Raw genomic sequence first — 57,671 nt, 5'->3', positions numbered from 1 at the left:
CGTATCTATATAACTTTCTTCTTCATGAGAAGATGTAACCAGCCATTCTTCTCCATTTTTGAAGAAGGACAAGTCTTCTGGTAAATTTGGTTGCTCCCAATCATATAAAGAATTTGCGAATTCTTTTAGAATACTCTTCGCATTTTCATCTGTATAATAGTAATAAACTTTTGCTGTATTGTTAAATAGCATTGTGCTAGCCCATTCTGATTGTTCTTTCATCTCTTTCAATGAACTTTCAAGTTTTTTTAGGAAGGGATCAAAAGATTTTAAAGATCCCATATCTTTTCTTAAAACTAAATGAAACTCATCACAAATTTCGAAAGCCAAATCAATTAATTTGGAGTACTGCTCACCTTTTGGATTTTGATCAATAACTAACATATTTACACCTTCTCATATACCCATTTTTTAGATTTTTTGAATGTATGTTCTTTTATGCTTCTTAAACTCAGATTATGCAACATAAGTAACTCCTGTAATAGTCACCGCTAGACCTATTGAAATTAAATGTGCTAAAAGTGCCTCTCCACCAAACGAAGAGATTACTAGAATGAATAGTATATATTTATTTCCAACACCACTTTTAACACATATTTTCATAAAAACACAAAGCTATTATAACAGCTTGTTATTAATGATTAAATACACACAAGATAAATATAGTAATAAATTCCATTCAAAAGGCATTAATATAGGTTTTCATAATTAATGAAGTGAATAAAAGAATTGAAAACAAATCTATCGAGAGTTAAAATTTCCACAGCAGTCCCTATAAATCTTTGACCTAATTATAGTTTTTTGATATTTGCTCAGTTTCAAAATTTTAGAAAATAAAGAACTATCGGTTATTATCCTACGTAACTTTGTTGAAGTAGTACTATCTAAATTCAAATGAAATTCCTTAAGCCCATCACCCTTTACACTCAAAAAGATTTGATAAATTATTTTATTTACTCAAAGGAGGAGATTCCATGTCTACTAACAATAAACCCAACAGATTAATCACTGAAAAATCTCCATACCTTCTCCAACACTCCCATGGATACCAGTTAACTGGTATCCATGGGAAAAAGAAGCATTTGATAAAGCAAAAAAAGAAAACAAGCCTTTGCTGGTAAGCATCGGCTATGCCACTTGCCACTGGTGCCATCATATGACTAATTAAACTAACAATAGTAATCCAAAATACAAATTTCCTATTTTGTAAATAAACCCTTTTTTGTTAAAAACAAAGCTCTAATTACCGATATTCATTAAGAGTTAGTTATAAACAAAGGGGGAATTATTCTTGTCAAGAAGAGCAATTTTAACAGGAAACGGTTTATCAGTAGCTTTAAATTCTGATTTTGGATTAGGATCAATAACCAAAAGGTTTTTTGATAGATTGGATGACAATCATCGAGAATTTATAAAACATCATATGAGAGACAACTATTCACAACTAGATTTTGAAGAAGCAATCGCTACAATTGAACAAGTCTACGATTCATTATCGCATTATAATGAATTTTTAACTGGAGAAAATGGAAAGAATTTTTTAAATTCTTATAGACTGAATAACAATGAATTAGCTGACCATATTGAAGCAGTACAAATAGTAATTCATCAATATACATCTTCAATCCTTGATTTAATAATTAACAATGTTCGTCAAAAAGATATCTCTGATAAATTACAGCCTTTTGTGGATTGGTTAACAAAGATCATTGATTCTTCCGAACATGTTGATTTGTTTACATTAAACTTTGATTTACTACTAGAAACAATACTATTAACTTACTATAGAAAAGAGCAATTTGCAGACTTTCATTATAGAGGAAAAAAATGGCCTGTTATAAATAATGATTATCAATATTACTTTGATCCAGATAGAAGTAAACAGATACATCCTGAAAATTATGAAAAGAATATAAGACTGCATCATTTACATGGTTCTTTATCGTCCTTTAAAGATATCAAAACTGGACGTATTTTTAAAATAACTACAGAATCTTTAAGAAACAGTGATCTTTATGAAAACATATTTGAAAAAGGTGTAGTTCCTTCTATAGTTACCGGAGGTGGGAAGAGTTTCAAAGTCCAACAAAACCCATTCCATTTTTATTACAATGAGTTCAAAAAATGCATGGTAATTGAAGATAACCTTTGTGATGAATTATATATAATAGGTTATAGCTTTAGGGATAATCATATAAATAAAGCTATTTCAGAAAGGTTAAAATTTTCAAGAAGGAAAGAAAACCCAATTCCGTTTAAAATTATAATTGTAGATTACGCTAAAGATGAGGCATCCAAGCACAGTTTTATCAATAGGGTAAATACTAATTTGCAAATACCTAAAAAACATGCTTTCAAAATTGAAGACGATAATATATTATTCGGAGGAGCTAACAGTATAAAAGATGTTTAATTTTTTTGATTCTATTTGTAACTAACTCTAATAGAATGGGAGTGTATTATTCTGCAAGATTTTGCTACATACTCGCCTTTATTTGTCGCTATACTAACTATATTTGGTGGTTTTTTTACATGGTATTTAAATGAGAGAAGCAAAAGGAATCAGGAAGTATTCATCAGAAAAGAGGAGCGTTATGCTGTGCTGGTAAAAAGTCTAAAAGGCTTTTATGTTGAGTCTGAAAATTCAGAGCTAAAGTCCATTTTTATAGATCAAGTTAACTTATGTTGGTTGTATTGTCCAGATCAAGTCATAATTAAACTATACAACTTTTTAGAAAGTGTTAAAAATGGCTCAACTCATGAACACAAACATAAAGCTCTTGGAGAATTACTTGTTGAAATAAGGAAAGACTTAATTAAAGATTCAAAACTCAAATCTGATTTAAAGCCAAATGATTTTAAAATATATTCCTCAACTAATTCTGAAAATTCCTCTCGGACTTCAGAATTTACACAAAATCAGTCCAATTAAATTATCGAATAAGCATAGACTAAGTCTCTTTAAAGGTAAAGTACAGTGCAATAAACTAACAACGGAAGTAGGTGATCCCATGCCAAACAAAAAAATACCCAACCGATTAATCGCTGAAAAATCTCCCTACCTACTCCAACATGCATATAATCAAGTCAACTGGTACACATGGTCAGACGAAGCATTCAAAAAAGCGAAACGCGAAAACAAACCAGTTTTTGTATCGATTGGGTATGGGTAGCTAAAGGAACTTGCCACTGGTGCCACGTCATGGCACACGAAAGCTTTGAAGATCAACAAGTCGCTGACATCCTAAACGAGCATTTCATTTCAATCAAAGTCGATCGTGAGGAGCGTCCAGATATTGACTCGATGTATATGTCCGTTTGTCAGATGATGACTGGGCAAGGAGGCTGGCCGCTCAACGTGTTTGTCACGCCTGATCAAAAGCCGTTTTATGCGGGGACTTATTTTCCAAAAAGAAGTGCTTACGGCCGTCCTGGCTTCATTGAAGCACTGACGCAATTGCTGGATGCGTATCACAACGACCGAGATCATATTGAATCATTGGCAGAAAAGGCTACAAATAATCTGCGAATCAAGGCAGCAGGGCAGACAGAGAATACGCTCACTCAGGAGTCGATTCACAAAGCCTATTATCAGCTCATGAGCAGCTTTGATACGCTGTATGGCGGCTTCGGTTCTGCGCCTAAATTTCCTGCGCCTCATATGCTCACGTTTCTCATGCGCTATTTTGAATGGACAGGGCAAGAAAATGCGTTATATGCTGTCACAAAAACGTTAAACGGTATGGCAAACGGCGGTATTTATGATCATATTGGTTCTGGATTTACTCGGTATTCAACCGATGAAAAATGGCTTGTGCCGCATTTTGAAAAGATGCTGTATGATAACGCCTTGCTAATAAATGCCTACACCGAAGCCTATCAAATCACTCAACACCCTGAGTACGAAAAGCTTGTCCAAGACCTCATTCAATTTATCAAACGAGACATGATGAATCGTGATGGCTCTTTTTATTCGGCAATCGATGCCGATTCAGAAGGAAAGGAAGGGCAATATTACGTTTGGACAAAAAAGGAGATCATGACCCATTTAGGCGATGACCTCGGCACTTTATTTTGTGCGGTCTACCACATCACAGAGGAAGGGAACTTTGAAGGACAGAACATCCCTCATACTATTTCCACCTCATTTGATGACATCAAAGCAGCTTTTTCAATCGACGACAAAACCCTTCATTCCAAACTGCAATCCGCTCGACACATCTTACTCACTGTAAGACAGCAGCGACCTGCACCGCTAATCGATGACAAGGTACTCACCTCGTGGAATGCGCTGATGATTTCCGCACTTGCCAAAGCAGGGAGTGTCTTTCATGAAGAAGAAGCCATACGCATGGCAAAACAGGCAATGTCTTTTCTCGAAACACACCTCGTCCAGCAGGAACGGCTCATGGTCCGCTACAGGGAAGGGGACGTGAAGCATCTAGGCTTTATCGAGGATTATGCGCACATGCTAACAGCGTATATGTCTTTATACGAAGCGACCTTTGACCTAGATTGGCTGACAAAAGCAAGAGCCGTTGCTGAAAATATGTTTGAACTGTTTTGGGATGAGCAAATCGGGGGCTTTTTCTTCTCAGGCTCAGATGCAGAAGCGCTTATCGTTCGTGAAAAAGAAGTATACGACGGGGCCATGCCGTCTGGTAACAGTACTGCACTCCAACAGCTTCTGAAACTAAGCAGAATGATCGGACGTCAAGACTGGATCGAAACACTAGAGAAGATGTTCAGCGCCTTTTACGTCGATGTCTCTTCCTATCCAAGCGGACATACCGCCTTTTTACAAGGACTACTAAGCCAATATGCCGTAAAACGAGAAATCATTATTCTCGGGAAAAAGGGCGATCCGCAAAAAGAACAGCTTCTACAAGCATTGCAAAAACGATTCATGCCATTTGATCTCATTTTAACTGCCGAAACAGGGCAAGAATTAGCAAGGCTCGCACCTTTTACAAAAGATTACAAAACGATCAACGACAGCACGACGGTCTATATTTGTGAAAACTACAGCTGCCGCCAGCCGATCACCAATCTCGACGAAGCGATGGAACAATTATTCCAAACTTGAGCTGTCATATGATGACTATGAGAAGACAAAATGAGGACAAACAGATAAAAAAAATGTCAATCCGCTAACAATTCGTCTATACGGTTTTATTTTTCCTCTAAAACGGTTAGAATGCGCACTAGATGTTCTCATACCGAAGGGAGAGAAAATAATTGAAAAAAGTATCATATACACTCATTGCTTGTCTGTTATCAGTGGGGCTTGCAGCCTGCTCATCAAACGATGCGAAACAGGATAAGCAAAACGATTCAGCCAAAAGCAAGGAAACAACACAGGCTGACCAAAAAGAGCAGCAAAAGCAAATGGAAGAGATGCAAAAGAAATTAGACGCACAAAAAATTGATGATCAAAAGGTCGTTGCGACCGTCAACAAAGATAAAATCACAGGAAGTGAATACAATAGCGCCTTATCGACCATTCAAGGTCAACTTCAGCAGTCAGGACAAGACCCAACATCTAAAGAAGGCGCAAAAGCTGTCAAGAAGCAAACCATTGATGCGCTAGTAGGTCAAGAGCTCATCCTGCAAGATGCTGAGAAGAAGGGCTATAAAGCCTCTGACAAGCAAGTCGATAAGCAGCTAAAAGAAGAAAAGAAACAATTTAAAGACAATGCTCAATTTGAAGAAGCACTCAAAAAGAGCGGACTGACAATGGATCAGCTGAAAAGTGATATTGCCGACAGCATCAAATACAGCCAATATGTCGACAAAGAAATTAAATCAGCCTCTGTGTCTGAAAAAGACGTCAAAGCGTACTATGACCAATACGCCGAACAAATGAAAAAGCAAAAACAAAAAGCACCTGATTTCAAAGACGTCAAATCACAAATCAAGAAGCAGTTAGAATCTCAAGAAAAGCAAAAAGAAGTACAAAAAGAAATTGATCAACTAAAGAAATCTGCAAAAATTGATGTATCAATTTAACCACTATTAAAAATCCGCCATTGTGCGGATTTTTTTCATCACTTCATGAACTGTTTTTCCAAAATAATGACAAAAGCCTCATCATAAACATCTTCTCCATCCGATATGATGGGAGTACAAAAGAAAGCGTTATCAATTCTTTTGTCTCTGAAAAAGTACAAGATCAAAGACAGACCTCGTACTTTTGTTTCAGTCATATCTACAAGAGGAGGATGTTTATGTTCAAATGGTTTAAACCAGCTCCGCATATCGACAGGCTCGATGATGCCAAAACAGACGAAACCTATAAACGGCTGCGGCTGCAAGTCTTTTTGGGAATCTTTATCGGATATGCGGGCTACTATTTGCTGCGCAAAAATTTCGCATTTGCCATCCCTTATTTACAGGAAGAGGGGTTCACAAAAAGTGAATTAGGCTTTGTACTGGCGGCTGTTTCAATCGCTTATGGCTTTAGTAAATTCATTATGGGGATGATCTCAGACCGGTGTAACCCAAGATACTTTTTAGCCGCTGGACTCTTTCTATCAGCTCTTATCAATATTCTATTTGTCTCATTTCCATGGGTGACATCCAGTGTATGGATCATGTTTTTATTCATGTTCTTAAACGGCTGGTTTCAAGGAATGGGGTGGCCGCCATGCGGACGAACGATGGCGCATTGGTTTTCGGTGAGTGAACGTGGTACGAAAATGTCCATTTGGAACGTCGCTCACAATATCGGCGGGGGGATTCTTGCACCGCTTATTACATTAGGAATTGTTTTGTTTGCGACGTGGAAAAGTATCTTTTTCTTCCCTGCCATCATCGCCATTATCGTCTCCTTCGTCATCATTCTTCTCGTTCGGGACACCCCGCAATCCGCTGGTCTTCCGCCAATTGAAGAATACCGAAATGACTATCCGGCACAACAATATGAAGATCAAGAAAAAGAATTAACCGTAAAAGAGATTTTGTTTAAATATGTACTCAACAATAAATTCCTTTGGTATATCGCCATTGCCAACGTCTTTGTGTACTTTGTCCGTTACGGGGTCGTAGACTGGGCACCTACCTATTTAACAGAAGCAAAAGGATTCTCACCAGAGCATTCACGCTGGTCTTATTTCCTTTATGAATATGCAGGCATCCCTGGTACATTATTGTGCGGGTGGATTAGTGACCGCTTCTTTAGAAGCCGCCGCGCACCTGCTGGCGTACTCTTTATGATTGGCGTATTAATTGCGGTTCTTGTGTACTGGTTAAACCCTGCTGGCAATCCAATGGTTGATAACATTGCCCTCATCAGCATCGGGTTTTTAATTTACGGACCCGTCATGCTCATTGGACTGCAAGCCATTGATCTCGCTCCGAAAAAAGCCGCTGGCACTGCTGCCGGGTTGACAGGATTCTTTGGATATATTGGTGGCTCTGCTTTCGCTAATGCCATGATGGGTGTCGTCGTCGATCACTATGACTGGACAGGAGGTTTCATTTTACTAGTTGGTTCTTGTATCCTTGCGATTGTGTTCCTCGCCATGACATGGAATACAGGAAAGCGCGTAGAGCAAGCTTAATGAAAATCACATAAAAGATTCATATCCGCCCAACATGCCCTTTACATCTATTTCTTATGATGGAGGCAGTTACCGTAAAAGGAGGATAAAATATGAAGAAAAGTAGATTACTTGCTTTCGTGTTACTCTCTTTTGCTTTACTGTCTTTTGGTTGGGTGCCGACCACCATATCGGCACATGAACATCTTTTATCTCCAGATCGCATTTTAACCGTTGCACACCGCGGAGCATCAGGGTATGCCCCAGAGCATACCCTAGCTTCCTACAAACTCGCCACAAAGATGAATGCAGATTACCTCGAACTCGACCTTCAAATGACAAAGGATGGACACCTCATCGTCATGCACGATGAAACGGTTGACCGGACGACAAACGGAACAGGCTGGGTCAAAGACCTCACACTTGCCGAAATCAAACAGCTTGATGCCGGTGCATGGTTTAACGAAACCAACCCCGACAAACAAAATGCCCACTTTATTGGACAGCAAGTCCTCACATTAGATGAGGTGTTACGCTACTTCGGTAAACGAGAAAATTATTATATTGAAACCAAAAAACCAGACATCTATCCGCAAATGGAAGAAAAACTATTGGCCGTCTTAAAGAAACATCATCTTCTTGGAAAACATACGAGAAAAGGGCAGGTCATTATCCAATCTTTCAGCCAAGAAAGTCTATTAAAATTGCAGAAACTCGCCCCTCGGCTTCCAAAAGTACAGCTATTAGATAGAGCGCAAATGACGTCTATTACAGATGATCAGCTCGACTTCATCAAATCGTATGCAGTGGGGGTCGGACCGAATTTTAGAGCGTTGACACTTGAAAATGTACAGCAGGTCAGAAGCCACGGACTCCTCCTTCACCCATATACGGTAAACAGCGAAGCAGACATGACACGTCTTCTACAATACGGCGTCACCGGTCTTTTCACAAACTTTCCAGATGTCTTTCAGCGTGTCAAAGCTTCTCTGTAAACGACAAAAGCCTTGCGGGTCCACTCCGCAAGGCTTTTGATTATTTCACCGTTTGATCAGAAGAAGCTGTTTCAATCGGTTTTCGTTTACCAATTCCAAATACAAAAAAGCTAAGCGCCACTAAAATCAAGAACCCAATTGCCACAATGAGAGAAATTCGTGTATCCTGATTAATCAGCATAAACACAAGCACCATCAGCAAGAATCCGATTGTCAAATAGTTAGAAAATGGCGCAAGCGGCAGCTTAAACGGATGATTATCAAGCGCTGCCCCCTTCGCTTTTCTGAAGCCAATATGACTAATCAAAATGACAAACCAAGGCACCATACCAGGAAGGACACTCGCACTATACACATAAACGAAAATGTTTGGCGGAGAAACGTAATTTAAGACCACCCCAACCGCTAAACCAATCAGCACAGCAAATGTCCCAAAATACGGTACACCATTCTTCGAAATTTTTGTAAAGAAAGCAGGTGCCTGTCCATTCACACCTAATGTATAAAGCATACGCCCCGCACTGAAGATTCCACTATTACAGCCGGACATCGCTGCTGTAATGACAACAAAGTTAATAATACCTGCTGCTGCCGTAATTCCAATTTTCGCAAACGTCGCCACAAATGGACTGCCGAGCGTATTCAGCTGATCCCACGGATACACCGTTACGATGACAAAGATCGCACCGATATAGAAAATCAAAATACGCCAGATGATGCTTTTGATGGCATTTGTCAGCGTCTTTTGCGGATTTTGCGCCTCACCTGCAGTAATCCCAATGAGCTCTACCCCTTGATAGGCAGCAATCACTAGGGACAATGCAAACAAGAAACCGCTAAATCCACCTGTAAAGAACCCGCCGTGCGCCCAAAGGTTAGACAAACCAATCGCTGTTCCACCATTGCCAAACCCAAAGAAAATAATGCCTAAACCTGCAATGATCATTAAAATAATCGTCACAATCTTGATCATCGCAAACCAGAATTCAAACTCACCGAATGACTTAACCGAAATCAAGTTGGCCGCACCTAAAATGATCATGGCGATTAATCCGGGAATCCACGCCGGTAACTCCGGGAACCAATATTTCATATAAGCACCTACGGCGATAATCTCAGACATTCCAACAATGACCCACTGGAACCAGTTACTCCAAGCTGTCATATACCCCGCAAGCGGATGAATATATTGATGCCCAAATGTAGCAAACGATCCCGTACTCGGTTCAAGATACAACATTTCTCCCATCGCACGCATAATAAAAAAGATAAAAATACCACACACTGCGTACGCGAGAAGAACCGATGGACCTGTCCATTGAATGGCTTTAGCTGACCCCATAAATAAGCCAACACCAATTGTGCCGCCAAGCGCAATCATTTGAATATGACGAGCACTTAACCCTCTCTTTAATTCCTTTTGAGCCACTTCTATTCCCCCTCATCAACAAACAACATAAAAAATAAAAAATCAGAATTTTCATTCTGATTCAAAATCTTCAATCTTTCGATGTATATTATCATAATAAATCTACCCTTAAAAAACAATTGTTTTTTTGAGGAAAACACTATTAACAAAATATTCTGACATAAAAAGATATTCAAATTATTTTATATTGATATATCGAATCAGAGGATCATCATCGCTTCAATGACCATCACTTAATAGAAAAGAACCTCCCCTTATATCGACCTCAAAGCTTTTCCCTTCATTTTTATAAACCATTCTCTCCTGATCATCAACACAAGGAAAGTCATTGTGAAAAGTACCTGATCTTTTCTTCACATAACAAATAAATCCATCATTTTCCGGAATTGCCACTTTGACAGATGATCCAGTTGACGTCGATTTGAGCGAATGCAGCATGGCCTTTGAATGTATCTGTACCCTTCTGCCTATTAAATTCAAATCAATATCTGAAAAAGCACCTACCATCTCCACTTTTGACGAAGTAGTACGCAGGCTCAATGTCTGCGTGTTGAGCTGTTGACTAGAGATAAATCCACCCACTGTCTGCAAGCGCAGATGCTTGATTTCTCCCGTGAACATGGATTTTCCAGAAATCAATTGGCAGTCAGCCTCCTTCACCTTCAGTTCATCCAAGAATAGATTTGCTCCTTTACACTGAATAGACAAGGACTGTAACTGTGCCTGAGGGAGGTAAATCTCCAAATTCGTTTGATGAAGATGAAGCCCCAAGCTGATCGCTCGTTTTCTTTTATCTTGAATGACTAGCCTGCCTTCCTGCACTTGATGATGCAGTAAATACCGATGGGGGAATACGTGATTGGTGGTCTGCTTCACCAATAAATAAGGATGATCATGGTGATAAAGGCGAACATCTCCCACCAGCCAGTTTAATGAAAGTTCCGTTATTGCTTCTTCAATTTGAACCGTATGCTTCACATGTCTCCATCCTTTTCCCATCATGAATTACCTCGTTTGCAGCCGGCCGATGCGGCTCCACAATTCCAAGATCACAATGAGAATTGCCGAGATCATCGCTCCTGACAGGACGAGGTTCCATTGATCATTGCCATAAATGGCGAGCGATACATTTCCTAAAACAGCACATAAAACAATTGCAGTCAGGACGGTCATCAAAACAGATTTTTTGCTCAAGCCTATTCTCATCGCCATCATGCCAATCGCTTGAACACAAACAATCAACATAAAGAATGTTTTCATCAATTGAAACAGAGAACCTGCCGTCAGCGTATCGTGAACAATAGGGAAAAACAATTCAGTCACACTAAACACAACAAACGAAGGAATGATACTGCACATCATCGCAAACGTTGAAAGGCACACCATCCATATCATATGAGAAAGGAATCTCACTGAATTGGATGTGCGTTCCTGATAAACAGTCTTGCCTACACGCCAATACAGCATAGCTGTGATGATAGAAAAAAAGATCATCCATACTGTACTCGTTAACAAATAAATATTCGTATATTGCTGAAAACCCGGTTCGCGTTCAATTTTTGCAGCAAACGCAATAAAATAGATGAATACTAGCAGCACAATACTCGCGATGAAACTAGCTTGAATATACTGCTTCATGTGGCCTTTTCTTAGCTCAACCTTCATAAAATGAATCATACGTCATCCTCCTATCAGTTGGCATTCTTTATCTTTCGGGCAGATCATACCCGCCAATTTCAGCATAGTGCGCTGTCACCTTTTGAATAAATAGATCACTCACAATATCCACGCCAAGACCCTTCATCATCTGCTTTAAAAAACACAAACGCTGGACCGTTTCTTCATGATTGCGGACAAACAAGGTGGGATTCAACCATATATTCACAAGAAGCAAAAATACTTCTGCCACTTCACCAGGAAACGCAGTTTCCATCGAACCATCCTCAATCCCTTCAATGATTAACTGTTTGATTCTCAAAGCATCCTGATTGACACCTGTCTTCATGCCTTCAATCACAAATTGCGGATTTTTCATCTGATCAACCAAGATCCCATCAATCGAATGAGACTGCGGGTCTGCCACAAGCTGCTCCAGGATAAGCTGCAGCTTCTCTTTCGCATGAGCTGCCTCCGTATGCTCAATTAACTCCTCAAGCTTCTCGGTTGCATAACGAAACTGCCGATCCATCACGCCGCGTAATATTTCATCCTTCGATTTAAAATGATGATAAATAGCCCCTTTTGACATATTCAATTCATGGATAATATCTTGCAAACTTGTCTTTTCAAATCCCTTTTCCTGAAACAACTTTGTCGACACGTCCAAAATTTGCTGCATCGTCTTTTCTGGATACTTATTTCGCGCCAGTTCAAACGCCTCCTTTTACATACCGACCGTCGGTATGTTTAATTATATTTTTCATTATAAACGGTTCATGCAGATTTGTATACAACAAAAAAAGACCGCTCACACGGTCTTCTCAAGCTCAAAATGCAAATTCATCGGCACATCTGGCAGAGCCGAAGCCTCCACCATATTCGTTGTAGGTGTTTTCTCATCCACTTCCTCAAATCGAAAACCGTCAGCCCAGATTGTTCCATGACCGCTGAGTAGCACTCCAAAATGAATGGATTCACTGCGCATAGGAACATCTAATACGATCGCATATTGATTCCATTCCGTAGAATCTGTCACAGGTCGATTCTGCATATTATCAAACTGCACCGTATCACCCTTTCCGTCATCTACCCGCATCCAAATTCCTGCTGAAGATACATTCTCTGTTTTCAAGAAAGCAGAGAGCTTCAATCGCTTGCCTACATACTCTTTTGCTTGAAACCCCTGCATCATCGTCGCAAACTGTCCTTCTTGTACGCCTTCTTTAGATGATAAAACACCTGATTGCTTTCCCGTATGAAACTCTGCTGTATCAACACCCATCTCATACATATGCGGATGTGAACCACTCAAACCCCAGCCAGGTACTGCTTCATGTAATGTCATCGAATCTTCCTCCTTTTTCATTTGCATGTCTCTCATCATGGACCTGTACATTCCGGGAGGTAAAGAATAAAGATGCTTAAAAGCACGCGTAAAGGCTTCCTGCGATTGGAATTGTAACGAAAAAGCGATGTCTAAAATCCCCTGATCCGTATACAAAAGAAGCTGTGCAGCCGTAGCTAATCTTCGTTTCCGCACATATTCCCCCATCGACAGCCCGGTTTCTCGTTTAAACACACGCAGCAAATGAAAATGTGAATATCCTACTTTCTCATGCACCTGTCTCAGCGACAGCTCATCCATCAAATGCGACTCCAAATAAGAAATCACCTCTTGCGTCACCCGACTATACATCATCTCCCTCACCTCTTCTTGATCATAAAACAAATCAGTTCACTCGTTTTGATCAAAATTGCGATGTTTCATCTGTCCAGCTGAGGAGGAAAAACGCTAACGTGAGCGCTCGTTGTTCGATAGAAACTTCCTCACATCATCTGCGATTTCTTTTGATTTCGTATGATGCAAATAATGGCCACCTTTGAAAGTAACGACTTTTCCGTGGTCTACATTTTTCAGCAGCTCTTCATGCATTGGTTTCCAGTTTGGTGTTTCTTTCTCCGTTTGATCCGCTAGATAGAAAGCAACAGGGAGCTTCTTAGGGAAATGTAGGCGCTGAGCGTTTTTAAAATTGTTTCTAAAGTTTTCTGCCTCACTAGCTTGGCTTTCATCCAAGAAATTTCGGAAAGTCAGCATTTTAATCTGAGCTTTCGTTTGATCATCTACTTTAGGCATCACCAGTTGATCTGGATTCATTTTCACTATCAATCTGTAAAAGCCGGATTGATGAAGCAGCTGTAAGCTGGAGACTGGCAATTCATCTGCATCCTCCTGCTTAGGAAAACTACTATCAATTCCAACAAAGGCTTGGACTTCTTTTTCGTATTGATTCACATATTCTAATCCATAAATGCCAGAAATCGAATGACCCATCAGCGTATATTTTTTAATGTTGAGTTTCTGCAAACATTCATGAATCTCATCCACAATGTTTTGACTTGTCCTTACTTTATCTGTGTCGTCACTTAAACCATAACCAAACGGTTCAATCACTACGACTCTATAATATGGCGATAACTCCTTGACTAACGGTTCAAAATCCAGCACGGGTGAAGCAGTTCCATAGCCTGGTAGAAGGACAATCGTTTCTTTCCCATCGCCTTGAATGAGCACATTCATCTGCTTCCCATCCACCAAGACCTTTTGCCCATAAGCTTCTATTTTCCCTTTCTCCCGTTCATTACTAATGAGGTTTACAAAATAAACAGTAGCTAGAAAAACAACCATGACCGTGATAATGGTGCCTATGGAGATCAACATGATTCTCAATATTTTTTTCATTGGTTTTCTCTTCCCTTCATGATGAAGAACTCTAGCTTACATCCATCGATGAAAATTAATATTTTCTTTCACAATAGATGATGCCGATTGTATTTGCGCAAACACTTGATACATACATAAACGTAATTGCTATATAAAACCACTCTGTTGGAGATGAGAATTGATGGACCAAAGATTGAACGACAGCAACCAATATATAGGCTAAAGCCACACCTATAATGGAAAAACTTCCGGCTTTCGCTAAAATAAATTGACCTCGTTCATCATGTTTATATTCACGGTTTTTCTTAAATTGAAAGGCCGTGCTTAAAATAGAAAGGGTAATGAGAGAATAAAGTATGATCGTCGTTATCATTGTTGTTCCTCCTTGTCGACCTCTTGAAATACGTCATACAAATCAACTTCAAATGTCCTAGCAATTTGAAATGCTAATTTTAAAGACAAAGAATATTTACCATTTTCAATCGCTGCCACAGTTTGACGAGTCACACCTAACTTCTCTGCCAAATCCTTTTGTGTCCAGTCTCTTTCTGCCCGTAATACCTTAATTCTATTTTTAATCTCCATTTCAAATTCCTTTCTTAAAGGATGATTTATTTAACAATATGTTAAAAATAATTAACATTATGTTAATTAACAATAACCTCTTTTCTTCTGTATGTCAATTTCACCGGATGCAAAAAAGAATCATCCATTTTGAAAGGCCTACCTCAAAATGAATGATTCTCTATAAATGATGTGATCATCTGATTTAAAACACTTTCCTCTGGTAAATCGCAGTAGAAAGTCCCCAAGACAGCAAGTAGATGAGCATAATCAGTACAGTTGACCCCGTATATACAATAGGGATCGATAAATTCATGATAAAATCAGTGATCCCACTGAATTGCTCTGCTAAATAGAGAACAACAGGCGGTCCCATAGCAGATAAGACGATAAAGCCAATGATCACTGCCGTTGTGATATAACCAGGCTTTAAGATATAAAACAATGGAAACGTACATGCTGCGAACAATAAAAACAACCCGCTGCCAATCGCAATATCTGACAGCGAAAACAGCTTCCCAAACACAAATAATCCAGCACTTGTCAGCACGATCGCAATACTCATATAGAAAATGGCGCCAAGATAACGTGATGCGATAATTTCTTTACGTGTATAGGGCAAGGAATTTAATAGAATATTCGTTTCTGCCTTCTCATCATAAGCATATGTGTTAAATGGAATGAAGACACTAGCGACTAGAAACGTTAATACTGGATGGACATCCATGAAAATGAAAAATAAGATAAACGGAATAAAAATAAGTAACTGCTTCTTTTGCAAAATCACATCACGCTTAATTAAATGAAACATGCGCAACCCCGCCTTTCAAATAAAACATGATATCCTCAAGCGACGCCGGTTCAATGACAACAGCATCCCCAAAAATAAGTTTCACCTCATCAATCCGATCTGTTAATGCTTCAAATCCGGCTGCCGTACGCTGAATATGGATAAACGCCTTTTCTGTGTCTCGATCCAGCAAATCCAGGCTCCCCTTCACCAGCGCATAATTCTCCGCCACCTCATGAATCGACTGTTGAAAGACCAACCTTCCATTTTGTATAAACGCAATATAATCCGCGATGCGATCTAAATCAGTCGTCATATGCGTTGAGAAAAAAATCGTTCGATTTCCATCAATCATCAATTCTTGTAACGTGCCGAGCAGCTCTCTTCTAAATACCGGATCTAAACCAGCAGTTGGTTCATCCATGATAATCAGCTCTGCATGGTGCGACAGCGCAATCGCAAGCGATGCCTTCATCTGCATCCCTTTTGAAAATGTTTTAATCGCTTTATTCAGCGGCAGACCAAACTGTTCAATATATTGATAAAATAGTCTATCATCCCAGCGTTTATAGGCAGGTGCCACAATTCGTTTGATGTCTTTTAAATTCAATCCTGGGAAAAAAACGTTAGCATCGTAAACAAAGCCAATTCGTTCCTTAATCTCTTTTTCATGGGTGCGATAATCTAATCCAAAAATTTTAACCTCACCAGAATCTGGTTTTAACAAATTCATGATCATTTTAATCGTGGTCGACTTACCGGCTCCATTTTCTCCAATAAACCCAGTAACAAAGCCCTTTTTGACCTGTAAATCAAGATTCTGCACAGAAAAGTCTTTGAACCGTTTTGATACTCCTTTGAATTCAATCACGTGCTCCACTCATCTCACTCCTCATACAAGAACTTTAATAACTGCTGCAATTCATCAAAAGATAAGCCTAATTCCTTGCCGTTTGTAACAACCGCTCCAAGCTGTTCCTCAATCACCTTCAATTTTTTCTCTCTCATGACCTCTAGGTTTTGCTCGGCAACAAATGATCCCTTACCGACAATCGAATAAATAAATCCTGCCTTCTCTAACTCTTCATATGCACGTTTTGTTGTGATGACGCTGATTTGTAAATCCTTCGCCAGCTTTCGGATAGACGGCAGTCCCGCACCTTCTGCAAGCTCCCCCGTTAAGATCAACGATTTGATTTGCGTCGTAATCTGCTCATAGATAGGCTCCTTAGAATGGTTAGAAATCGTAATTTGCATATAAAAAACCTCTTTTTTCTGTACTGGTATTCGCAATGAAATATTGTATATACGTTATATATACATTATATACACACTGAAAAAATATTCAACTCCTTTTATTAACTTTTTTGAATGCGATCCAACTAAAAAACCGCACAGCTCTTCAGCCATACGGTTCCTCAACAAATCAATTTATCTCCAATATACCCATTTTCCCATAAGCCATTCCACAGGCCCTCTTCTCCACTTTTTCAAATAGAGATAGCTGATGAACAGCTGAGCTGTGTAAAGTCCAACAGCAAGTAGCAGTCCAAACATTGAGCCCATTTGTCCGAATAACCCAAGTCCGTAAGAATAGAAAATCGTTGTACAAATAATAGATTGAGCCAAATAGTTTGATAAAGACAATCGACCCAGTCCTGCAAGCAGACGTTTCAACCCTTGTGCAGCATTTGAATAGTAGAAGACAATAAAAGCTTGAATATAACCGATCGTCAGGACATAGGCTCCTAACGTCAACACCATTTCGCTCCAAGGAGCATCACTGAACGTTGCACATTTTAAAGCGAGCCCGATGATAATCATCCAAACCCAGCCTTTACGATAAGCCATGCCTCGATCTACTTCTGTCAAATGACCTTTTTTCCCGATCGCCATGCCAAGCAGTGCAAATGGCCCCACCATGATCGTACCGAATAGAAAACCCAAGATCGGCATCATCGTAATGGTCACGATCGCCATAATAATGGTCACAATCATCATATCGTCTTCAATCGTCACCCGGCTCAATAAAATATCACCGTATGCACCCTTCGCATACACATCAGTTAACAAATCATCATTTCCATAAACAAAGGTCATCAGATATGGTAAAACCACTAATGACAAAGCACCTAACACACCTGACCAAATCAGCATTGTTTTGATCCGGCTGCTTAAAAACATCATCAAGAAAAACGTACATGCTCCATAATATAAGAGAATATCACCATTCCAAATGAATATGTAATGCAACATCCCAAGCACAATAAGACCAAAGCCGCGGCGGACGACGATGGCATTCGTATTCAGCCCCTTGGCCTTTGTAGATTCAATCAGTTTGATAAAAGAATACCCAAACAAAAAGGAGAAAATCGGATAAAATGACCCCTGGAACAAGATTTCCGTCACATATACCCCAAACTCCTGTCCCCATATGCTCGGATCAAACATCTTCTCAAAATCATAATCATATTGAAAATTAAGCATATTCACAATCAAAATACCTAATAAACTAAAACCACGTAAACTATCAATAAACTCAACCCTAGATCCCTTCAACACGACAGCTCCTTCGGAAAATATAAATACAACCATACAATATAATAACCCATATATGTAAAAAGAGGGTATAAAATCCCCAAAAGTTATAAACTATCTAAAATTGTACTTAACAATAAGACAAGTAAGATTAGTGAAATAATCATACTCTTAAAAACAAAACTTAATTTATACATCATTTAACTAATATAATTATCTTTATATATACTTTATTCGCCCCACTACAAAACAAAGACTTATTTACTACATGAAAATGAAATTCAATAAAAAACCCGAAAAATATAGTTCATAAAATTCAATTTAATGTAAAATATGAAAAAATATGAAAAATTGTTTTATTTAGGATTATTTTGATTTGATATTTAATACACAAATTAACAGGGGGTGAAAAGAATGGTAGCTTTCTTGAGGCTTGTTGCTCAACTTGGTACTAAAGCAGCTAAATGGGCTTGGGACAACAAATCAACTGTTATCAACTGGATCAAAAATGGTGCAACGTTCCAATGGATCAGTGATAAAATTGACAGCATCATCAACGGCTAATTCTGAAATACCTTTTAAAGTAGTTTGGTGGAGGTGAAATAATGGTAGCTTTTCTTAAGACTTGTTGCTCAACTAGGCGCTAAAGCAGCTAAATGGGCTTGGGCTAACAAATCAACTGTTATCAACTGGATCAAGAACGGTGCAACGTTCCAATGGTTCAGCGATAAAATTGACAGCATCATCAATGGCTAGTTGTTCGTTAGCCCAATAGGGATAGTGTAAACACTCTATCCCTATTGTTTTATTATAGCCAAAAATCAAACATTTAAAACCTAAAAATCATAATTTTTGTGATTATTTTTTTATAGTGATGTCTTGTGTTTTCATCTTTTCAATTTCTTTGACTCTTTTTTTGTGGAGCATTCTACGACCGCGGTTCCACTCTTCAATTAAAAGAGCTAATCCAACTAGCGCGATAATAAGAAAACCTATATTATTACTTACTTTATTTTCTAAATAAAACCATGACATTCCAGCGATAAAGACGATCGGGATTAAAGCTCCCCACAAAAGGTTGTTTCTTGTTGAAAGGAAATACTGAACTGCGAAAACGACAACTACTAAAATAAAATACATTAATTCATTCATTTAATCTTCATCCCTTTCTGCTTTATATTTTTCAATAATGTTTTTGGCAACTTCTAAACTAATTTTTTCCTCAATCGCGAGTTTCTTTACATATTTAATTAGAGTTTCTTGCTCTAAAGTTTCATTTAATCTAATCAATTGAATGATTCTGTCTAATCGGGTTCTAACTGTTGGATAAGAAACATCATAATCTTTTGCCATTTGTTTTAATGAACCTGAACTAAGTATAAATTTTCTTATAAATTCTCTGTCCTCAGAATCTACAGATAAAATCCATGTTGGAATATCTTTCTCCATATACCAGCCACCCCGCTTTTTTATTATTATAACACAGAAAGAATAAATGTAATCAAAAAATAAATAAAAAAATGAATAATGTTTATTTTTTTTAAACTTTTTTAAAATTTATGTGGAAAAGTCTATCCAAAATATGTTATTGTAAGTTTAGGTTATTTAACCAATAAATTGTATTTTGTGGAGGTTAAGCATGAAACGTACTTTAGAAAAGACTTTTACTATTATAGGTGTTATTTTATTCACTGCCTTACTTATTGGGAGCTTTATGTTTTATGAAGGAACAAAAAATAACAATGATACTAACAAACTAATCCAAGACTTTATTGATGAAGAAAACGTACAAGATATCACACCGGAACAAGTAATTAACATTCTTTCCAATGGTTCTTTATATATGATTGCAATAACGATATTGTGCATACTAGCAGGAATTTTTTCATTAATATTATTAAAAAACAGAGCACGCTCTGCCGGTATTCTATTAATAACTACCTCTATTTTAGGCTCCTTATTAACAATCTTTTTAGGCATACTTGGCGGCATTGCGTATCTAATTGCTGGAATTACTATAATTGTGAAAGATAAAAAAGCAAGAAACGGGACAGATCAGTCATTCTAAAAGAGGTGAAACTATGTTTGCAATTGGTTTGAATGAATTCAAAGCACTGTTTAAAAGTATACGCTCTATCCTAATTATTATTGTCCTAATTGGAATTACAACCGGTACGGCAAAAATCCTTAGCCAATTTAGTGACCAATTGAAATCTTTAGGTCTAGGTGATAATGCATATGTGGGTGGATTAATGGTATTACTTTTCATTGCTGCCCCACTATTTGTCACCAGTCTAGCCCATAATGTAATCAATAAAGAGGTATACTCTCGTACTGTTCGATTTTTAGTGACGAAAACATCTAGAAATAACATATTATTAGGAAAGTTTTTAGGTAATCTTCTTTTTTGGATTGTATGTTTAACAATTTCCTTAATATTAATTATCCCGTTTTCAAACACTTTTTATTTTCTAGAATTAATACAATGTATTGTATTTATTTCTTACTTCTTAGGGTTAACTCTATTACTATCCACTATCATTTCAAACCCTTCTATTACAATGTTTCTAGGTATTACATTGTCGATTATTTTACCTGTTATCGGTATGATTAGCATTGGGTCAAATAATATTATCATTAAAATGATTAGTTATATCACACCCTATTATTATTTCACTCAAGAGCAGACTGCTTTTACATATATAGTCATCCTTTTCCCAATTTTGTTTTTAACCGTAAGTTTAATGCTTTTTAGAAAGAGGGATTTATAGTGTATGCACTCAAAACGACCAATCTAACAAAGAGATATGGAAATAAAATTGTTGTTGATAAAATGAACTTATCAATCGATAAAGGCACAATATTTGGTTTTCTAGGAAAGAATGGTGCCGGTAAATCAACATTTATAAATATGATTACAGGTATAATTGAACCAACTGAAGGACTTTATGAAGTATTGGGCTATAAAAAGAATCAACAAAAATCAATCTGGGGTAAAATAGGGGTTCTCCCTGACTATTCTACATTCTATGAAAATATGACCGCACTAGATCATTTGAAATACTTTAGTCAAATATTGAAATTAGATTTAAAACAAGAAGATTTAATTGAACTTCTAGATAAAGTTGAGTTAAAAGATGCAGCTAAGTTAAAGACTAAAAATTTTTCATTTGGAATGAAAAAAAAACTAGGGATCGCCCAAGCATTATTAAATAAACCTGATTTAATTTTTTTAGATGAACCGACTTCAGGGGTAGATGCAAATTCAGTATTAAATATCCATTCTATTATTAAAGAAATCGCCACAAACGGTACTACCGTATTTCTAACCTCACACAATTTAGATGAAGTTGAGAAATTATGTGATGAAGTTGCTATTATGAACAAAGGTGTCATTCAAATTAAAGGAAGTATGAAAGAGTTAAGAACAGCATACAAAAAGAATATGACCGTTTATATAAAGCATAGTGTTGCTTCAATTGCACAGATTGAGTCATTAAAAGTAGACCTTAAGAGTCTTTCTATAAAAAGTGAAATCAGTGAACTATCATCTCAAATAACCATTGAAGATGAATCATCTATACCATTAATCAACAAGCTTTTTATTTCTAAAAACATTGATGTATTTAGAATAGAAGTCGATGAGCCATCATTAGAAGAAATATTTCTTAATATTGGAGATAATAATTAAGAATCCTATAAAAAGTAGATTTAGTATCCAAGTGGTACTAAATCTACAAAGGATAAGGAAGATTATATTTGTATCAATTGAAGGAGCCCTCAAAAAATTATTATGATTGGTATTCAAAAGGAATAGCAGAGCAAACTTCTATCAACATACCTAATGATCATTGTTCAGAAACCAACATAATTTAAATCTAATTCAGGCACTGACTTAAGTTGAAACTTTGATTACGTAAAAAAGGGCTAAACATTTTAGCCCTTACCTTTTTCATCCTTCCAAAGCACACGCTTCACATAAAACAAAATCCCCAATCCAAACAAAATCAACGGCAACTCCCAGTCTGCAGAAATCGGCAGCCATTTCAACATCATGAGAATCAGCAAAACAGCTCCCACACCTGCATAAAAGACCACCGTTTTTTTCAATTCTTGGTTTGATTGAAACAAAACGCTCTCCTCCATAACTCTAATTATGATCGTTTTTCTAGTTTTTCAACATCTTTTCCCAGCCGGTATCTCCCATTTTCCGATCAATTAATTGCCCCTCTTTATCTATGAGGCAAAAACTTGGCAATCCTTGAATTTTATATTTTGTGACAATCTCATAATCTTGATCCCACATAATGGGATCAATGAGATTCTTTTCCTCCGCATATTTCGAAACAACCTCTATCGATTTTTCTTCTTCCGTATATGGAACATGGACACAGGTTAAATGGATACTCAACTGATCCACACTATGTAGAATGTGGTCGGTTAATTCTTCACAATGCGGACAGTTAACTGACCAAAAATAAAGAAGCTGAGTATGTTCTTCAGGTAAACACCGCTGATGTGAAGAATGAATCCAAGGAAGGTGCTCAGGCCATTTAAGAAGTATTTGCGTTTCCACTACTCATCCCCCTTTTCTTTTAATTGAAAAGCGATGATTTTTCCTAGTGCCTCTTCTGCGGCAAAAGGGGCCACATTTCCTGATGGATTCTCTTGTTCCTGTTTTAGGCACTCGTACATATTTTTTTCGATTTTTGATGGGTCAATCCAAGAGATACACCACGACGCCCAAAAACAAGTAGGACCCTTATAGCGTTTTGCCAAAGGCAGAAGAAATGGCAAACTAGGCTGACCAATTCTCATGAGTGAGATCGCAGCCGCCATTCTTGTCTCCTCTTCTTCACTTTCTAACAGTTTGGCAAGAGCTTCTGCTGCGTCCCCTGCATCTGCTCCAAATTCACCAAGAACCGCTGCTGCAATATTCCGCAAAGAACCCTCTTCTTTTAAGGCTTCAACAAGCACTGGCACTGCCTCTTTTCCTGATTTCCTTAACTCCCCCATGGCTTGAACGATCGTTACTTCATTGGTATTGACTAAACGTTGAACCGATTGGGATAGCTTATCTTCTAGTTTCATGACAATCAACTCCTCTTTTTAATGAGTCCCACGGCATCGATAACACATCACATAACATACACATCCAGCAAATACACATGTCATCGTTGTAAACCAGCCATTAGTGAACAGATGAATCCCAATGATGACCGCAGCACTTATGACAGATCCGATGAGCAATGATCGATAATAGATGCCCAAAGAAAGACTCGCTTCTCGTCTCAAAGGCTGCGTAAAGGCAAAGAGCCGTATGGTCAAAAACCAAATATAAACCCCTACCCCATAAATGGCCCAATACAATACATCATGAATCTCTAACAAGATAAGAGAAATCAAGTAGACACCATACAACCAAAAGGTTTGAAACACTTCCAATAGAAGAATCTTTTGATATAAAGCACCTGGAAAAAGATACAGTACTCCCGTTTGCCCGTGTCTTACAATCCCAGCGTAATATGAACTGAGCAGGACAGATGCACCAATGACCAGAAAGAATAGAGTCAACCAATCTGAAAAATAAGAACTGACGACATAGTAAGTACCGATCAACAGCATGGTAGATAACAGGTGGAAGGTAGCATACTTTTTGATCATCAATATTTCTAGCCAAAGGAAAGCCCAGATGCCCGTTAATGATGAAAGCCCCCACCACGTCTTGCTTTTCTTTGGACTTATTGGATTTGCATGAACCTGTTTCCCCTCAAATTCCTCCCAAAATGCCGCCTCTTTGACTAACGACTCCATCATCTCTATACGATGACTCGACCTGTACATCATCATGAAAGATAGAATCATCGCTCCAAGTAATATCAATACAGAAATGAATGAAAACTCCTCTATCATGCGTCCGACTTGATACATCAAAGAAGCAGATATCTCCATCATTGACGACTGTTTCAATATCAATTGATTCATAATAAGCAATGAAAGACAACCAAACATCAGTATAAAACCAATGAAGAGCACTCGCTTATATACTTGAATGGTTCTTGCACAAGATACCGCAATCATCCATGTTTCGATCATACATAACAGCGCTGTTAACAGGAGTGATTTACCAAGTAGAAAAATGTACTGCTGCGTTAAACAAAGAAGGAGGATATCAGCCATCACAGCAGAAACAATGAGAAGAGCACATCGCCAAAAAATGTGATATACCCATACACTCATCACAACTGTCCATAAGGAAGCACCACTTCCATACAACCACATGATATCGTTCATCTGACTAGGCAGCCTATTCGAAAACAAGCCAAAGCCAGTATAAAGAACAAATAAAACGACAATGATCCATCCAGCTGTACTTGCATTCCAATCGCCCATACTTGAGACTGCGCTCAGCTGAAAACCGATGGCAGCCATCATAAGTAGCAAGATCAGAAAGGGCATTTTCTTTTCTTGATTTTTACTGATCAAGCGCCTTTGGGATTTCATCCATAAAAGGGAAAGTGTGTTATTCACTAGACCACTCCCCTAGGAGTTGAATGACTTCTGCCCGCCACTTCATTTGTTCTTCCTGCCGCTTAGGAACAGCGATACTTTTCATGATGGCACCATCTCGAATCAATATCACCCTGCTAGCCGTATCAAGAACAAACTCTAGACTATGAGTGGACACAAGAACCGAACCTCCTTGAAGGCTCTTCTGTATCAGCCAATCTGACAACCATTGTTTCGAAGGGATGTCTAACCCAACGGTCGGCTCATCTAAAATAAAAAGGGAGGCATCTTGCACAATGGCCCCTGCTAAGACGACACGCTGTTTTTGACCTCTTGAAAGCCTTCCGCACAATTCGTTCATCTTCATTTCGATATGTACTTCTTTCAACGCCTCAAATACCTTTTCTTTGATCTGTTTTAAACCTTTATGATAGCCCCTCGCACGGAATTGAACATGTTCAGCAACCGTTAAATCTGGGTACAAATATGGCTGATCTGGAATAAGAGCTACTTGTTTTTGGACATGGGAATGACCAGGAGGAAATCCCTCTATGAGTATTTCCCCTTGATCAGGTTGATAGAGACCTGTTAAACATCGAATGGTTGTCGTCTTCCCCGCACCATTAGGCCCAAGCAGCGCCACAACCTCCCCTGCTTCAATGGAAAATGAAAGACCCTCTATCCCATCACCATTGCTATATCGTTTGCTTACATTCTGAACCTCCATAACTGGCATCAAATCTCTCCCTTTTATTAGAGTGATGTATGCTGATCTATGGTGTTTTTACGGTGGAATGTAAATGTAATTAGACCCACTTATCATTTACCACAATATTACCATATGAGGTATAAAAGGGTAAGAGAATTATAATCATTTAAAATACTAAAAGATAACAAAACAAAAAAGATTGGGCATCAATCATCCCAACCTTTTATCTATTAAATAAACCAATTCAAACCGAATCCATATCCCGACAAGCCCAAGCATCCACCTCGACCTTTAAAGCAGGTGAAGCCAAAGCCACCACATAAATCATCGTCATACAAGGCAGGTGGTCTCCTAAAAACTGACCCATGATTCGTTTTCTACTCTCAGCATCAAACTCACCTACCAAATAAAACACAAGCTTTGTTATATCTTCTACTTTCATATCTGCCGCTTCTACATTGCGTTTTACATTCTCTAACGCTAGCTCGAGCTGTTCCATCGGGCTCGCTGGGATAGTCCCATCGACTTCCATCCCCACTTGTCCTGATAAGGTTAACCAACGCTGCGGTCCTGTTGTCTCTATTTGATGGATGTACGGTGCAACTGGCGCGTGAATGTTCTCAGGATTACGTGATGTTTTCATTGATCAAACCCCTTTTCTGAAAATACAATCAATTTACACCTATCATACCAAACTTTCTTCCCTTCCTATCTGCGTATGCTCCGAACGAAGCCAAAAAAAAGACCTTTCTTCAAAAGAAAGACCTCTCTAAAATGATGCTCCGCTCCGATGCTCAATTTGATGAATCCAATTCAAATCCGCCTCTAAATGAAGCAGCGTGCCAGAAATCAATAAGTACCGACTCTCATCACCTTGCACAAGACATTCCGTTTTCAGCTTCGTGAGTTCCATCACATCTTTCATGATGACGGCTTTCTGCTGCTGAAGCATTTGTTTTTCTTGATGAAATCTGATTTTCCGTGCACAGCCCCATTTAAAGTGAAAATCATCCTTTGCAGCATGATATGGAACAGGTGCCAACAGCCATGATTCCAGCTCTTGTCTGCCTTGTTCCGTCACGTCGTACAGCTTTCGATCTTGGTCATCTATTCCCACTGCTGTCACCAATTGATCACGAATTAACCGATCAAGCGTCGTGTAGATTTGACCCGGGTTGATTTTTCCTTTTATTCCGAGCAATGACTCTAGCTCTAGCTTTAATTCATATCCATGATGTTGCTGCTGACAGAGCGATGTTAAAATTCCGTATTTCACTGACATATGATTTAACCTTCTTTGAGAGATGATATCATCTCTATTTTACTCGCTGTCGCACTAGAAATCCACGAAGCCGCTAAACTGAGTGCAATTCCTGCGATCACTGCCAGCAGTAGATGCACAAGCGGCAATTGGAATGAAACAAATCCACCGAGCCAATCAGATTGGCTTGAGACATATAGAAGAATCACACCAAATAAAATGCCGCCAATCACACCTGATAACCCAATGAGCACACCTTCTCCGACGATCATTTTTCTCACCTGCTGCTTTGTCAGCCCAAGCGCCCGCATGGTGCCAATCTCAGATGTACGTTCAAGCGTATTCATCAGCAGTGTATTGGCTGTTCCAATGCTCGCGAGCCCCATAATGAAAATGAGCATCATAGAAATTAACTCGTTCATACCAGTTAAAGCCGATGTCGTTGATTCAATCTCATCCTCTACTGTTTTCACCTTTGAAAGCCGCTGCCCAAAGTCTTCCCATAGCTGATCTCGTAAAGACTCGCCGGCACCTTTGTCTTTTAACGTAAGCAAGATATCAAGAGGCTGTGTCCACCCTAAATCCTCTTGTAAAAATGTCTGATCGACAAATGCCACATAACCTGAATGATGAGAAGTCTTGACCACATCAATGACTTGTAACTGCTGCCGGCCAGAAGGTGCATTGAGATACACACTCTCTCCAATACGCCCACCCCATTCATCAAACGCACGCTCTCCTAACACGATAGAAGGCGTTTCTGATAATCGTTGATACAAATCGCCTTTATTGTCATCTTCTATAAAAGACGGTCCCTTTTCCTCTACGCCGATCAGAGAAAATTGTCTTTTCTCTCCATCAGCCGTTTCCCATGTCAAAGGAGCCGCTTCCATCATCGGTTCCACCCGCTCAACAGCCTCATAGGATGACAGCTTTTCTTGATCCGCTTTCGTCCATGGGGCTTCAGAAGTAACCCTGAGATCGCCTCCATACGTTTGACGAATCTCTTTTTCGTAGCCATCTGGAGCCGATTCAATGACCGCACTTAAAAGCAAGATCACAGCAATCCCAACAGCTAGAATCGCCGCCGTATTAGCATTTCGATTCAGTTGCTGCGTGACATGCTGCGCTGATAGATGACCTGGATAGCCAAAAACAAGCTTCAAAAGGGGCGCCAACAACCGGTTCAAAAAGAGCAGGAAAAATGGGAATAACAGAACCATGCTGGCTAAAATGGCAAGATAAGCAGCCGGATGATCCACCCATACAAATGAAAGCAAGCCTATCCCTATCGCCGCTCTAATGACCGATTGTTTCTTCGGTGCAGAAGTTTGGGTGGTGGATTTTAAAGTCAGCAGCACAGACGTTTTCCCTGCATGATAGATCGGAAATAACGAAAACAGCACAGGGAACACAATACCAATGATCACTGCTATTACAACAGGCACTTGCCAATCTAACGAATACACCATATCAAAAGCAAACACACCAAGCAGTGTTTGCATGAACACATCCCCAAGCCAAACGCCAATCGGCACCCCAATGACGGTTCCAATACATGCCAAGATCAAAACCTCAATTAACATCAGCTTAGAAACAGAGCCCTGTGTATAACCGAAGCTCTTCATGATCGCAAATTCTTTTTTTCGTTCCATCACACTCGTATAAATCATATTAAACACGATAAAACCGCTCATAAACATCGACAGCCCTGCGATGAGGTAAAAGAACGTGTACAACCCGCCAATGTCATTACTTTGCCGGTCATCCGCCACCACAGGCTGGACAAAAACATCGGCATCCTTGAACTCTTTCTGTAAAGAGTGAAAGAGCTGTTCCCCGCCTTCATTTGTCTGAAATCTCATATAAGAAAGCTGATCATCCATTCCCGTCCAGTCTCTCAATAAATCAAGCGGCGCCATCACACGAAAGCTCGATGATTCTGCACCCTCCCAGTCACTTGGACTTGAAAGCAGCTGTGTATATTCCACAATGGCAGATACCTTCGCTTCGCCCAAATCAGAAAAACGAATGGTATCTCCCACTTTTTTATTCAGCAGCTTCGCCACAACATCTGGAATGACCAACCCCTGATTATCCAAACGCCCTTCAATCACCGGCAGCTTCAGTAAAGAGCTCGTTTGATCTTGCACCCCGGTAATGCGCACCGCCCGTTGGTTAAGAGAGTGATCACCTTCTACCTCAAAAAACGTCTGTTTATCCAGCGCTAATAATGATCCTGTCACATCAGGATGCTTTAAAATGGAGGAGATCTGTTCCTCATCGTATGTATGATCATCACTCAACACCCAATAATCTGCATCAGCGACATACATTTGCTCATAGTAATGAAACACATCATTTGTCGTTCGATCAGCAATGAGCATCGACGTGACAAAAGCGATCCCCACCATGATGCCTAAGACAGAAATGGCGAACCGCTTTTTATGCTGAAGCATGTTACGCCATGAAATTCGCCACATACTGAGCATAATCATCATCCTTTCTAGAAATCACTTGATCAATGACACCGTCTTTAAAAAGGATGATTCGATCCGCAAACCCCGCTGCGAAAATATCATGCGTCACCATAATAATCGTCTGCTTGCTTTCTCGATTGAACTTGCACATTAACGCCAAAATATCCTCCGCTCTATGCCGGTCCAAGTTCCCCGTCGGCTCATCTGCTAACAGCACTGACGGCTGATTGACTAGAGCTCTTGCAATCGCTACACGCTGCTGCTGCCCGCCGCTCAGCAAACTAGCCCGTTTCCGTCCAAGTCCATTCAAGCCAACAGCCTCTAACAGCTCTACAACCGTCTGTTGATTCTCCTTTGTTAAACGTCCATCTGCATGCAGCGGAAACGCCACATTTTCTTCGACAGTTAATGTAGGCAGCAGCTGATAATTTTGAAACACAAACCCAATCTGTTTTCTGCGAAAAATCGTTCTCTCTTTCTCATTCATCTCACTTAACTGATGCTCATCTATCAAAATCTCTCCATCAGTAGGCAGATCAAGCCCGCCTAACAGCTGAAGTAATGTACTTTTTCCAGAACCACTCGGTCCCATCACCGCTACAAACTCCCCTTCTTCTACCGTCAAATCAACGCCACTCAGCACCTCAGTCCGTTCCTGACCTTGAATGAACTCCTTCTTCACATGCTTGATCTGAATCATCTGCAAACTCCTCCCATCCCTTTACGGAGTAATTATATACTAAGTATATATTATTTCAACATTTAAATCATGATAATATGTATTTATGTCTTATTTTTTACTTACTAAATATATAAAAACCCCTTTAGATTTTCATATCCAAAGGGTACACCATGCTATAATTCTTTTTTTCTAAAAAGAAACCATCCGATGAGAAAAAAGAAACCAATCAATACCGATACACCTAGAAAGCTTGTAAGTGCCTGATCCGAATAAGTCCCTCTATGAATCATCTCCTCAGCTGCACTTGTGACGCCTTTAGGTGCAAACTTCCCTAATGTGTCCTCATAAAACGAAGGAACGGTAAACAGGATGAGGTTGAACAAAAGAGAAACGCCGCCCGCAGTCACTGAGCGCTTAAAGAATGCCGATGCACAAATGGTTGACACCACAATAAGCAGTAGGTTTGGATAATACAAAAGCGTTCCTTTTAACACATCGCCCCAAGCCACATGCCCAAATTTAATGTCCACATAATATACGGAAGCAAGCACCGCCACTATCAAACTAAACAAAGTTAAACAGGCATAGGCGCATAGTTTCGAGACATAATAACTCATTCGACTGATCGGCTTCACCATAATCATGGCCGTCACACCAGAGGCACGCTCTCCAGCAATCGTCCCCATCACGATCATAATGAGGATAAACACGCCGAGCGAATCAAATTTACTCAATGCACTGGCTAAAGCTTCTCCAGCACTAGGCTCTGGTATATAAAATGTAGACCCTTCAGGTAAATTAGCCGATTTCGATAAAAGATCCGGCAGCATTTTGAGCGTAATAGGCTGCGTAATCATTAAAATCGTGAAAATGATCGGCACAAATAAGATTTTATAACTAGTGAATAACTCCCTAAATTCCTTTTTCAACATCATCATGCCGTCACAACCTTCATGAAAATATCTTCAAGCGTTAGCTTAGATAGTCGATATTGGAGAAGAACACCGCCAGCTTCAGTGATGAGACCCGGCAGCTCTCTCAATGCCATTTGTTGATCTTTCACTCGTACCTGATAAGTGCCTCCTGTCTCCATGCAATCCTCCACCCAATCCCGTTCTTTTAACAAAGCCACTAGTCTCGGATTCTGTTGTTCTAATTGAAACTCAATCACCGGCTGGATATAGTCTTCTTTGAGCTGTTCCATCGAAGAGGACATCTCAATTTCGCCGCTGTTGATCATGATAATATGATCCGCCACTCTTTCAATGTCATCTAAAATATGGGTCGACATAAAGATCAGCATCTCATGCTTTAGACGCTCAATCAAAGTCAGGACGTCTTTTCTCCCCATGGGATCAAGTGCAGATACAGGTCCATCCAAGATGAGAACCTTCGGGCTATTGATCAGTGCCTGTGCAATGGCAAGCCTCTGCTTCATGCCTCCACTATAGCTGCCAATAACGCGATCCTTCGCCTCATACACACGGCAAAGCTTCAACAGTTCCTCTGTTTTGGAACGAATGGTGTGTTTCTCTAAATGAAATAACCCGCCAACCCAATGCATCCATTCCTGCCCCGTCATATCCTGATAAAATGCAGGATGCTGCGGACAGTACCCAATCACCTGACTGATTTGATCCATGTCCTTTTCGACATCAAAACCTGCCACCTTCACAACGCCAGACGTAGGACGAGCCAGCCCCGTCAAAATCCGGATCGTCGTTGTCTTCCCCGCTCCATTGGCTCCTAAAAAGCCAACACATCCAACCTCCCCTACAGAAAACGAAACATCTTTTAACACTTCATGCCGTCCATACGATTTCGTCAGCCCGTGACACTCCAACATATTCAAGCGAATCCCCCCTACTAAGATTGTTTACGACCAAAAATGAAATACGCAATAGGACCAGCACTCGCCACAAACACAATCACCAAAGCCCAAACCCACTTCACTTCTCCCCTAATCCTCGATGGATCTCTTTTCAGCAAATCAAACAAACCAATCACCATTAAAATCGCTTGTAGCAAAATAAGAGGTAAAATCATCTTCATATCCATCCACGCCACTCCTTTTTCAAAAACCAATTTGTTTTGGTATTACTTCTTTTGACGACATGAAGAGAGAATTCGTTCAAATGGATTTTATTTTTATCAATCGAATGGTCTATAAATATAAAAAAGCCCAGTGAAGGTTATTCACTGGGCTTGATTGTGATGATCATGATGAATCTCGCAAAATCTTTTCCATCGCCTTTCCTTTCGCTAACTCATCAATCAGCTTATCTAGATATCGAATATTTTTCATGGGTTCTTCCTCAATGTCCTCTACCCGTACACCACAGATGACTCCTTTGATTAAACTGCGGGAAGGATGAAGCTCAGGAGCCTCAGCAAAAAAGGCTTCAACGTCTATCTGCTTGTCCAACTGTTGCTGTAACTCTGCTGGACTGTACCCCGTTAACCAACAAATAATCGTATCAACCTCAGCCTTCGTTCGACCTTTTCTCTCTGCTTTTGCGATATAGAGAGGATAGACTTTTGCGAAGCTCATTGTGTAGATTTTAGGTTTGGTCATGTATCTGCTCTCTTTCTTCGTTAAATATTTAAACTGTCACGCTTTCTCAAGGGGACGCTCCCTCATTATGCACTTAGTATAATGTGTTAAAAATACAACTTATAAACGATGATATATGCCTTTATTATTTCTTTCATCTTTTTTGAAAGCTCTATATTTAAGAAATTGAACGATACAAAATCCAAGGAATACACCAATTGGTCCTCCGCTCTAGACAGGACCACCAATTAAACAATAAGAAATGACAAACAATGCAATATAACCAATTATGAAAAAAACAATTCCCATTTTTCTTTTTTTACGTATCGAATAAAAATAATATTTCCCCCTAAGAATATTTATCATAATAGCAACATGGAAATAGTATCTATCAATCAAAGTTCAGCTTAGATCTTTCAACTGCTAGTTCTATTGACACAAAAATACCCTTTTAGACAATTATATCTAAAAGGGGTATCAAAAAACCGATTTTATTTAAAACCTACTCCACCGTCACACTCTTCGCAAGGTTACGTGGTTTATCCACATCACACCCGCGGTGAAGGGCTGCGTAGTAAGCGATTAGCTGTAATGGGACAACAGATGCAAGTGGTGCAAGTGCTGGGTGTACAGCTGGAAGGACGAAACGGTCGCCTTCGTCTTCTAGGCCTTTTAGTGAGATGACACATGGGTTTGCACCACGTGCAACGACTTCTTTGACGTTACCGCGAATGCTGAGGTTCACGTGCTCTTGCGTTGCAAGGGCAATGACCGGTGTGCCTTCTTCAATTAAAGCAATCGTGCCGTGTTTGAGTTCTCCGCCAGCAAAGCCTTCTGCTTGGATGTAAGAGATCTCTTTTAATTTTAGTGAACCTTCAAGGCACACATAGTAATCAAGTCCTCTTCCGATAAAGAATGCGTTACGTGTCACTGTGAAGAAATCACGAGCGATTTGTTCCATTTCATCCTTTTGATCGACAAGGGCTTCCATTGCGTTTGCTACAATTCCAAGCTCTTTCACAAGATCAAAGTCAAGAGATTGACCATTTAATTCAGCTGCAACGGATGCAAGGATCGCAAGAACAGCGATTTGTGCTGTGTAGGCTTTTGTTGAAGCCACTGCGATTTCTGGTCCTGCATGAAGAAGCAATGTGAAGTCCGCTTCACGAGAAAGTGTAGATCCTGGTACGTTTGTGATCGTTAATGCTTTATGACCAAGCTCTTTGACTTGAACAAGTACAGCACGGCTGTCCGCAGTCTCTCCAGATTGAGAAAGGAAGATGAACAATGGCTTTTTCGATAGAAGCGGCATGTTGTAAGAGAATTCACTTGCTACATGGACTTCTACAGGTACTTTCGCCCAGTCTTCAATGTATTGTTTACCAACAAGTCCAGCATGGTAGCTCGTTCCACAAGCCACGATGTAAATGCGGTCTGCTTCTGCTACTGCGCTTGCGATATCGCCAGCGACTGACAACTTGCCGTTTTCGTCTTGATATTCTTGGATGATTTTGCGCATAACAAGCGGCTGCTCATCCGTTTCTTTTAACATGTAGTGAGGATATGTGCCTTTCTCAATGTCGCTTGCATCCAGCTCAGCGATATAAGAAGGACGTGTCATGATATCACCGTCAAGGTTTTTGATGATAACCTCGTCTTTTGTGACAATGACCATTTCTTTATCCATTAATTCCGCATATTCGTTTGTTACTTGAAGCATCGCCATTGCGTCAGAAGCCACAACGTTGAAATCTTCACCGAAACCAACCAATAATGGGCTTTTGTTTTTCGCCACATAGATTGTTTCTTTGTTTTCGTTATCGAAAAGGGCAATTGCGTAAGAGCCTTTTAGTTGAAGAAGCGTTTGACGGAAAGCTTCCTCTGTATCAAGACCTCTGTTCACAAATTGTTCGATGACTTGAACAACAACCTCTGTATCTGTGTCGCTTTTTAGTGTGACGTCTTGTAAATATTCGCGTGTCAATTGTACATAGTTCTCGATGACACCGTTATGAACAAGCGTAAAACGGCCAGAAGCACTTTGATGCGGATGCGCATTTAGATGGCTTGGTACACCGTGTGTTGCCCAGCGTGTATGTCCAATTCCTGCTGAAGATGCCACGTTTGCATCAACGACTTCACGAAGTTCAGCGATACGTCCTTTTTCTTTGAACACATGCACGCCATCTTCGTTTGCCACAGCGATACCTGCTGAGTCATACCCACGGTACTCAAGCTTCTCTAAACCTTTTAATAAGATTTCCTTCGCATCATTCTGACCAATATAACCTACGATTCCACACATAAATATTCTTCCTCCCGATCATGTGAAAGGGACAAAGAAAGCCTACTAAAATAGAAGGGACATTTCTTCGTCCCTCTCTACATGTTTAATTTGGGAGATCATGTGTATTCCCTTTGTACAAAGAGTCACCTCTTTGCTTTAAAGAAACACTTACGGCTGTGATCTCTATATTTGATCAGCCGGGAGGCATCCGCCGAAAAATTCGATAACCTCCATCCTCGTCAACTAAGCATCTGTCTCGTTCGATCGCTTAGTTCGGGCGCTATAATTATAAGAGTGGCTGAACATCTACCCTGCCTTTCCTGCTAGAATAAAAATCCAGTAACACAAGGATGATTGTACTATAAGGTCTGACCTCCGTCAATCACAATTTAGCGGGTGATCCCCATCATGTTAGAAAGTAAGACCTCCCTACACTATATGCGATGAGGCTTGTCACGTTCTACCTTTGATGTGCTCTCTTATGTATGAAAGCAAGCAGCAAATTGCCCTCACTTATATCATTCGTATAAAACTTTCTTCTTATGACGTTTATTCGAAAAAAAAAGCAAACCGCTGCTTAGCGATTTGCTTTACATCAATTACTCAATACCCATTTCTTCTTTGACAACAGCCGTAATGCGAGCCACGTATTCATCACACAGCTCTTTTGTTTTCGCCTCTGCCATGACACGTACAAGCGGCTCTGTTCCTGATGGACGCACAAGGATACGTCCGTCACCGTTCATCTCTTTTTCAACCTCTTGGATCACAGCTTTTACTTTTTCATTTTCTTCCACTTTATACTTATCGGATACCTTCACATTCACTAGAAGTTGCGGGAATTTCTCCATTTCAGCTGCAAGCTCTGACAATGTTTTTCCTGTTGCTTTTAGTGTATTCACCAGCATGATCGCAGAAAGCATGCCGTCACCTGTCGTATTATAATCAAGGAAAATCAAGTGGCCTGACTGCTCGCCTCCGACATTATAGCCATCCTTTTTCATCGCTTCGACCACATAGCGGTCACCAACAGCGGTTTGAATGCTCTTAACGCCTTGCTTCTCAAGCGCTTTATAGAAACCAAGGTTACTCATGACCGTTGACACGACCGTGTCATCCTTTAATCGACCTTCACCCTTTAGATAACGTGCACATATGTACATAATTTGATCGCCGTCTACAATATCACCTTTTTCATCAACTGCAATTAAGCGGTCGCCATCACCATCAAACGCAAGACCAATATCCGCTCCTTTTTCTTTCACAAAAGCAGAAAGTGCTTCTGGATGAGTAGAACCTACGCCATCGTTGATATTCAATCCGTTTGGTGATGTTCCCATTGTTGACACATCCGCATCTAAATCCGCAAATAAATGTGTTGCAAGAGAAGAGGTTGCACCATGTGCACAGTCAAGCGCTACGTGAATACCTGTGAAATCCTCGTCTGCTGTCTGTTTCAAGAATTGCAAGTATTTCTGACCGCCTTCAAAGTAGTCATTTACTGTTCCAAGATCCGCTCCAACTGGGCGTGGCAATTGATCGACCGGCTGATCCATCAGCTGCTCGATTTCATTCTCCTGTTCATCAGACAGCTTAAAACCGTCACCGCCGAAAAATTTAATTCCGTTGTCTTGAACTGGGTTATGCGAAGCTGAAATCATGACACCTGCTTCTGCATCCATTGCCTTCGTTAAATAAGACACACCAGGTGTTGAGATCACACCTAAACGCATGACTTCAGCCCCAATTGAAAGTAAGCCTGCTACGAGTGCTCCTTCTAACATATGACCAGATACACGCGTGTCTCGTCCAACGAGTACCTTTGGACGTTCTTTATCCTTCGTGAGCACATAGCCGCCAAATCTCCCAATTTTAAATGCGAGCTCTGGCGTTAATTCGCTATTAGCCACACCCCTTACACCATCAGTTCCAAAATACTTGCCCATGTTTCAATCGCTCCTTTTTTACCATTCAAGAGGACGCTGCGTCCTCTTTGTTATCTTCTTTGACCCGCTGTCTTTGACTTGATTCTTTTTTTGCTTTATCTTGTGTTGATTCCTTTTGACTCTTCTCTTCCTGATCATCATTGGATGATTGATCTTTTCGATCATTCGTAGAAGCCGGCTGATCTTCTGTATCAGTAGAAGTCAGTTTCACTTTGACCTTCGATCTAGATAATGTCCATGTCACATTTTGAGGGCCATTCACTTGTACTTTGACCTCATGTGTTCCTTCGTTTAAGTCCCCGACATTGATATAGGCTTCAATATCTGAAGCCTTTAGTTTATCAATTGCACTCTTTGAACCTTTTGCTGTTAGTGTGAGACGCCCAGAAGACGGACTCACAAATTCAGAGCTAAGATCCTTGCTCAGACCCACGACAGAAATTGGGACATTATCGATCTTTTTTTCTTCAGCTGTTGCAACCTTCACTTTGATTTTAACAGTTTCAGGCGATACCTTTTTCACACCATCTGGCAGTGGAATGTCGGCATCAATCTCTGTATCATCTTTAATCTTGCTTAGGTCGAGCTTAACGCCGTCAATAAAATCAAGTGCATCCAGCACCTTTTGAGAACCGTAGACTGTCACCTCACTTGGGCTTGTCTCGATGCTTGAGATACTGATCCCATCTGGCAAGCTGCCCGTCCGCTCAATCTTAAACGGAACTTTCTTGCTTGGACTCGTAATCGGGACCGTAATATCTACCACAGACGGACTCACTTCGACTGGCAGCTCATTCCCGCTGCTATCATACACAGTGAGCTTCGCTTCTTTCTCAATTTGCTGATCAACATCCTCTAAGTTCACAAATGCTTTAATGACAGAAATTTTGTCGATCACATCTTTCGAGCCAGTGACCGTGACCTTTTTCGGATTCACAATAGGCTGTTCCGGTGAATAGCCGTCTTTGATTTTATTTTGATTATAAAATTCCGTTTCAACAGGGAATTCAGCTGTCGTTTTTTCCTGTATCGTCACAGTCGTCACAGACGGATTAATCGTTAATGTGATTCCTTTCGATACATCTCTTGCCTTCAATTCGACTTTATGTGTACCTGTCGTAAGGTTTTGCATATCTGCGTAAATTTCAAAATTTTTCGTTTGTCTTGCTGTTTTCACAGCACTAGTTGATCCTTTAATCGTGACATTGACTGTCTGCGGCACACCAGTGACTACATACTTTTCGTCGTCATAATATGCTTTAACAGGAATGTCCGTTAAGGTTGCTTCGTCTGTTGTCGATGTTGGGAAAAAGGATTCACCGATTTTTTTCGGCGTGGGCGCTTGCGCTGAATTGACTGCTCCATACAGCAATAAAGCGAAGACCAATGCAAGAAACTTAACGGCCCAGCGATTATTCAAAATCTTATCCATTTTTCTTGCCCCTCCAATACCATTTGGTCGAGGAAGCATCTTTGCTGTTCTTACTAAACTCAGCAATCAGCATTTCTTCAAGCGCTTCTTCTGTCAATTCTCGATGGAGATCACCATTTCTTGCGACACTAATGCCGCCTGTCTCCTCGGAGACAATGACGGTTAAACTGTCCGTTACTTCACTAATACCAACTGCCGCGCGGTGACGTGTACCGAGCTCCTTAGAGATAAAAGGACTTTCAGACAGCGGTAAATAACACGCCGCAGCTGCAATCTCATCACGCTTCATAATCACAGCGCCGTCATGAAGCGGTGTATTCGGAATGAAGATATTAATCAGCAGCTCAGAACTGACCTTTGCATTTAAAGGAATTCCGGTCTCTATGTAATCATTCATTCCAGTATCGCGCTCAATCGTTAACAGCGCGCCTATTCTTCTTTTTGCCATATAGTTAATTGCTTTTGTAATTGCCTCGATCGTTTTCTGCTGCTGTTCCTCTACAGGTGTTCCGCTTCTAGAGAAGAAACGGCCGCGCCCAAGCTGCTCAAGCGCTCTCCTTAGCTCTGGCTGAAAAATAATAATGATCGCAAGGAACCCCCACGTAATCGCTTGATCCATCAGCCATTGAAGTGTGTTAAGACCGAGATACGCACTTCCCATCCTGACGAGAACAATGACGACAATTCCCTTTAAAAGCTGAACCGCTTTTGTTCCGCGGATGACCATCATTAATTTATATATCACATACCAAACAACGAGAATATCAACAGCATTACCGAGGTACTGCAAAAAAGGAATATCCCCTAAAGCCATTTCCTCGTCCTCCAGAATTTTCAGTTATTCTTCGTTCGATTCATTTTTTATAAAAAAAGAGCCTATGTGTAAGTACATAGCGTGGCTATTATACCACATTTTGTTTCAGCAAGGAAAATAGTTGCCATATCTGGCTGGCATTCAAGTCTGTCCATCAATAGAAAAAGAGCAGTCCCTTAGAGACTGCTCTCAAACTGTTTGATTTACTTTTGTTCCTCTGGCCCAATGACCCGCATCACGTCTTGTGCTGTAGACTTCATTTTGTACCAAACCCAATCAAACACTTCATTAATTTCATTGATTTGACCAGTGACTTGTCCGGCAGAAGCAGTCAGCTGTTCTCCATTAACGACTGTTACGTTTCCATCAACCTTGCCTTCTACAATCAGCTTGCCATTTTTCACAGTGACATCACCTTTGACGGTTTCCCCTTTAGGTACCGTCACTGTATCATTTTCAACCACGAGATTCGGCTGCTTTGACACACTGAAATTATGATCCGTATTCCAGCTAGTAAACAGACTACCTCCCATCAATATGACAAAGAGGGCAGCGGCGACCATTAGCGGATGAGCTTTGATCCATCTTTGAATCGACACACGCTTTTTCTCCTTTGGAAGACCTGCCATCACCTTTGCAGTGAAATCAGATGGTGCTTCTATATGAGATGTACTCTGCACGAGCGCGATGGATTTCTCAATTTGTTGAAAATGAGTACGGCATTCCTCACACGATTGCAGATGGCTCTTTAATTCTTTTTCATCTTCGGGCTCTATATCCCCGTCTAAATACTGATGCATAAGCAGGACGATTTTTTCCTGACAGCTCATCAAAATCACCTCACTCAAAGGTCTCTCAACTGTTTCCGGAGAGCCTCTCTACCCCTGTGTATTCTCGTTTTCACCGTACCAACTGGTATATTCAGAATCTCACTAATTTCTTTTAACGAGAGTTCATCAATATACTTTAATACGATGACCGAGCGATATTTATCGGGTAATCTTAAAATTTTTTGCTGAATGGTGCTCGATAATTCAAGCGACACCACCTCGTCCTCTGGCAAAATGCCGTCAGCCGCAATTTGAGAATACATATTCAGTCCTTCTGTCCCTGCCACCTCTGCATCTAAATAATAATCCGGCTTTTTTTTACGAATACGGTCGATGGTCAGGTTGGTTGCAATGCGGTACAGCCACGTGGAAAACTTACGATTCACATCAAAGCTCTCAATATTCACATAGGCACGAATAAACGCCTCCTGCGCAATATCTTCTGCTTCATGTGCATTCCCAAGCATACGATAGCACAGCTGATAAATTTTGTCTTTATACAGGTCTACGATGTCTGCAAATGCGTTCTGGTCGCCTTTTTTCACTTGCTTAATTCTCTTTTTAATCATTGTTTCCATAGTATATTCAACCTCTGCCTTCACCGGTCTTTATGTATACGAACCTCGTTCCAAAAGGTTTCATTCTCCTCTAAAAAATAGTGTAACAAATTTTTGACAGCATGTTACGCTTATCAGCCGGTAAAAACCTTAACATATCCTTAAATTTCCCCAAAATTAAAAAAAAGCGGGAACAAGTCCCGCTCTATAATAGCTTTTCACCCATTAAAGAACCAATTAATGCAACTGCCGCTTCTGCTGTTTTATTTTTCTCATCTAATACCGGATTCACCTCAACAAACTCAGCAGATGTCAAAATCCCTGCTTCTTCTAAAAGCTCCATTGCAAGATGACTCTCTCTATAACTGATGCCGCCAGCAACCGGCGTTCCCACGCCAGGGCACTCTGCAGGATCTAGCCCATCTAAATCAAGCGACAAATGAACACCATCTGTTCTTTCTTTTAAATAGGCAATGGCTTCCTCCATTACTCTCGTCATCCCTAATCGATCTATTTCATGCATCGTATACACTTTAATGCCTTTTTCTCTAATCAATGCCCGCTCTCCTTCATCTAAAGAACGAGCACCAATCAAGATCACATTCTCAGGCTTTACTTTAGGGGTATAACCGCCAATATTGATTAGATCAGCATGCCCAAAGCCGAGACTGACAGCGAGCGGCATCCCATGAATATTTCCAGAAGGAGAAGTTTCCTCTGTATTTAAATCACCGTGCGCATCATACCAAATGACACCCAAATTTTCATAATGTTTGGCTACACCGGCTAGTGTACCAATTGCAATGCTATGATCCCCGCCTAAAATCAGCGGAAACGAACCTGACTGCACAATACTGCTAACCTTTTCAGCAAGAAGCTGGTTTGCGCCAGCATTCTCCGTTAAGTTTTTCAGTTTTTCACTTGTATAGAGACCTTTCTCATCATCCCTTTGCTCAACGGGAATGTCCCCTAGATCTTCGACATCAAATGAAAGCGATTCCAATTTTTCTTTTACACCAGCACAGCGAATAGCACTCGGCCCCATATCGACGCCCCTTCTCATTTGACCGAGATCCATCGGCACCCCGACTATCGTGACCTTCTTTTGATCTCCCATTATGTACATCCCCTTTCCGTTCATGCTTATATTTTACTTTCTCGGTGTCTTCTGACTCAACTCAACAATATTTTGAATAGTTATACATTCCAATCGTCAAAATAAAAAAAGACACCTTTTTAAAAAAGGTGTCTTAACTGGGCTAGCTGGATTCGAACCAACGCATGACGGAGTCAAAGTCCGTTGCCTTACCGCTTGGCTATAGCCCAAAAATGGTGGAGGGGGGCGGATTCGAACCGCCGAACCCGGAGGGAGCGGATTTACAGTCCGCCGCGTTTAGCCACTTCGCTACCCCTCCACATATGGAATTGATAAAAGAAAAACAGTGCCGGCAAGAGGACTTGAACCCCCAACCTACTGATTACAAGTCAGTTGCTCTACCAGTTGAGCTACACCGGCATATGGTGGAGGATGACGGGCTCGAACCGCCGACCCTCTGCTTGTAAGGCAGATGCTCTCCCAGCTGAGCTAATCCTCCACATGATGGTGACCCGTACGGGATTCGAACCCGTGTTACCGCCGTGAAAGGGCGGTGTCTTAACCGCTTGACCAACGGGCCAGTTTGTCAAGTTTACTGTTTCCGTGAAGCTGACAAAAGTTATTATATACAGGTTGTCCCCCTTTTGTAAAGGGGATTTTTATTTTTTTTATTTTCTAACTATTCAACCCTCATTAGCACAACATTTCGACTGAAATATAATTTCAGTATTTAAATATAATATTGAAATTTCATGTCATACTCAATATACTGAAAATGAAGAAATAAGGAGGTATGTCACATGCAGCCATCTCAACTGCGTTCTTTGACAACAGAATCAAGAAACCCTAACACCATGAGAATTTCACAAGCAAGCCCGCTAGAAATACTCCAAATGATAAATGCGGAAGATATGAAGGTCGCTCAAGCCGTCAACCGTGTCCTTCCAGACGTAAAGACAGCAAGTGACTTTGCCTTTGAATCCATCTCGAATGGGGGCAGACTCATTTATCTAGGGGCTGGAACAAGCGGCAGAATTGGGGTAATGGATGCGGTCGAATGTCCACCTACCTATAGCATTTCACCTGATGTCATCGTAGGCATCATGGCCGGTGGAGACTCTGCCTTTTCACATGCAGCAGAAGATGTGGAAGACAGTGAAGAAGCTGGTCAAAAAGATTTAGAACACATTCACCTGACATCAAAAGATACGGTTGTCGGCATCGCGGCGAGCGGTAGAACACCCTATATCATTGGCGCTTTAAACTATGCTAGAACCATTGGAGCAAAAACAGTAGCCCTCAGCTGCAATGAACAAGCAGAGATTAGCGAACTAGCAGACTGCGCCATTGAAGTCGTCGTAGGAGCAGAAGCCATCACTGGGTCAACACGAATGAAAGCCGCATCCGCTCATAAAATGATTTTAAATATGCTTTCCACCTCTGTCATGATCAGACAAGGCAAAGTATATGAAAACCTGATGGTAGATGTAAAAGTAAGCAATCATAAACTAAAAGAACGCGCCATCACCATCATTCAGCATGTGACCAATGCTTCCTACGAACAAGCCGTAAAAGCACTTGAAGCAGCCGATTTAGAAGTTAAAACAGCCATCGTCATGCTCCAAACCAAAACAGATAAAAAGACAGCCAAAGACCTGCTCAACAAAGCAGATGGTCACATCGACAAAGCCATCTTACGTCATCAATCTTAAAGGAGGAAACTCATGTCAGCAGGCGGACTCACCCTACTACACACAATGAAATCAAAGCTTCCCCAATCTGAAAAAATCATTGCAGACTATATCCTTGCCCATCCTGACAAAGTCATTAAAAGCACAGTGCATGAAATCAGTCAGGCTGCCGGTGCAAGCAGCTCTGCCGTCATCCGCCTCTGTAAGTCTCTCGGGCTGGATGGCTATCACGATTTGAAAATGCGGATCGCTGGAGACTTAATGCACACTGATAAACAAGGCTACCGGGATATCGAACAAGATGAACCACTTCAATCCATTATTCAAAAGACAGCAGGAAACACCATTCAATCGATCAAAGATACAGCCTCTATTTTAAATGTAGAAGCTTTAGAAAAAGCTGTTCAACTGCTACTGAATGCAAACCAAATCCATTTTATCGGTGTGGGTGCATCTGGCATCGTCGCAGCTGATGCCCAGCAGAAATTTCTCAGAATCAATTATGCAGCCACAGCCTTCACTGACATGCACATCGCATCTACGGTCATCGCAAATGCTGGAAAGAATGACATTGTGTTCGGTATATCCTTCTCAGGAGAAACATTAGACATCATCCAAGCCCTTCAGCTCGCAAAAGAAAATGAAGTGAAAACCATTGCTTTAACGCATCCAGGGCATACAAGCGTTTCTGCATTGTGTGATGTTCATCTATCAACGTCCGGTTCCAATGAAGCACCTTTTCGCAGTGCTGCCACTTCCTCTAGAATGGCACAGCTCTATTTAATCGATGTCTTGTTCCTCAGTTTAGCCTCCCGTCAATATGAACAGACAGCACAATATATTGACAAAACAAGGCATGCCATCCGCTCCATGAAACGAAAAACAAAGGGGGATTCAACATGAGTCATCAAAAAAAATATCAGCAGTTGGCGAAAGAAATTCTTTCACTCTGTGGTGGTTCTGAAAACATTTCTTCCCACACACATTGTATGACACGTCTCCGTATTACACCAATTGATCGTGAAAAGGTGCAAACCACCGCGATCAAAGAACTCGATGGCGTCATTGGCGTCGTCGAAGCGGAAACACTGCAAATCATTTTAGGCACAGGTGTTGTCAACCAAGTATCAAGTGCATTTGAACAGCTGCTCAATGCCTCAGGTTCATATGACTTAAACAACGAAGCACAGAAAAACAAACAAGCCATTTCACAAAAGAACCGCACACCATTCAAGCTGTTCTTACGGCGGATCGCCAGCATTTTCATTCCCATTATTCCAGCACTCGTTGCATCGGGTCTTATAACGGGTATTACAAAAGCGGTCGTGCAAGCAGGCTGGCTCGATGAAAAATCTCAAGCTGCGATTATCCTAACCGTTATAGGCTCAGGCTTGTTTGCTTATCTCGGTATATTAGTAGGAACAAACGCCGCAAAAGAATTTGGTGGCTCTCCTGCATTAGGCGCATTAGCAGGTATTCTCATCATTAACCCAGCTGCCGCTGATATTATGTTATTTGGCACTAATATTCTACCAGGTAGAGGCGGACTTATCGGTGTTCTTCTTGCAGCTATTTTTATGGCACTTGTTGAGACCCGGATCAGACGCTTCGTCCCGCAATCACTCGATATCATCGTCACACCAACCATCACACTACTCATTACAGGCATTTTCACGTACGTTATCTTCATGCCAGTCGGCGGATTTATATCTGATGCCATCACCTCTGGACTTACTTATCTATTAAACATTGGCGGTATTTTTGCCGGATTTGTTCTTGGTGCGACCTTCCTTCCTCTTGTTGTCACTGGACTTCACCAAGGCCTAACACCTATTCATATGGAACTGATTAATTCAATTGGAGATGACCCGCTTCTGCCAATCCTCGCTATGGGAGGCGCAGGACAGGTCGGTGCTGCCTTTGCCATTTATATGAAAACAAAAAAGAAAAAGCTGAAAAGAGCCATTGCAGGCGGACTTCCTTCAGGAATGCTTGGAATTGGAGAACCGCTCATTTTCGGTGTCACACTCCCGCTCGGAAGACCCTTCCTCACTGCTTGTCTCGGCGCTGGAATCGGCGGAGCATTTCAAGCCTATTTCCAAATCGCCACTAAAGCAATCGGGGTATCAGGTCTCCCATTAACCTTTATCGTTCACACACATCAAATGCTACTTTACTTAATAGGACTCTTCATTGCATATGTCGCTGGATTTATCTTCACATACTTATTCGGATTTCATGATGATATGGCTGTTGAATTCGAGGAAAATAAGCAATAGGAGGTCTAGCTTTTGAAGAAATATTTTCTCATCATCACAAGTCTGTTCATGCTCCTAGGGTTACCAGTACAAACATTTGCAACTAGCTCCCATCCTGTATCGTCTTTGTCTAAAACAGCACCTGAAGAATATCCCGTCTTAAAAAAAGCAAAACGACCGGAACAAGTAGGTTTTTCTTCTAGGCAGCTTAGGAAGGTTGATCACATGATTCAAAACGATATCAAAGCAGGGTTTCCAGGGGCAGCACTCATCATTATCAAGGATGGTCAGATCGTCCATCAAAAAGCCTATGGCTACAGACAAAAATATAAAGGGACAACAGAACTCAAATTCTATAAGAAAATGAAAAAGAACACACTGTTCGATTTGGCATCCAATACTAAAATGTATGCCACCAACTATGCCCTGCAAAAGCTAGTATATGAACAAAAACTAGATGTAAATGAAAAAATACAAACCATCCTGCCTGACTTTCAAGATGAACCAGATGCAAAGGTAACCGGCAAAGATCAGCTTCGAGTCAAGGATCTTCTCACCCATTCTGCCGGACTGCCTTCCAGTGTTTTATTTTATAGCAAAGAGCAAGCGGGCTCTTTTTTCTCTCAAGATAGACAAACAACCATGAAATGGCTGCCAAAGGTGCCTCTCCAATACAAGCCAGGCACTCAGCATATTTATAGTGATATTGATTACATGCTGTTAGGCATGATCATTGAGAAAAAAACCGGTATGCCACTTGATCAATATGTAGAGTCGACGATTTATCGACCGCTTGGTCTAAAACATACCATGTTCAATCCGCTGAAAAAGGGATTCAAGCCAAAGCATTTTGCAGCAACCGAGCGTCTAGGCAATACACGCGATGGTGTCATTGATTTTGAAAACATTCGCAGGTACACCCTGCTAGGTGAAGTCCACGATGAGAAAGCCTATTACTCAATGGCAGGTGTCTCCGGACATGCTGGACTTTTCTCTAATACATCAGATATGGCCGTACTGCTTCAACTGATGCTCAATAAAGGAGGCTATGGGAAAACAACCATCTTTGACCAAGCTTCTATCGATCTCTTTACGGAATCATCAGACACGAACCCAACTTACGGGCTAGGCTGGCGGAAAAACGGCAATACTGACATGGAATGGATGTTTGGGAAGTACGCAAGTAAAGAAGCGTATGGACACACAGGCTGGACCGGAACGATGACATTGATTGATCCAAAACACAATCTAGGCGTCGTCTTGCTGACAAATAAAAAACATTCACCCGTCGTTTCACCTGAAGTCAACCCAAATCAATTTGAAGGTGACCTTTTCCCAACTGGTACTTATGGAAGCATCATGACTGCAATCTACGAATCTTTTAAGTAAAAGGAGGAATTCGATGTTAAAAGCTCTGTTCCCCGCTGCACTCGTTTTGGCCCTGCTCACCTCTTCCATTCCAACGGAAAAGGTGAGCTCCGCCCCTCTCCCAACTGCCAAACAAATGGTTCAGGACATGTCCTTGGATGAAAAAATTGGCCAAATGCTCATGCCAGACTTTCGCAATTGGCAAGCAGAAGGTGAATCCGTTCCTACAGGCTTCATAAAAATGAATAAAGAAGTCTCTCACCTTGTAGAGAAATATCATTTAGGCGGTGTCATCTTATTTGCAGAAAATGTCGTTGATACGAAACAAACCGTCAAACTCACACATGAATTTCAACAAGCATCACCCAACATTCCTTTACTCATTTCCATTGATCAAGAAGGCGGAATCGTCACAAGACTACAAAAGGGAACACATTTCCCAGGAAATATGTCGATTGGTGCCTCTCGAAGTAAGAAAAATGCTTATGACACTGGTAAAATCATCGGCAAAGAATTAAACGCTCTAGGTATCAATACAAATTTCTCTCCTGTTCTTGATGTAAATAATAACCCGAATAACCCCGTCATCGGTGTCCGTTCCTTTAGCTCTGACCCTGAACTTGTCACGAGACTTGGTCTGCAAACCATGAAAGGACTTCAAAAGGAAAAGACCATTTCCACATTAAAGCATTTCCCGGGACATGGTGATACAGCTGTTGATAGTCACTACGGTCTTCCGCTTGTCGAACATGATCTAGATCGTCTTAAAAAGGTGGAGCTGTATCCATTTCAACAAGCAATCAACGCAGGGGCAGATATGGTCATGACCGCTCATGTTCAATTCCCAGCCATTGATGACACAACGTATAAAAGCAAAAAAGATGGCGAGGACATTATGGTTCCAGCAACCTTATCAAAAAAAGTCATCACAAACTTATTAAAAGAAGACATGGGCTTTCAAGGAGTGGTTGTAACAGACGCCCTCAATATGAAAGCGATTGCAGATAACTTCGGACAGGAAGAAGCTGTGGTAATGGCTATTAAAGCAGGCGTCGACATTGCCCTCATGCCAGCACCTGTCACGTCCTTAAAGACAGAAAAAAACCTAGAGAATGTGTTCAATGCTTTAAAAAGAGCAGTTCTCACAAACGAAATTCCGATATCTCAGATCAATCAATCTGTCGAAAAAATCCTTCAATTAAAGATCAAACGGGGCATCATTTCCGCCAATAAACCAGTAAGCCTTGAGAAGAAAATCAAAAAAGCCACACAGCTCGTTGGTCAAAAGTCGCACCGAAAAGCAGAACAAAAAATGGCACGTGAAGGAATCACTCTCCTTAAAAACAACGACAAAACCTTGCCTTTTAAGCCCAAAAAGAATGACAAAATCGTACTCATGGCACCGTACGAAGATCAAGCAAAAGCAATGTCCGTCACAATTGAATCACTAATCAAACAAAAAAAGATCAAACCTGTGCGTATCCAATCATACGCATTTGCAGATAAGAGCTTCTCCAAAGAAACAGCCAAACTCATTCAAGATGCTGACTATGTCATTACCGGCTCTTACGTTGTCCAAAATGACCCGGCTGTGAATGATGGCGTCATTGATGACGGTGTACAGGATCCGAAAAAATGGGCAACGGCCTTCCCTCGTGCTGTCATGAAAGAAGCAGCAGCACAAAACAAAAAATTGGTCATCATGAGTCTTAGAAACCCTTATGATGCGGCAAATTTTGAAGAAGCCGATGCCTTACTAGCTGTGTACGGTTTTAAAGGGTACTCAAACGGACAATTCAATCAACCGAATATTCCTGCGGGACTAGAAGTGATTTTTGGAGCGGCCTCACCTAAAGGGAAATTACCCGTCGCTATCCCATCAGTCACTCATCCTAATCAAACCCTTTACCCATTTGGCTATGGACTCAATTTAAAAGGAAAACAGATCAAATAGGAGGGATTCTCTTGAAAAAGACAGCAAGCTTGATACTCGCTAGCATTCTCATGATCAGCACATTGACCGCCGCCTCCCCCGCAGATTCAGAACGAACAGATACAAAAGGAAAAAAAGCAACAGTCAAAACAGGTATCGAAACATTACTCTCAAGTAACCTCTCTTGGCTTAAAGGGAAAAATGTAGGGCTTATTACGAATCCTACAGGCATTGATGCAAACATGAAAAGCAGTGTCGATCTGCTATTTGAACACCCCGATATTAAACTGACTGCCTTGTATGGGCCTGAACATGGCGTCCGCGGTGATGCACAAGCAGGAGAAGGAGTCGAATCGTATACTGACGAAAAAACAGGCCTGCCTGTTTACTCTCTTTATGGAAAAACAAGAAAGCCAACTCCTGAAATGCTCAAAAATGTAGATGTCCTGCTATTTGATATTCAAGACGTTGGTACTCGTTATTACACCTATATTTACACGATGGCGTATGCAATGGAAGCAGCTAAGGAAAACAACATTCCATTTGTTGTCTTAGATCGTCCAAACCCCATAGGCGGGCTAAAAGTAGAAGGACCCGTATTAGAGCCAGAACACGCCTCTTTTGTAGGTCTCTATCCCATCCCATTAAGACATGGGATGACAACTGGAGAACTTGCATACATGTTTAACAAAGAGTTTCATATCAACGCTGATGTAAAAGTGATCAAAATGAAACATTGGAAACGATCCATGACGTTCGATGACACGAAGCTGCCATTCGTCCTCCCTTCACCTAACATGCCAACCGTTGATAGTACCTTTGTTTACCCAGCAACAGGATTAATTGAAGGCACAAACGTTTCTGAAGGCAGAGGAACGACAAAACCGTTCGAACTCATTGGCGCTCCATATATCAATAGCAATGAGCTAGCAGATCATTTAAATGGGTTAAAACTAAAAGGCGTTCAATTTAGACCTGTCTCATTTACCCCTACCTTTTCAAAACATGCCGGGACTTTGTCTCACGGGGTACAGCTTTATGTCACAGACCGAAAATCATTCGAAGCAGTCAAAACAGGTCTATCCATCATCAAAGCAATACATGACTTGTATCCTAATGACTTTCAATTCCTACAAACAGGCAGCTTTGATAAACTCATCGGGAATAGCTGGATCAAAGAAGAAATCAATAAAGGCACTTCCATCAAACACATCATGAAACAATACCACCATGACATAAAGACATTCGAAAAGAAACGGAAGAAATACCTCATCTATTAATCGCAAAAAAACCTCCATCTTTTAAAGGATGGAGGTTTTTTCATGATAAAGACTTAGTCACAGCAGGTACTTTCAGCTCGAAACGATGAAGTAAAAAGCCAAACAAGGCTGCAAGCACTTGCTGAAACAGCATGCCAATCACTACAGGAACAGCAGCAGCAGGCGGGAAAAAGCTAATGGCAAGCACAGCACCCGCGCTAATGTTCCGCATACCGCCCGTATACACAATCGCCACAATTTCTCCTTGGGTACATTTCATCGCCTTTCCAATCAACCACGCAAAAGCATACCCACTCATCGCAATGAAAAAGACAGTCGCTGCTTTGCTAAAAAATGCAGCATCCAGTTCACGCAAATATGGGGCGACAACAGAACTGTTAATCGATACGACAACAAACAAGCCTAATTTTGAAAAAGGAGCCAAGGTCTGACTCATTGCTTTTGTCACCGATGGCTTTGCATACTGACGAACGAGCATCCCTAAAATAGAGGGCAACACCACCATACCGAATAGTCCTTTCATGATCGCCATCATGTCCATATGGACCTGTGTACCAACGAAGATTGACAAGCTTACTGGCACAATCAATGGCGATAGCAATGTATCAATTAATATGATAGATAACGTTAACCCCACATTCCCTTTATACATTGCCGCCCATATTAAACTAGACACACCTGTCGGAATCACCATCGCAAGCGTCAAACCGGTGATCGTCATAGAATCGCCTGCAAATATCAAATGCCCCGCCGACCATGCATAAAAGGGCATCAGCACATGCAAAATCATAAACGATAAAATCAAAGGCAATGGATGCATCACCGTATGCTTTAAAGCTGAAAAAGTAGATGACAAGCTCCCTGAAAATGTCATCACAGCAAACACCCAAGGCACCAAAAAGGTGAAATCTTTTAAATACGCCGCCAATAATACACCAAGTAGCACGCTGACAGGCGTAATGAGCGGCATCATCCGGCCGAGCACCTGATTCAAACGGACAAGCATGCCGGCCACCTCCATCCTTCACTTTCTTCCTTGTTCTATTGTAACAAACAGAAAAGTCTTTTTAAGATCCGATCACTTGTTTCATAAGTTTTTGACTAGACATATCCATTCCAACTACGGCCACCTCTACACCAGCTGTACGATATTTTTCCTTCACACGTTCAATTGCGGCCACACCTGATTCGTCCCATATACGCGCTTCAGACAAATCAATCACAACCGTGTTCAGGTCGTTTCCATGATGGAAGGCTTGAATCAATTCAGTCACGGAAGCAAAGAAAATTTGTCCCTTAATTCGATAAATCCATGTACCAGCTTGGCTTTCTGTAGAGGTGATATGAAGTTTTGATATTTTAGCCACAAAGAATACGGCACTAAGCAGCACCCCTGCAAAAACACCCTTGGATAAATCATGAGTGAACACCACCGTCACGACCGTGACAAGCATCACAAGAGAATCTGTTTTTGGGTTCTTTTTTAGCTGCTGGAATGAACTCCAATCAAAGGTACCAATAGAAACCATGATCATGACAGCCACAAGAGCAGCCATTGGAATTTGAATGACTATATCACCCAAAACAAAAATCAATACCATTAAAAATGCACCAGCAACAAAGGTGGAAAGCCGGCCTCGTCCCCCTGCCTTTGTATTAATCACAGATTGACCAATCATCGCACAGCCAGCCATACCGCCAAAAAATCCTGCCACCACATTGGCAATTCCTTGGCCTCTCGCTTCCTTATTTTTACGACTAGACGTTTCCGTCATATCATCTACAATTTGTGCTGTTAATAAAGATTCAAGTAAACCAACCATCGCAAGTGCTAAGGAATAAGGAAAAATGATAGCAAGTGTTTCCCAGCTAAACGGTACATTGGGAATAAGAAAAGTTGGCAGAGAGCTAGGCAGCTCTCCCATGTCTCCAACCGTTCTGACATCAATATGCCCAAATACAGCAATCATCGTCATCACAATAATTGCAATAAGTGGAGAGGGAATAACTTTTGTGACCATCGGCAATACATAAATGATCAACAATGCTCCACCTGTCATGATATACATAGCCATGGATTCCCCAACGAAATGCGGCAGCTGGGCCATGAAGATCATAATTGCCAACGCATTGACAAAACCAACCATCACAGACCTCGGAATAAATTTCATCAGACGAGAAACACGGCACAATCCAAACACAATTTGAATCAAGCCTGTTAAAATCGTAGCTGCGAACAAATACTGTAATCCATGATCTGCAATCAAATTGACCATGACCAGCGCCATAGCACCAGTAGCGGCAGAGATCATACCTGGCCGTCCACCAACAAACGAAATCACAATCGCGATACAAAACGAAGCATACAAACCGACCTTAGGATCAACGCCCGCAATAATCGAAAACGCAATCGCCTCAGGAATCAAAGCCAAGGCCACTAAAATACCCGCCAGCACATCCTGACGCACATGTCCAAACCATTCTTGCTTTACAAATAAATCTTTCAAACCATCTACTCCTTTTTATATACATACCGTACAAGGAAAAAGAAGGCGAATAAAACCCGGAGATACAGAAAGGGAAAAACAATAACCATTCAATTTCGGGGAAAAAGAGGAACGTACAGAGTCTTTTGTAAGAGAGGTAGTCATCACTTTAGTAAGGATAAAAGAAATACGCCGAAGAATCAAGAACAAATAGAAGGAGTATATAGAAAGCTAAGGCAAAGCTTCCATCAAAATCGCTCGAGTCATTTTCTATTTTCATGAGCCTAACTAAGATCAATAAACGTCAACTTATTTTAAAACAAACAAAAAAAGCCTTCTCATCAACGAGAAACCTTAACATTTACCATTATCATATAGAGGAAAGCTTCCAAGCGGGCTCGAACCGCTGACCTCTTCCTTACCATGGAGGATGTCATAGAAAGTCTTGTCAAAGGTTTATAAGGAGTAACCTATTCTAATAAGGTTTCTTTTATTGTGTTAATGGTTTAGACAAGTTTGGAATGGGGACTCCAATTTTAGTTAGTCCCCAATTTGTCCCCACAAAAAAGCAGACCCCTAAAGTCTGCTTAAATTTAACCTATGCGTTTTCAGATGTTGTATTTCGATCGATCATAGTCGTGTTTCGATCGATTTTTTGTGGAATGAAAGTTGTATTTCTATTCGACTCCTCCATTGTTGTATTCCGATTTGATGCTGGTTTAATCAAGCTAGACGCTTCATGTACACCTGCACCTAGAAGGATAATAGAGCTTATAACAATCATTTTTTTAACACTCATAAAGACACTCTCCTTTTTGAATATTATGTTGGGCTTGAAATGCCTTCCTGTAATATTCTGTTGCTTTCTCAAACTTTCCTCTTTTTTCATGAATAACTGCAAGGTTCTTAGTGAATTCTTCTACGAAAACAAACAACTGCTTTTCTTCAAATGTCTGAAGCATAGCTTGAATCTCTTCCTCATCATTACTTTCATATGTTGTTTTTATAGATCGTATCAATAAAATCTCGTGTGGATTCTCTTTATGAGAGACGAGTTTCAAAGCTTTATCCACTAATTTGGATGCTTCATCATTTTCTCCTGTCTTATATAACGCCCAACAAAGGTTAACATATATGACCGATTTTACATCGTCCATACCATCTTCTGATATTTCAAGGGACTCTTGATAATATTGAATAGCCTCTGCATAATCTTGTTTTTTTTCATAATTGTTTCCTATATTTAAAAGTACCTTGGCAATCAACCTTTTATCCGCTATTTCTTTAGCGATGGAATAGGCTTTATTCAGATGTATTAATGATTTTTCATACTGCTTAAAATCATCATAATTTCCTGCTATTACAAATAGGCATTGAACTTTTCTGATCTTGTATAACTCGTACTGATCGTAAATTTCAAGCGCCTTTATGATGTGATGCATAGAAACATGAGTTTGTTTCATAATATAGTAGGCTTCAGCCACCTTGAAGTGAAACTCGGCTTGCTCAATATCATCTATAACTAGCGTAAGTTGTTTCTCGGCTATTTTATAGTATTGGATGGCCTGTACATATTCTTTTATACTAAACTCATACATTCCGCGAAAAAACGCATTGTAATACTGCAGCATGCCCGACAATTTATGATTGGAGTTTTCTATTTTATCAACTAAGTCTGCAATGGATAAAGAGCGTTGATCTGAGGGTTTAATATAATCAAGCATAAGCTGATGACGAAAGCACATCAATTGATAGTAAATCAGTAAATCCTGGTCTTCTTCCATTCGTTCAATTTCTTGTTCTACCTCAGCTTTCAAAATCTCTGCATCCGGTACACTAAATTGACGAATCATTTTATACCATTCATTTATTTTCACACCAACATGTGATGAAAGAACCTTCTCCATCCCCTTACTCCCCTTCCACAAAATTCCCTTATATTACATATATTATTACATACAGGAATTTACAAAGCACCGAAAAGAAACCGCAAAAAAAGAGCTCCTGTAAAGGAGCCGTGTGAGTAATACATGAGTAATAGTGGTTTGATAAAGAAGTAAGTAAATCATTGAAATATACGAATTTTTTATCCCGTTTCCGCGGGTAAACCGTATATAAATTTATTATAACTCAAACTTAGACACAGAACAAACATTCGGTTATAATTTCTTTTGAGGTGATAGTATGTGGGATGCACGAAAGGATCAGAACCGCTGGCAAATGAAGTTTATATTGCCGGAGCACAACGAAGCTTTGCGTCAATTACGCCTCGCGAAGCAGAAGATAGAACGGCCGACGCTTAGCGAAGAACAAGTCGACGAATTTGAGTTCGTTATTTCTTCGGCAATCAGCGAAGATATGCCGCTAAATTTCGAATTATACGATGACGGATTTGTTCGTGAAGTAAATGGTCGCGTTGTGTACGTGGATCATCTACGGAAGGAATTTCGTGTGAAGGATAATCGAGGTGATACTAATTTCATTAAGTTTGCGGACATATTAAACGTAAAAAACGCCTCATCCGGTTAGGGACGAGGCTTTTCGCTTAAAAATTTATCGTTCTATTAAAATGGACTAAGGATTCAGTAGCAGTGTTAGTCCTTTTACTTAGGATTACTTGTAATTCGATATCTTTTATCTTATCGTAATCAATGTCACCCAAAGACCAATATGAAACGGATTTAAAAGTATCGTCCTTAGCATCCATAATTATATCTTCGGAATTATAATCAACAAAAACCAATTCGGATGACCCGAGAGTTTTCGCTGAGTTAACACGTAATATGAACGTGGCAGGAGATACTAAGTATGTTTTATCTTCCGAGGTGTTTTTAAAAGATATACTTAACCCAACCTCGCCGTCTGAGAAATGTAGTTTTTCTACATTCACACTCACGTCTTCTGCATTACTTTTATAGTCGACATCTACAGTTTTCAAGTCTTTCGGTTTGTCCGAACTTAGATTCGGATCCGGACTATCCTCATAATTGTATTCAATCTCGTCCTTAGATTCACTAACTTTTACACCACCACATCCCACTAGCAGTAGTAGAAAACTAGCGCAAACCAAAAAACCTACGGAAATCTTCTTTATCTTTATATCTTCCGCCTCCCCTCCGCTCAATTATACGTCATTGTTATGTAGGACGGCTATCTACGTTTTTATACGTAGGCGACCGCCCATTAGATGGAAATCGTAAGGCGTTTTATTTATTTCAGCGCTTTCTTCAGTGCTGCTTTTGTCTTTGGTCCATAAATGCCGTCAGCAACAAGCCCATGCATGAGCTGGAACCGCTTGACCGCATTTGCTGTTTTTGGCCCATAGTAGCCGTCAATACCGTTATTTTTTGCGCCTTTGTCCGGGTAATAATACACAGCAGCCAGAGCCTCCTGCAATGCTTTTACTCCAGCGCCCTTTGTCAAAGGCTTTGTTACTTTAATAATGCCAGATGGCAAGTTAAATGATTTTTTAGTTTTACTCGCTTTTGGCTTGGATGACGTATTTTTGACAGGTGTTGCTTTCACAGGCTTTGCTGTTGCCTTTTTCCCTGTATGAGCGGTTGCAATACCCGCCTTGAAGCTGTCCCAACGATTAAGCAGCTTGCGAGGACAATTTTTGCCGCTCCATCTCTTATGAGGCACAACGTTTGCCAATGGAATGCCTTGTTCTGTCATCAGCTTCCGAATGAGCCATTGGGCGTTCTCTACTGCCTTTTCAAAGTTACAATCGCTATTCTCACATATTTCAATACCAATTGACTTCAGGTTACCTGTTCCCCGACCGTCTCCCGCATGCCATCCGTTTTCGTTTAGCGGCAAATGCTGATAGATGACACTATCATCCACAGTGTAGTGCCAGCTTACGCCTGTACTAGACCTTTTGACGAATGCTGCGTGACTCGCTGCATTTGCACCCTTTGCCGTGTTAGCAGTGTTATGAACCGTAATATATAGCGGCTTCATCCAATTTCCTGGTCTGTTGTCGTTACTCTTTGGAATAAAATCTTTAATGATTTTTACCACGTTCATCGTCTCCTTTTGCTGTATTAAAAAGAGCCACCTCATGGCAGCTCCTTACTTCGTTAATCCTTTTTGTTTCAGGATTTCTTTTTGCAACTTGCCTTTGTCAGTCACATAGTTGTTTTTAAACCATGCCACCAGTGTTGTTACGATTGTGAAGATCATTGAACCAGCAAGGTACAATGTCTCAGCCAACGAAGTGACTTGATCCTCACTGATCGGCAAGATTGGCTTGCCAAATAGAATTAACGCTTGGTTGATCAATGCCATAAATAGAAGCACCGTGCGGATCACCGTGCCTTTGTCGAAGTTTTTCATAAATGTTCCCTCCTATTTTAAATTCCGTTCAATTTTATCGAGCTTGTCGATCACGACATCATACTTCTCACTAAACTTTGCCAACACTTCATTTTGCGCTTCGATTTGTTCATTGAGCTTGTTTTCTCTTTCCTTTGTTGTGTTTAATACGTAAAACAGCACCCAACAAAAAAGAACCGCAAAGGGTCCTTGTGTCATCAAATATTGAGCCAAATCCATTTCCACCATACTCACCTACTCCTTCACTTTGTCCACCTCCTAAAAGAAGGCAAAATAAAAAGCCCCTCTAGGCTTCGTATTGTTCTCCTGTTATTTCCTCATAGTCTTCTTTGTTAATCCAACCGATTTCTACATAAAAAGCAATATCCTCTGGACCATAACACTTCCAATCCCAAAACTGCTTTATATCCGCAACTGTTGGATATATCATGATTTTTCACCACCCTTCAACTCCTGAATCTCAGTCATGAGTTGAGCCAATTGTTTTGCCATTTGTGCCTCACGCAATTTAGCTGCAGCTGCATCTTTTGAAAGCTGACTCAATTGTTTAGTTAACACCGCATTTTGCTGTTTTAGTAAATCAATATCATACGGCGGTTGCTCTGTTTGTAAGCTATCAATGTACTCCTGGGTTGCTGATTCGCTCCATGTCTTGCTTGCTGGATTGTACTTCGCTGAATATAACCCATCTTGGGGTTGGACATCCGTAAATCCATCTGGTATTTCAGCATCATCGGGTATTTCTTTATCTCCGCCACGTATATACTTGAAATCCTCATCGTACGCGTATATTGGCTTCATATGGTTTATCCCTCCTTTGCCTTAAACATGCAGTTCACGACAATAAACTCAGTATTACTGGATGTATCTTGTATGCAGAAACGTCCATCTGTAGCGATATATTGTCTACTAAATTGCGGT

Annotated in this window: 63 protein-coding genes, 5 tRNA genes and 3 pseudogenes (2 of these 71 running past the window's edge); 20 read left to right on the top strand and 51 right to left on the bottom strand. The window is 40.5% G+C overall.

Annotation, left to right across the window (positions count from 1 at the left end; all coding sequences use genetic code 11):
* Positions 1–384, bottom strand: the 5' portion of a protein-coding gene (locus tag NSQ64_RS01725; RefSeq protein ID WP_048002323.1) for a hypothetical protein. Its footprint begins 72 nt before the window's first position; only the first 384 of its 456 coding nucleotides appear in the window; it begins with the start codon at positions 382–384; its stop codon lies beyond the left edge, outside the window.
* A 590-nt stretch (positions 385–974) separates the two neighbouring features.
* Here NSQ64_RS01725 and NSQ64_RS01720 point away from each other — a divergent pair.
* From NSQ64_RS01720 to NSQ64_RS01685, 8 genes and pseudogenes are all read left to right on the top strand, one after another.
* Positions 975–1,165 (top strand): annotated as a pseudogene (locus NSQ64_RS01720) (DUF255 domain-containing protein); the annotation flags it as partial.
* Between the two features lie 126 nt (positions 1,166–1,291).
* Entirely contained in the window at positions 1,292–2,413 is a 1,122-nt protein-coding gene (locus NSQ64_RS01715; RefSeq protein WP_113768618.1) for an SIR2 family protein, read from the top strand.
* A 186-nt stretch (positions 2,414–2,599) separates the two neighbouring features.
* Positions 2,600–2,932 (top strand): hypothetical protein, encoded by a 333-nt coding sequence (locus NSQ64_RS01710; protein WP_341014727.1) that lies wholly within the window; start codon positions 2,600–2,602, stop codon positions 2,930–2,932.
* A 79-nt stretch (positions 2,933–3,011) separates the two neighbouring features.
* A pseudogene (locus tag NSQ64_RS01705) lies at positions 3,012–3,167 on the top strand (DUF255 domain-containing protein); the annotation flags it as partial.
* 35 nt (positions 3,168–3,202) lie between these two features.
* The gene (locus NSQ64_RS01700; RefSeq protein WP_341014725.1) at positions 3,203–5,086 is read left to right on the top strand and encodes a thioredoxin domain-containing protein; all 1,884 of its coding nucleotides are present in this window, start codon (positions 3,203–3,205) and stop codon (positions 5,084–5,086) included.
* A gap of 152 nt (positions 5,087–5,238) precedes the next feature.
* Positions 5,239–6,009, top strand: coding sequence for a SurA N-terminal domain-containing protein (locus tag NSQ64_RS01695; RefSeq protein ID WP_008359353.1), 771 nt, complete (start codon positions 5,239–5,241; stop codon positions 6,007–6,009).
* Between the two features lie 218 nt (positions 6,010–6,227).
* Positions 6,228–7,562, top strand: coding sequence for a glycerol-3-phosphate transporter (gene glpT, locus NSQ64_RS01690; protein WP_008343899.1), 1,335 nt, complete (start codon positions 6,228–6,230; stop codon positions 7,560–7,562).
* 92 nt (positions 7,563–7,654) lie between these two features.
* Positions 7,655–8,536, top strand: coding sequence for a glycerophosphodiester phosphodiesterase (locus tag NSQ64_RS01685; protein ID WP_341014722.1), 882 nt, complete (start codon positions 7,655–7,657; stop codon positions 8,534–8,536).
* Between the two features lie 40 nt (positions 8,537–8,576).
* Here the strand turns inward: NSQ64_RS01685 and NSQ64_RS01680 are convergent, their stop codons facing one another.
* The 12 genes from NSQ64_RS01680 to NSQ64_RS01625 form a co-directional block, all read right to left on the bottom strand.
* Positions 8,577–9,965, bottom strand: a complete 1,389-nt coding sequence (locus NSQ64_RS01680) for an amino acid permease (protein ID WP_144668333.1) — start codon at positions 9,963–9,965, stop codon at positions 8,577–8,579.
* Positions 9,966–10,184: 219 nt separating this feature from the next.
* A complete protein-coding gene (locus NSQ64_RS01675; protein WP_341014720.1) occupies positions 10,185–10,964 on the bottom strand; it encodes a DUF4097 family beta strand repeat-containing protein in 780 nt (259 codons plus the stop codon).
* A gap of 6 nt (positions 10,965–10,970) precedes the next feature.
* The gene (locus tag NSQ64_RS01670) at positions 10,971–11,642 is read right to left on the bottom strand and encodes a bacitracin ABC transporter permease (RefSeq protein WP_243173190.1); all 672 of its coding nucleotides are present in this window, start codon (positions 11,640–11,642) and stop codon (positions 10,971–10,973) included.
* A gap of 28 nt (positions 11,643–11,670) precedes the next feature.
* Positions 11,671–12,303, bottom strand: coding sequence for a TetR/AcrR family transcriptional regulator (locus NSQ64_RS01665; RefSeq protein WP_008343904.1), 633 nt, complete (start codon positions 12,301–12,303; stop codon positions 11,671–11,673).
* 129 nt (positions 12,304–12,432) lie between these two features.
* Positions 12,433–13,323 (bottom strand): helix-turn-helix domain-containing protein, encoded by an 891-nt coding sequence (locus NSQ64_RS01660; protein WP_284724716.1) that lies wholly within the window; start codon positions 13,321–13,323, stop codon positions 12,433–12,435.
* Positions 13,324–13,416: 93 nt separating this feature from the next.
* On the bottom strand, positions 13,417–14,364 hold the full coding sequence (locus NSQ64_RS01655) for an alpha/beta fold hydrolase (RefSeq protein WP_341014717.1): 948 nt from the start codon (positions 14,362–14,364) through the stop codon (positions 13,417–13,419).
* A gap of 55 nt (positions 14,365–14,419) precedes the next feature.
* Positions 14,420–14,719: a hypothetical protein gene (locus tag NSQ64_RS01650; RefSeq protein ID WP_008343907.1), complete on the bottom strand. Its 300-nt coding sequence runs from the start codon at positions 14,717–14,719 to the stop codon at positions 14,420–14,422.
* A complete protein-coding gene (locus NSQ64_RS01645; protein WP_012008754.1) occupies positions 14,716–14,931 on the bottom strand; it encodes a helix-turn-helix transcriptional regulator in 216 nt (71 codons plus the stop codon). The genes NSQ64_RS01650 and NSQ64_RS01645 overlap by 4 nt, the downstream gene beginning before the upstream one ends.
* Positions 14,932–15,115: 184 nt before the next feature.
* A complete protein-coding gene (locus NSQ64_RS01640; protein WP_341014715.1) occupies positions 15,116–15,721 on the bottom strand; it encodes an ABC-2 transporter permease in 606 nt (201 codons plus the stop codon).
* The gene (locus tag NSQ64_RS01635) at positions 15,705–16,580 is read right to left on the bottom strand and encodes an ABC transporter ATP-binding protein (RefSeq protein WP_024719131.1); all 876 of its coding nucleotides are present in this window, start codon (positions 16,578–16,580) and stop codon (positions 15,705–15,707) included. The genes NSQ64_RS01640 and NSQ64_RS01635 overlap by 17 nt, the downstream gene beginning before the upstream one ends.
* A gap of 5 nt (positions 16,581–16,585) precedes the next feature.
* Positions 16,586–16,957, bottom strand: coding sequence for a GntR family transcriptional regulator (locus tag NSQ64_RS01630; RefSeq protein ID WP_008343911.1), 372 nt, complete (start codon positions 16,955–16,957; stop codon positions 16,586–16,588).
* A 174-nt stretch (positions 16,958–17,131) separates the two neighbouring features.
* Positions 17,132–18,259, bottom strand: a complete 1,128-nt coding sequence (locus tag NSQ64_RS01625; RefSeq protein ID WP_341014712.1) for a DUF418 domain-containing protein — start codon at positions 18,257–18,259, stop codon at positions 17,132–17,134.
* 393 nt (positions 18,260–18,652) lie between these two features.
* Between NSQ64_RS01625 and NSQ64_RS01620 the strand changes: the two genes are divergently transcribed.
* Entirely contained in the window at positions 18,653–18,802 is a 150-nt protein-coding gene (locus NSQ64_RS01620) for an aureocin A53 family class IId bacteriocin (protein ID WP_035390638.1), read from the top strand.
* A 63-nt stretch (positions 18,803–18,865) separates the two neighbouring features.
* Positions 18,866–18,994 (top strand): annotated as a pseudogene (locus tag NSQ64_RS01615) (aureocin A53 family class IId bacteriocin); the annotation flags it as partial.
* Between the two features lie 102 nt (positions 18,995–19,096).
* Here NSQ64_RS01615 and NSQ64_RS01610 read toward each other — a convergent pair.
* Both NSQ64_RS01610 and NSQ64_RS01605 read right to left on the bottom strand, forming a co-directional pair.
* Positions 19,097–19,390, bottom strand: coding sequence for a hypothetical protein (locus NSQ64_RS01610; protein ID WP_100325758.1), 294 nt, complete (start codon positions 19,388–19,390; stop codon positions 19,097–19,099).
* Complete coding sequence (locus tag NSQ64_RS01605; RefSeq protein ID WP_081123900.1) at positions 19,391–19,687, bottom strand: DUF2089 family protein; 297 nt, start codon at positions 19,685–19,687, stop codon at positions 19,391–19,393.
* A gap of 190 nt (positions 19,688–19,877) precedes the next feature.
* Between NSQ64_RS01605 and NSQ64_RS01600 the strand changes: the two genes are divergently transcribed.
* From NSQ64_RS01600 to NSQ64_RS01590, 3 genes are read left to right on the top strand one after another with little or no spacing between them, the layout of a single operon-like run.
* The gene (locus tag NSQ64_RS01600; RefSeq protein WP_268382770.1) at positions 19,878–20,306 is read left to right on the top strand and encodes a DUF4064 domain-containing protein; all 429 of its coding nucleotides are present in this window, start codon (positions 19,878–19,880) and stop codon (positions 20,304–20,306) included.
* A 13-nt stretch (positions 20,307–20,319) separates the two neighbouring features.
* Positions 20,320–21,009: an ABC transporter permease subunit gene (locus NSQ64_RS01595; protein WP_268382772.1), complete on the top strand. Its 690-nt coding sequence runs from the start codon at positions 20,320–20,322 to the stop codon at positions 21,007–21,009.
* Complete coding sequence (locus NSQ64_RS01590) at positions 21,009–21,929, top strand: ABC transporter ATP-binding protein (protein WP_017358890.1); 921 nt, start codon at positions 21,009–21,011, stop codon at positions 21,927–21,929. Before NSQ64_RS01595 ends, NSQ64_RS01590 begins: the two co-directional genes overlap by 1 nt.
* 245 nt (positions 21,930–22,174) lie before the next feature.
* On the opposite strand, the gene NSQ64_RS01585 is transcribed toward NSQ64_RS01590, so the two are convergent.
* The 25 genes from NSQ64_RS01585 to NSQ64_RS01465 all read right to left on the bottom strand — a co-directional run bounded on the left by NSQ64_RS01585 (position 22,175) and on the right by NSQ64_RS01465 (position 41,976).
* On the bottom strand, positions 22,175–22,369 hold the full coding sequence (locus NSQ64_RS01585) for a hypothetical protein (RefSeq protein WP_017358887.1): 195 nt from the start codon (positions 22,367–22,369) through the stop codon (positions 22,175–22,177).
* A gap of 37 nt (positions 22,370–22,406) precedes the next feature.
* Complete coding sequence (locus tag NSQ64_RS01580; RefSeq protein WP_341014705.1) at positions 22,407–22,814, bottom strand: TlpA family protein disulfide reductase; 408 nt, start codon at positions 22,812–22,814, stop codon at positions 22,407–22,409.
* Positions 22,814–23,329, bottom strand: coding sequence for a HEAT repeat domain-containing protein (locus tag NSQ64_RS01575; protein ID WP_341014703.1), 516 nt, complete (start codon positions 23,327–23,329; stop codon positions 22,814–22,816). The genes NSQ64_RS01580 and NSQ64_RS01575 overlap by 1 nt, the downstream gene beginning before the upstream one ends.
* A gap of 18 nt (positions 23,330–23,347) precedes the next feature.
* Entirely contained in the window at positions 23,348–24,769 is a 1,422-nt protein-coding gene (skfF, locus tag NSQ64_RS01570; protein WP_341014701.1) for a sporulation killing factor system integral membrane protein, read from the bottom strand.
* Complete coding sequence (locus NSQ64_RS01565) at positions 24,762–25,484, bottom strand: ABC transporter ATP-binding protein (protein WP_056703649.1); 723 nt, start codon at positions 25,482–25,484, stop codon at positions 24,762–24,764. Before NSQ64_RS01565 ends, skfF begins: the two co-directional genes overlap by 8 nt.
* A gap of 217 nt (positions 25,485–25,701) precedes the next feature.
* Positions 25,702–26,100: a RidA family protein gene (locus tag NSQ64_RS01560; protein ID WP_340958678.1), complete on the bottom strand. Its 399-nt coding sequence runs from the start codon at positions 26,098–26,100 to the stop codon at positions 25,702–25,704.
* A 126-nt stretch (positions 26,101–26,226) separates the two neighbouring features.
* Positions 26,227–26,739: a PadR family transcriptional regulator gene (locus NSQ64_RS01555; protein ID WP_341014698.1), complete on the bottom strand. Its 513-nt coding sequence runs from the start codon at positions 26,737–26,739 to the stop codon at positions 26,227–26,229.
* A gap of 5 nt (positions 26,740–26,744) precedes the next feature.
* Positions 26,745–29,210 carry an FtsX-like permease family protein gene (locus tag NSQ64_RS01550; RefSeq protein WP_341014695.1) on the bottom strand — a complete coding sequence of 822 codons (2,466 nt, stop codon included), beginning with the start codon at positions 29,208–29,210 and terminating at the stop codon, positions 26,745–26,747.
* Complete coding sequence (locus NSQ64_RS01545) at positions 29,179–29,898, bottom strand: ABC transporter ATP-binding protein (protein ID WP_341014693.1); 720 nt, start codon at positions 29,896–29,898, stop codon at positions 29,179–29,181. The genes NSQ64_RS01550 and NSQ64_RS01545 overlap by 32 nt, the downstream gene beginning before the upstream one ends.
* A gap of 155 nt (positions 29,899–30,053) precedes the next feature.
* Positions 30,054–30,818 carry an ABC transporter permease gene (locus NSQ64_RS01540; protein WP_341014690.1) on the bottom strand — a complete coding sequence of 255 codons (765 nt, stop codon included), beginning with the start codon at positions 30,816–30,818 and terminating at the stop codon, positions 30,054–30,056.
* The gene (locus tag NSQ64_RS01535; RefSeq protein WP_341014689.1) at positions 30,815–31,732 is read right to left on the bottom strand and encodes an ABC transporter ATP-binding protein; all 918 of its coding nucleotides are present in this window, start codon (positions 31,730–31,732) and stop codon (positions 30,815–30,817) included. Before NSQ64_RS01535 ends, NSQ64_RS01540 begins: the two co-directional genes overlap by 4 nt.
* A gap of 14 nt (positions 31,733–31,746) precedes the next feature.
* Positions 31,747–31,938 (bottom strand): PLD nuclease N-terminal domain-containing protein, encoded by a 192-nt coding sequence (locus NSQ64_RS01530; RefSeq protein ID WP_003217265.1) that lies wholly within the window; start codon positions 31,936–31,938, stop codon positions 31,747–31,749.
* A gap of 160 nt (positions 31,939–32,098) precedes the next feature.
* Entirely contained in the window at positions 32,099–32,455 is a 357-nt protein-coding gene (locus NSQ64_RS01525; RefSeq protein WP_341014687.1) for a DUF2200 domain-containing protein, read from the bottom strand.
* Positions 32,456–32,936: 481 nt separating this feature from the next.
* Positions 32,937–34,739: a glutamine--fructose-6-phosphate transaminase (isomerizing) gene (gene glmS / locus NSQ64_RS01520; protein ID WP_007498541.1), complete on the bottom strand. Its 1,803-nt coding sequence runs from the start codon at positions 34,737–34,739 to the stop codon at positions 32,937–32,939.
* Positions 34,740–35,320: 581 nt separating this feature from the next.
* The gene (gene glmM, locus NSQ64_RS01515; protein ID WP_341014684.1) at positions 35,321–36,667 is read right to left on the bottom strand and encodes a phosphoglucosamine mutase; all 1,347 of its coding nucleotides are present in this window, start codon (positions 36,665–36,667) and stop codon (positions 35,321–35,323) included.
* Positions 36,668–36,692: 25 nt separating this feature from the next.
* Positions 36,693–38,099, bottom strand: coding sequence for a CdaR family protein (locus NSQ64_RS01510; protein WP_341014682.1), 1,407 nt, complete (start codon positions 38,097–38,099; stop codon positions 36,693–36,695).
* Positions 38,092–38,913 (bottom strand): diadenylate cyclase CdaA, encoded by an 822-nt coding sequence (gene cdaA, locus NSQ64_RS01505; RefSeq protein ID WP_008344027.1) that lies wholly within the window; start codon positions 38,911–38,913, stop codon positions 38,092–38,094. The genes NSQ64_RS01510 and cdaA overlap by 8 nt, the downstream gene beginning before the upstream one ends.
* Before the next feature lie 203 nt (positions 38,914–39,116).
* Complete coding sequence (rsiW, locus tag NSQ64_RS01500) at positions 39,117–39,743, bottom strand: anti-sigma-W factor RsiW (protein WP_008344028.1); 627 nt, start codon at positions 39,741–39,743, stop codon at positions 39,117–39,119.
* Positions 39,744–39,757: 14 nt separating this feature from the next.
* Positions 39,758–40,321 (bottom strand): RNA polymerase sigma factor SigW, encoded by a 564-nt coding sequence (sigW, locus tag NSQ64_RS01495; RefSeq protein ID WP_007498553.1) that lies wholly within the window; start codon positions 40,319–40,321, stop codon positions 39,758–39,760.
* A 184-nt stretch (positions 40,322–40,505) separates the two neighbouring features.
* Positions 40,506–41,417, bottom strand: a complete 912-nt coding sequence (gene rocF, locus NSQ64_RS01490; protein WP_039170230.1) for an arginase — start codon at positions 41,415–41,417, stop codon at positions 40,506–40,508.
* A 137-nt stretch (positions 41,418–41,554) separates the two neighbouring features.
* A tRNA-Gln gene (locus NSQ64_RS01485) sits at positions 41,555–41,626 on the bottom strand.
* 4 nt (positions 41,627–41,630) lie between these two features.
* Positions 41,631–41,715, bottom strand: a tRNA-Tyr gene (locus tag NSQ64_RS01480).
* A gap of 28 nt (positions 41,716–41,743) precedes the next feature.
* Positions 41,744–41,816: transfer RNA gene (locus NSQ64_RS01475), tRNA-Thr, on the bottom strand.
* Between the two features lie 3 nt (positions 41,817–41,819).
* Positions 41,820–41,895, bottom strand: a tRNA-Val gene (locus tag NSQ64_RS01470).
* A gap of 6 nt (positions 41,896–41,901) precedes the next feature.
* Positions 41,902–41,976, bottom strand: a tRNA-Glu gene (locus tag NSQ64_RS01465).
* A gap of 220 nt (positions 41,977–42,196) precedes the next feature.
* On the opposite strand from NSQ64_RS01465, the gene murQ reads away from it, so the two are divergent.
* From murQ to NSQ64_RS01435, 6 genes are read left to right on the top strand one after another with little or no spacing between them, the layout of a single operon-like run.
* A complete protein-coding gene (gene murQ, locus NSQ64_RS01460) occupies positions 42,197–43,108 on the top strand; it encodes an N-acetylmuramic acid 6-phosphate etherase (protein WP_017358876.1) in 912 nt (303 codons plus the stop codon).
* Positions 43,109–43,120: 12 nt separating this feature from the next.
* A complete protein-coding gene (locus NSQ64_RS01455) occupies positions 43,121–43,990 on the top strand; it encodes a MurR/RpiR family transcriptional regulator (protein WP_007498558.1) in 870 nt (289 codons plus the stop codon).
* Positions 43,987–45,366: a PTS transporter subunit EIIC gene (locus NSQ64_RS01450; protein WP_008344031.1), complete on the top strand. Its 1,380-nt coding sequence runs from the start codon at positions 43,987–43,989 to the stop codon at positions 45,364–45,366. The genes NSQ64_RS01455 and NSQ64_RS01450 overlap by 4 nt, the downstream gene beginning before the upstream one ends.
* A gap of 12 nt (positions 45,367–45,378) precedes the next feature.
* Positions 45,379–46,734, top strand: a complete 1,356-nt coding sequence (pbp4b, locus tag NSQ64_RS01445; RefSeq protein ID WP_060832001.1) for a penicillin binding protein PBP4B — start codon at positions 45,379–45,381, stop codon at positions 46,732–46,734.
* A gap of 13 nt (positions 46,735–46,747) precedes the next feature.
* On the top strand, positions 46,748–48,667 hold the full coding sequence (locus NSQ64_RS01440; RefSeq protein ID WP_341014676.1) for a glycoside hydrolase family 3 protein: 1,920 nt from the start codon (positions 46,748–46,750) through the stop codon (positions 48,665–48,667).
* Positions 48,668–48,717: 50 nt separating this feature from the next.
* Complete coding sequence (locus NSQ64_RS01435) at positions 48,718–49,926, top strand: exo-beta-N-acetylmuramidase NamZ family protein (protein ID WP_445684653.1); 1,209 nt, start codon at positions 48,718–48,720, stop codon at positions 49,924–49,926.
* Between the two features lie 40 nt (positions 49,927–49,966).
* Here the strand turns inward: NSQ64_RS01435 and NSQ64_RS01430 are convergent, their stop codons facing one another.
* The 4 genes from NSQ64_RS01430 to NSQ64_RS01415 all read right to left on the bottom strand — a co-directional run bounded on the left by NSQ64_RS01430 (position 49,967) and on the right by NSQ64_RS01415 (position 54,319).
* Complete coding sequence (locus tag NSQ64_RS01430; protein ID WP_341014673.1) at positions 49,967–50,932, bottom strand: bile acid:sodium symporter family protein; 966 nt, start codon at positions 50,930–50,932, stop codon at positions 49,967–49,969.
* Between the two features lie 61 nt (positions 50,933–50,993).
* Positions 50,994–52,433, bottom strand: coding sequence for a SulP family inorganic anion transporter (locus NSQ64_RS01425; protein ID WP_341014671.1), 1,440 nt, complete (start codon positions 52,431–52,433; stop codon positions 50,994–50,996).
* 577 nt (positions 52,434–53,010) lie between these two features.
* Entirely contained in the window at positions 53,011–53,211 is a 201-nt protein-coding gene (locus tag NSQ64_RS01420) for a RapH phosphatase inhibitor (protein WP_286108692.1), read from the bottom strand.
* Positions 53,201–54,319 (bottom strand): response regulator aspartate phosphatase, encoded by a 1,119-nt coding sequence (locus tag NSQ64_RS01415; protein WP_286108691.1) that lies wholly within the window; start codon positions 54,317–54,319, stop codon positions 53,201–53,203. Before NSQ64_RS01415 ends, NSQ64_RS01420 begins: the two co-directional genes overlap by 11 nt.
* A 277-nt stretch (positions 54,320–54,596) precedes the next feature.
* Here NSQ64_RS01415 and NSQ64_RS01410 point away from each other — a divergent pair, with 277 nt between their 5' ends.
* Positions 54,597–54,941, top strand: coding sequence for a YolD-like family protein (locus tag NSQ64_RS01410; protein ID WP_251181640.1), 345 nt, complete (start codon positions 54,597–54,599; stop codon positions 54,939–54,941).
* Positions 54,942–54,957: 16 nt separating this feature from the next.
* On the opposite strand, the gene NSQ64_RS01405 is transcribed toward NSQ64_RS01410, so the two are convergent.
* From NSQ64_RS01405 to NSQ64_RS01375, 7 genes are all read right to left on the bottom strand, one after another.
* Positions 54,958–55,536: a hypothetical protein gene (locus NSQ64_RS01405; RefSeq protein WP_286108690.1), complete on the bottom strand. Its 579-nt coding sequence runs from the start codon at positions 55,534–55,536 to the stop codon at positions 54,958–54,960.
* 86 nt (positions 55,537–55,622) lie between these two features.
* Positions 55,623–56,435, bottom strand: a complete 813-nt coding sequence (locus NSQ64_RS01400) for a peptidoglycan recognition protein family protein (protein WP_286108689.1) — start codon at positions 56,433–56,435, stop codon at positions 55,623–55,625.
* 51 nt (positions 56,436–56,486) lie between these two features.
* Entirely contained in the window at positions 56,487–56,750 is a 264-nt protein-coding gene (locus NSQ64_RS01395) for a phage holin (RefSeq protein WP_095285420.1), read from the bottom strand.
* A gap of 12 nt (positions 56,751–56,762) precedes the next feature.
* Positions 56,763–56,975: a BhlA/UviB family holin-like peptide gene (locus tag NSQ64_RS01390; RefSeq protein ID WP_025092921.1), complete on the bottom strand. Its 213-nt coding sequence runs from the start codon at positions 56,973–56,975 to the stop codon at positions 56,763–56,765.
* Positions 56,976–57,036: 61 nt separating this feature from the next.
* The gene (locus NSQ64_RS01385; RefSeq protein ID WP_034282362.1) at positions 57,037–57,180 is read right to left on the bottom strand and encodes an XkdX family protein; all 144 of its coding nucleotides are present in this window, start codon (positions 57,178–57,180) and stop codon (positions 57,037–57,039) included.
* The gene (locus NSQ64_RS01380; RefSeq protein WP_095285421.1) at positions 57,177–57,551 is read right to left on the bottom strand and encodes a hypothetical protein; all 375 of its coding nucleotides are present in this window, start codon (positions 57,549–57,551) and stop codon (positions 57,177–57,179) included. The genes NSQ64_RS01385 and NSQ64_RS01380 overlap by 4 nt, the downstream gene beginning before the upstream one ends.
* A 5-nt stretch (positions 57,552–57,556) precedes the next feature.
* Positions 57,557–57,671, bottom strand: partial view of a hypothetical protein gene (locus NSQ64_RS01375; RefSeq protein WP_286108688.1) — the final stretch only. The gene runs 1,010 nt beyond the window's last position; 115 of the gene's 1,125 nt are visible here — the last part of the coding sequence; the start codon falls outside the window, past its right edge — the gene reads right to left on this strand; its stop codon occupies positions 57,557–57,559.

The sequence above is a fragment of the Bacillus sp. FSL W8-0183 genome (genome assembly GCF_038006825.1).
Classification (GTDB): domain Bacteria; phylum Bacillota; class Bacilli; order Bacillales; family Bacillaceae; genus Bacillus; species Bacillus altitudinis.
This window is presented reverse-complemented; position numbering and strand designations above follow the sequence as displayed.

Excerpts from the sequence above, each read along its gene's own strand:
- NSQ64_RS01605 (WP_081123900.1), bottom strand. The coding sequence starts at position 19,687 with ATGGAGAAAGATATTCCAACATGGATTTTATCTGTAGATTCTGAGGAC.
- NSQ64_RS01665 (WP_008343904.1), bottom strand. The coding sequence starts at position 12,303 with ATGCAGCAAATTTTGGACGTGTCGACAAAGTTGTTTCAGGAAAAGGGA.
- NSQ64_RS01675 (WP_341014720.1), bottom strand. The coding sequence starts at position 10,964 with ATGGGAAAAGGATGGAGACATGTGAAGCATACGGTTCAAATTGAAGAA.
- NSQ64_RS01410 (WP_251181640.1), top strand. The coding sequence starts at position 54,597 with ATGTGGGATGCACGAAAGGATCAGAACCGCTGGCAAATGAAGTTTATA.
- NSQ64_RS01645 (WP_012008754.1), bottom strand. The coding sequence starts at position 14,931 with ATGGAGATTAAAAATAGAATTAAGGTATTACGGGCAGAAAGAGACTGG.
- glmM (WP_341014684.1), bottom strand. The coding sequence starts at position 36,667 with ATGGGCAAGTATTTTGGAACTGATGGTGTAAGGGGTGTGGCTAATAGC.
- NSQ64_RS01380 (WP_095285421.1), bottom strand. The coding sequence starts at position 57,551 with ATGAAGCCAATATACGCGTACGATGAGGATTTCAAGTATATACGTGGC.
- murQ (WP_017358876.1), top strand. The coding sequence starts at position 42,197 with ATGCAGCCATCTCAACTGCGTTCTTTGACAACAGAATCAAGAAACCCT.
- NSQ64_RS01385 (WP_034282362.1), bottom strand. The coding sequence starts at position 57,180 with ATGATATATCCAACAGTTGCGGATATAAAGCAGTTTTGGGATTGGAAG.
- NSQ64_RS01600 (WP_268382770.1), top strand. The coding sequence starts at position 19,878 with ATGAAACGTACTTTAGAAAAGACTTTTACTATTATAGGTGTTATTTTA.
- NSQ64_RS01630 (WP_008343911.1), bottom strand. The coding sequence starts at position 16,957 with ATGCAAATTACGATTTCTAACCATTCTAAGGAGCCTATCTATGAGCAG.
- NSQ64_RS01575 (WP_341014703.1), bottom strand. The coding sequence starts at position 23,329 with ATGAAACTAGAAGATAAGCTATCCCAATCGGTTCAACGTTTAGTCAAT.
- NSQ64_RS01450 (WP_008344031.1), top strand. The coding sequence starts at position 43,987 with ATGAGTCATCAAAAAAAATATCAGCAGTTGGCGAAAGAAATTCTTTCA.
- glpT (WP_008343899.1), top strand. The coding sequence starts at position 6,228 with ATGTTCAAATGGTTTAAACCAGCTCCGCATATCGACAGGCTCGATGAT.
- NSQ64_RS01440 (WP_341014676.1), top strand. The coding sequence starts at position 46,748 with ATGTTAAAAGCTCTGTTCCCCGCTGCACTCGTTTTGGCCCTGCTCACC.
- NSQ64_RS01560 (WP_340958678.1), bottom strand. The coding sequence starts at position 26,100 with ATGAAAACATCACGTAATCCTGAGAACATTCACGCGCCAGTTGCACCG.
- NSQ64_RS01685 (WP_341014722.1), top strand. The coding sequence starts at position 7,655 with ATGAAGAAAAGTAGATTACTTGCTTTCGTGTTACTCTCTTTTGCTTTA.
- NSQ64_RS01510 (WP_341014682.1), bottom strand. The coding sequence starts at position 38,099 with ATGGATAAGATTTTGAATAATCGCTGGGCCGTTAAGTTTCTTGCATTG.
- NSQ64_RS01565 (WP_056703649.1), bottom strand. The coding sequence starts at position 25,484 with ATGCCAGTTATGGAGGTTCAGAATGTAAGCAAACGATATAGCAATGGT.
- NSQ64_RS01540 (WP_341014690.1), bottom strand. The coding sequence starts at position 30,818 with ATGATGATGTTGAAAAAGGAATTTAGGGAGTTATTCACTAGTTATAAA.
- NSQ64_RS01415 (WP_286108691.1), bottom strand. The coding sequence starts at position 54,319 with ATGGAGAAGGTTCTTTCATCACATGTTGGTGTGAAAATAAATGAATGG.
- NSQ64_RS01455 (WP_007498558.1), top strand. The coding sequence starts at position 43,121 with ATGTCAGCAGGCGGACTCACCCTACTACACACAATGAAATCAAAGCTT.
- cdaA (WP_008344027.1), bottom strand. The coding sequence starts at position 38,913 with ATGGCTTTAGGGGATATTCCTTTTTTGCAGTACCTCGGTAATGCTGTT.
- NSQ64_RS01700 (WP_341014725.1), top strand. The coding sequence starts at position 3,203 with ATGGCACACGAAAGCTTTGAAGATCAACAAGTCGCTGACATCCTAAAC.
- rsiW (WP_008344028.1), bottom strand. The coding sequence starts at position 39,743 with ATGAGCTGTCAGGAAAAAATCGTCCTGCTTATGCATCAGTATTTAGAC.
- NSQ64_RS01595 (WP_268382772.1), top strand. The coding sequence starts at position 20,320 with ATGTTTGCAATTGGTTTGAATGAATTCAAAGCACTGTTTAAAAGTATA.
- NSQ64_RS01545 (WP_341014693.1), bottom strand. The coding sequence starts at position 29,898 with ATGATTCAGATCAAGCATGTGAAGAAGGAGTTCATTCAAGGTCAGGAA.
- NSQ64_RS01530 (WP_003217265.1), bottom strand. The coding sequence starts at position 31,938 with ATGGATATGAAGATGATTTTACCTCTTATTTTGCTACAAGCGATTTTA.
- NSQ64_RS01610 (WP_100325758.1), bottom strand. The coding sequence starts at position 19,390 with ATGAATGAATTAATGTATTTTATTTTAGTAGTTGTCGTTTTCGCAGTT.
- NSQ64_RS01650 (WP_008343907.1), bottom strand. The coding sequence starts at position 14,719 with ATGATAACGACGATCATACTTTATTCTCTCATTACCCTTTCTATTTTA.
- NSQ64_RS01655 (WP_341014717.1), bottom strand. The coding sequence starts at position 14,364 with ATGAAAAAAATATTGAGAATCATGTTGATCTCCATAGGCACCATTATC.
- NSQ64_RS01395 (WP_095285420.1), bottom strand. The coding sequence starts at position 56,750 with ATGAAAAACTTCGACAAAGGCACGGTGATCCGCACGGTGCTTCTATTT.
- NSQ64_RS01420 (WP_286108692.1), bottom strand. The coding sequence starts at position 53,211 with ATGAGTGTTAAAAAAATGATTGTTATAAGCTCTATTATCCTTCTAGGT.
- NSQ64_RS01435 (WP_445684653.1), top strand. The coding sequence starts at position 48,718 with ATGATCAGCACATTGACCGCCGCCTCCCCCGCAGATTCAGAACGAACA.
- NSQ64_RS01660 (WP_284724716.1), bottom strand. The coding sequence starts at position 13,323 with ATGATGTATAGTCGGGTGACGCAAGAGGTGATTTCTTATTTGGAGTCG.
- rocF (WP_039170230.1), bottom strand. The coding sequence starts at position 41,417 with ATGGGAGATCAAAAGAAGGTCACGATAGTCGGGGTGCCGATGGATCTC.
- glmS (WP_007498541.1), bottom strand. The coding sequence starts at position 34,739 with ATGTGTGGAATCGTAGGTTATATTGGTCAGAATGATGCGAAGGAAATC.
- NSQ64_RS01555 (WP_341014698.1), bottom strand. The coding sequence starts at position 26,739 with ATGTCAGTGAAATACGGAATTTTAACATCGCTCTGTCAGCAGCAACAT.
- NSQ64_RS01670 (WP_243173190.1), bottom strand. The coding sequence starts at position 11,642 with ATGATTCATTTTATGAAGGTTGAGCTAAGAAAAGGCCACATGAAGCAG.
- NSQ64_RS01525 (WP_341014687.1), bottom strand. The coding sequence starts at position 32,455 with ATGACCAAACCTAAAATCTACACAATGAGCTTCGCAAAAGTCTATCCT.
- NSQ64_RS01620 (WP_035390638.1), top strand. The coding sequence starts at position 18,653 with ATGGTAGCTTTCTTGAGGCTTGTTGCTCAACTTGGTACTAAAGCAGCT.
- NSQ64_RS01640 (WP_341014715.1), bottom strand. The coding sequence starts at position 15,721 with ATGTTTCATTTAATTAAGCGTGATGTGATTTTGCAAAAGAAGCAGTTA.
- NSQ64_RS01550 (WP_341014695.1), bottom strand. The coding sequence starts at position 29,210 with ATGCTCAGTATGTGGCGAATTTCATGGCGTAACATGCTTCAGCATAAA.
- sigW (WP_007498553.1), bottom strand. The coding sequence starts at position 40,321 with ATGGAAACAATGATTAAAAAGAGAATTAAGCAAGTGAAAAAAGGCGAC.
- NSQ64_RS01430 (WP_341014673.1), bottom strand. The coding sequence starts at position 50,932 with ATGCTTGTCCGTTTGAATCAGGTGCTCGGCCGGATGATGCCGCTCATT.